The 57,671-nt window shown below is 45.3% G+C and carries 48 protein-coding genes (1 of these 48 running past the window's edge); 34 read left to right on the forward strand and 14 right to left on the reverse strand.

Features of this window, described 5'->3' with window-relative positions; all coding sequences use genetic code 11:
- Positions 1-52 precede the first annotated feature (52 nt).
- On the reverse strand, positions 53-571 hold the full coding sequence (locus B4240_RS00985) for a hypothetical protein (protein ID WP_296236337.1): 519 nt from the start codon (positions 569-571) through the stop codon (positions 53-55).
- Positions 572-1,044: 473 nt separating this feature from the next.
- On the opposite strand from B4240_RS00985, the gene B4240_RS00990 reads away from it, so the two are divergent.
- From B4240_RS00990 to B4240_RS01010, 5 genes are all read left to right on the forward strand, one after another.
- Positions 1,045-2,121: a sulfate ABC transporter substrate-binding protein gene (locus B4240_RS00990; RefSeq protein WP_296236403.1), complete on the forward strand. Its 1,077-nt coding sequence runs from the start codon at positions 1,045-1,047 to the stop codon at positions 2,119-2,121.
- Positions 2,122-2,395: 274 nt separating this feature from the next.
- Entirely contained in the window at positions 2,396-3,493 is a 1,098-nt protein-coding gene (locus B4240_RS00995; protein ID WP_296236338.1) for a sulfate ABC transporter substrate-binding protein, read from the forward strand.
- A 210-nt stretch (positions 3,494-3,703) separates the two neighbouring features.
- On the forward strand, positions 3,704-4,585 hold the full coding sequence (gene cysT, locus B4240_RS01000) for a sulfate ABC transporter permease subunit CysT (protein WP_296236339.1): 882 nt from the start codon (positions 3,704-3,706) through the stop codon (positions 4,583-4,585).
- Positions 4,585-5,601 carry a sulfate ABC transporter permease subunit CysW gene (gene cysW / locus B4240_RS01005; protein WP_296236340.1) on the forward strand — a complete coding sequence of 339 codons (1,017 nt, stop codon included), beginning with the start codon at positions 4,585-4,587 and terminating at the stop codon, positions 5,599-5,601. The genes cysT and cysW overlap by 1 nt, the downstream gene beginning before the upstream one ends.
- Before the next feature lie 72 nt (positions 5,602-5,673).
- Entirely contained in the window at positions 5,674-6,396 is a 723-nt protein-coding gene (locus B4240_RS01010; RefSeq protein WP_349679076.1) for a sulfate/molybdate ABC transporter ATP-binding protein, read from the forward strand.
- 157 nt (positions 6,397-6,553) lie between these two features.
- Here the strand turns inward: B4240_RS01010 and B4240_RS01015 are convergent, their stop codons facing one another.
- Positions 6,554-6,877, reverse strand: a complete 324-nt coding sequence (locus B4240_RS01015) for an ArsR/SmtB family transcription factor (protein ID WP_296236341.1) — start codon at positions 6,875-6,877, stop codon at positions 6,554-6,556.
- Positions 6,878-7,164: 287 nt separating this feature from the next.
- Here B4240_RS01015 and B4240_RS01020 point away from each other — a divergent pair, with 287 nt between their 5' ends.
- The 3 genes from B4240_RS01020 (at position 7,165) to bfr (B4240_RS01030) (ending at position 8,928) form a co-directional block, all read left to right on the forward strand.
- Positions 7,165-7,356, forward strand: a complete 192-nt coding sequence (locus B4240_RS01020; protein ID WP_296236342.1) for a (2Fe-2S)-binding protein — start codon at positions 7,165-7,167, stop codon at positions 7,354-7,356.
- Between the two features lie 528 nt (positions 7,357-7,884).
- A complete protein-coding gene (bfr, locus tag B4240_RS01025) occupies positions 7,885-8,373 on the forward strand; it encodes a bacterioferritin (protein ID WP_296236343.1) in 489 nt (162 codons plus the stop codon).
- Positions 8,374-8,445: 72 nt separating this feature from the next.
- Entirely contained in the window at positions 8,446-8,928 is a 483-nt protein-coding gene (bfr, locus tag B4240_RS01030; RefSeq protein WP_296236344.1) for a bacterioferritin, read from the forward strand.
- A gap of 122 nt (positions 8,929-9,050) precedes the next feature.
- Here bfr (B4240_RS01030) and B4240_RS01035 read toward each other — a convergent pair whose 3' ends face one another.
- Entirely contained in the window at positions 9,051-10,427 is a 1,377-nt protein-coding gene (locus B4240_RS01035) for a DHA2 family efflux MFS transporter permease subunit (RefSeq protein ID WP_296236345.1), read from the reverse strand.
- A 391-nt stretch (positions 10,428-10,818) separates the two neighbouring features.
- On the opposite strand from B4240_RS01035, the gene yghU reads away from it, so the two are divergent.
- From yghU to B4240_RS01085, 10 genes are all read left to right on the forward strand, one after another.
- Positions 10,819-11,715, forward strand: a complete 897-nt coding sequence (gene yghU, locus B4240_RS01040; RefSeq protein WP_296236346.1) for a glutathione-dependent disulfide-bond oxidoreductase — start codon at positions 10,819-10,821, stop codon at positions 11,713-11,715.
- 467 nt (positions 11,716-12,182) lie between these two features.
- Positions 12,183-13,262 (forward strand): DUF1176 domain-containing protein, encoded by a 1,080-nt coding sequence (locus tag B4240_RS01045; protein WP_296236347.1) that lies wholly within the window; start codon positions 12,183-12,185, stop codon positions 13,260-13,262.
- A 537-nt stretch (positions 13,263-13,799) separates the two neighbouring features.
- Positions 13,800-15,443 (forward strand): DEAD/DEAH box helicase, encoded by a 1,644-nt coding sequence (locus B4240_RS01050; protein ID WP_296236348.1) that lies wholly within the window; start codon positions 13,800-13,802, stop codon positions 15,441-15,443.
- A gap of 238 nt (positions 15,444-15,681) precedes the next feature.
- Positions 15,682-16,926 (forward strand): DUF819 domain-containing protein, encoded by a 1,245-nt coding sequence (locus tag B4240_RS01055; protein ID WP_296236349.1) that lies wholly within the window; start codon positions 15,682-15,684, stop codon positions 16,924-16,926.
- A 75-nt stretch (positions 16,927-17,001) separates the two neighbouring features.
- Positions 17,002-17,967, forward strand: a complete 966-nt coding sequence (locus B4240_RS01060; RefSeq protein WP_296236350.1) for an EamA family transporter — start codon at positions 17,002-17,004, stop codon at positions 17,965-17,967.
- Between the two features lie 378 nt (positions 17,968-18,345).
- Entirely contained in the window at positions 18,346-20,109 is a 1,764-nt protein-coding gene (locus B4240_RS01065) for a hydantoinase B/oxoprolinase family protein (RefSeq protein ID WP_296236351.1), read from the forward strand.
- A 38-nt stretch (positions 20,110-20,147) separates the two neighbouring features.
- Positions 20,148-22,229 (forward strand): hydantoinase/oxoprolinase family protein, encoded by a 2,082-nt coding sequence (locus B4240_RS01070; RefSeq protein WP_296236352.1) that lies wholly within the window; start codon positions 20,148-20,150, stop codon positions 22,227-22,229.
- A 195-nt stretch (positions 22,230-22,424) separates the two neighbouring features.
- Positions 22,425-23,450: an AraC family transcriptional regulator gene (locus B4240_RS01075; protein ID WP_296236353.1), complete on the forward strand. Its 1,026-nt coding sequence runs from the start codon at positions 22,425-22,427 to the stop codon at positions 23,448-23,450.
- A 107-nt stretch (positions 23,451-23,557) separates the two neighbouring features.
- Positions 23,558-24,550, forward strand: coding sequence for a RhuM family protein (rhuM, locus tag B4240_RS01080; RefSeq protein WP_296236354.1), 993 nt, complete (start codon positions 23,558-23,560; stop codon positions 24,548-24,550).
- 42 nt (positions 24,551-24,592) lie between these two features.
- Entirely contained in the window at positions 24,593-25,336 is a 744-nt protein-coding gene (locus B4240_RS01085) for a zinc-dependent peptidase (RefSeq protein ID WP_296236355.1), read from the forward strand.
- 137 nt (positions 25,337-25,473) lie between these two features.
- On the opposite strand, the gene B4240_RS01090 is transcribed toward B4240_RS01085, so the two are convergent.
- The 4 genes from B4240_RS01090 to B4240_RS01105 form a co-directional block, all read right to left on the reverse strand.
- Complete coding sequence (locus tag B4240_RS01090) at positions 25,474-26,148, reverse strand: hypothetical protein (protein ID WP_296236356.1); 675 nt, start codon at positions 26,146-26,148, stop codon at positions 25,474-25,476.
- Positions 26,149-26,503: 355 nt separating this feature from the next.
- Complete coding sequence (locus B4240_RS01095; protein ID WP_296236357.1) at positions 26,504-27,802, reverse strand: PQQ-dependent sugar dehydrogenase; 1,299 nt, start codon at positions 27,800-27,802, stop codon at positions 26,504-26,506.
- The gene (locus tag B4240_RS01100) at positions 27,799-28,233 is read right to left on the reverse strand and encodes a DUF2231 domain-containing protein (protein WP_296236358.1); all 435 of its coding nucleotides are present in this window, start codon (positions 28,231-28,233) and stop codon (positions 27,799-27,801) included. The genes B4240_RS01095 and B4240_RS01100 overlap by 4 nt, the downstream gene beginning before the upstream one ends.
- Positions 28,234-28,475: 242 nt before the next feature.
- Complete coding sequence (locus tag B4240_RS01105) at positions 28,476-30,188, reverse strand: isovaleryl-CoA dehydrogenase (protein ID WP_296236359.1); 1,713 nt, start codon at positions 30,186-30,188, stop codon at positions 28,476-28,478.
- Between the two features lie 88 nt (positions 30,189-30,276).
- Between B4240_RS01105 and B4240_RS01110 the strand changes: the two genes are divergently transcribed.
- On the forward strand, positions 30,277-31,083 hold the full coding sequence (locus B4240_RS01110) for a PaaX family transcriptional regulator (protein WP_296236360.1): 807 nt from the start codon (positions 30,277-30,279) through the stop codon (positions 31,081-31,083).
- On the opposite strand, the gene B4240_RS01115 is transcribed toward B4240_RS01110, so the two are convergent.
- Positions 31,080-32,099, reverse strand: a complete 1,020-nt coding sequence (locus tag B4240_RS01115) for a hypothetical protein (RefSeq protein WP_296236361.1) — start codon at positions 32,097-32,099, stop codon at positions 31,080-31,082. The genes B4240_RS01110 and B4240_RS01115 overlap by 4 nt on opposite strands.
- Before the next feature lie 268 nt (positions 32,100-32,367).
- Here B4240_RS01115 and B4240_RS01120 point away from each other — a divergent pair, with 268 nt between their 5' ends.
- The 7 genes from B4240_RS01120 (at position 32,368) to B4240_RS01150 (ending at position 41,100) form a co-directional block, all read left to right on the forward strand.
- Complete coding sequence (locus B4240_RS01120) at positions 32,368-33,378, forward strand: LysR family transcriptional regulator (RefSeq protein ID WP_296236362.1); 1,011 nt, start codon at positions 32,368-32,370, stop codon at positions 33,376-33,378.
- 324 nt (positions 33,379-33,702) lie between these two features.
- The gene (locus B4240_RS01125) at positions 33,703-34,989 is read left to right on the forward strand and encodes an NRAMP family divalent metal transporter (RefSeq protein WP_414707063.1); all 1,287 of its coding nucleotides are present in this window, start codon (positions 33,703-33,705) and stop codon (positions 34,987-34,989) included.
- Positions 34,990-35,402: 413 nt separating this feature from the next.
- Positions 35,403-36,293 carry a methylisocitrate lyase gene (gene prpB, locus B4240_RS01130; protein WP_296236363.1) on the forward strand — a complete coding sequence of 297 codons (891 nt, stop codon included), beginning with the start codon at positions 35,403-35,405 and terminating at the stop codon, positions 36,291-36,293.
- A 120-nt stretch (positions 36,294-36,413) separates the two neighbouring features.
- Positions 36,414-37,541, forward strand: coding sequence for a bifunctional 2-methylcitrate synthase/citrate synthase (gene prpC, locus B4240_RS01135; RefSeq protein ID WP_296236364.1), 1,128 nt, complete (start codon positions 36,414-36,416; stop codon positions 37,539-37,541).
- Between the two features lie 238 nt (positions 37,542-37,779).
- Positions 37,780-40,413 carry a Fe/S-dependent 2-methylisocitrate dehydratase AcnD gene (gene acnD / locus B4240_RS01140; protein ID WP_296236405.1) on the forward strand — a complete coding sequence of 878 codons (2,634 nt, stop codon included), beginning with the start codon at positions 37,780-37,782 and terminating at the stop codon, positions 40,411-40,413.
- 137 nt (positions 40,414-40,550) lie between these two features.
- Positions 40,551-40,826: a type II toxin-antitoxin system Phd/YefM family antitoxin gene (locus B4240_RS01145; protein WP_296236366.1), complete on the forward strand. Its 276-nt coding sequence runs from the start codon at positions 40,551-40,553 to the stop codon at positions 40,824-40,826.
- A 13-nt stretch (positions 40,827-40,839) separates the two neighbouring features.
- Positions 40,840-41,100 (forward strand): Txe/YoeB family addiction module toxin, encoded by a 261-nt coding sequence (locus tag B4240_RS01150; protein WP_349679077.1) that lies wholly within the window; start codon positions 40,840-40,842, stop codon positions 41,098-41,100.
- 10 nt (positions 41,101-41,110) lie between these two features.
- On the opposite strand, the gene B4240_RS01155 is transcribed toward B4240_RS01150, so the two are convergent.
- The gene (locus B4240_RS01155; RefSeq protein WP_414707064.1) at positions 41,111-41,281 is read right to left on the reverse strand and encodes a TA system antitoxin ParD family protein; all 171 of its coding nucleotides are present in this window, start codon (positions 41,279-41,281) and stop codon (positions 41,111-41,113) included.
- A gap of 69 nt (positions 41,282-41,350) precedes the next feature.
- Between B4240_RS01155 and prpF the strand changes: the two genes are divergently transcribed.
- The 6 genes from prpF to B4240_RS01185 all read left to right on the forward strand — a co-directional run bounded on the left by prpF (position 41,351) and on the right by B4240_RS01185 (position 50,083).
- Positions 41,351-42,592 carry a 2-methylaconitate cis-trans isomerase PrpF gene (prpF, locus tag B4240_RS01160; RefSeq protein ID WP_296236372.1) on the forward strand — a complete coding sequence of 414 codons (1,242 nt, stop codon included), beginning with the start codon at positions 41,351-41,353 and terminating at the stop codon, positions 42,590-42,592.
- A gap of 139 nt (positions 42,593-42,731) precedes the next feature.
- A complete protein-coding gene (locus tag B4240_RS01165) occupies positions 42,732-44,579 on the forward strand; it encodes an ABC transporter ATP-binding protein (protein ID WP_296236374.1) in 1,848 nt (615 codons plus the stop codon).
- A gap of 77 nt (positions 44,580-44,656) precedes the next feature.
- Positions 44,657-45,247 (forward strand): GNAT family N-acetyltransferase, encoded by a 591-nt coding sequence (locus B4240_RS01170; protein WP_296236376.1) that lies wholly within the window; start codon positions 44,657-44,659, stop codon positions 45,245-45,247.
- A gap of 139 nt (positions 45,248-45,386) precedes the next feature.
- Positions 45,387-46,901: a bifunctional 2-methylcitrate dehydratase/aconitate hydratase gene (locus B4240_RS01175; protein ID WP_296236377.1), complete on the forward strand. Its 1,515-nt coding sequence runs from the start codon at positions 45,387-45,389 to the stop codon at positions 46,899-46,901.
- 118 nt (positions 46,902-47,019) lie between these two features.
- Entirely contained in the window at positions 47,020-48,441 is a 1,422-nt protein-coding gene (locus B4240_RS01180) for a DUF2868 domain-containing protein (RefSeq protein WP_296236378.1), read from the forward strand.
- A 55-nt stretch (positions 48,442-48,496) separates the two neighbouring features.
- The gene (locus B4240_RS01185; protein ID WP_296236379.1) at positions 48,497-50,083 is read left to right on the forward strand and encodes a DUF3482 domain-containing protein; all 1,587 of its coding nucleotides are present in this window, start codon (positions 48,497-48,499) and stop codon (positions 50,081-50,083) included.
- 14 nt (positions 50,084-50,097) lie between these two features.
- On the opposite strand, the gene B4240_RS01190 is transcribed toward B4240_RS01185, so the two are convergent.
- The 3 genes from B4240_RS01190 to B4240_RS01200 form a co-directional block, all read right to left on the reverse strand.
- Positions 50,098-51,141 (reverse strand): ArsA family ATPase, encoded by a 1,044-nt coding sequence (locus B4240_RS01190; protein WP_296236381.1) that lies wholly within the window; start codon positions 51,139-51,141, stop codon positions 50,098-50,100.
- Positions 51,142-51,200: 59 nt separating this feature from the next.
- Complete coding sequence (locus B4240_RS01195; RefSeq protein ID WP_349679078.1) at positions 51,201-51,515, reverse strand: cory-CC-star protein; 315 nt, start codon at positions 51,513-51,515, stop codon at positions 51,201-51,203.
- Between the two features lie 156 nt (positions 51,516-51,671).
- Positions 51,672-53,351, reverse strand: coding sequence for a carbon starvation CstA family protein (locus tag B4240_RS01200; protein ID WP_296236383.1), 1,680 nt, complete (start codon positions 53,349-53,351; stop codon positions 51,672-51,674).
- A 363-nt stretch (positions 53,352-53,714) separates the two neighbouring features.
- On the opposite strand from B4240_RS01200, the gene B4240_RS01205 reads away from it, so the two are divergent.
- Entirely contained in the window at positions 53,715-54,383 is a 669-nt protein-coding gene (locus B4240_RS01205) for a hypothetical protein (protein WP_296236385.1), read from the forward strand.
- A 102-nt stretch (positions 54,384-54,485) separates the two neighbouring features.
- Positions 54,486-55,049 (forward strand): hypoxanthine-guanine phosphoribosyltransferase, encoded by a 564-nt coding sequence (locus tag B4240_RS01210; protein WP_296236386.1) that lies wholly within the window; start codon positions 54,486-54,488, stop codon positions 55,047-55,049.
- A gap of 151 nt (positions 55,050-55,200) precedes the next feature.
- Here B4240_RS01210 and recD read toward each other — a convergent pair whose 3' ends face one another.
- On the reverse strand, positions 55,201-57,450 hold the full coding sequence (recD, locus tag B4240_RS01215) for an exodeoxyribonuclease V subunit alpha (protein ID WP_296236388.1): 2,250 nt from the start codon (positions 57,448-57,450) through the stop codon (positions 55,201-55,203).
- Between the two features lie 38 nt (positions 57,451-57,488).
- Positions 57,489-57,671: the 3' end of a UvrD-helicase domain-containing protein gene (locus B4240_RS01220; protein ID WP_296236390.1), read on the reverse strand. The gene runs 4,332 nt beyond the window's last position; 183 of the gene's 4,515 nt are visible here — the last part of the coding sequence; its start codon lies beyond the right edge, outside the window; its stop codon occupies positions 57,489-57,491.

Below are 57,671 nucleotides of genomic sequence, written 5' to 3' on the forward strand. Positions count from 1 at the left end.
TACTTTTGCAAGAGGTCTATTGTTTAAGCTTTTATTTTTAACATTAAAACCGTTAATTTAGCTCTAGTTTATCTGCCAGCTTTTGATATTCTCCAGCGATGGTCGCACCGCCTGAACAAAAGTAATTTAGCGCATATTTGTCTTGGCTATCGATGGTCAAGGTATTGTCTTTAAATTGAAAAAAGGCCGTGCTGTCATTCACTTTACTTTGAAAAATAACACCGTGCGCTTTGTCTTGTCCCATTAAGGTCGCCTGACCATCAAAATGGCAGGTCGGTTTTTTTATATCGCTACGGGCGCGAACTTTAATAGCAATCTTGTCATCTCCCTCTGCTTGTACCGTCACCCCAACCCAATCATAACCTTGCGCGCGCTTGGCATAACCTTTTGACGCATAATCGCCAACGACCGCTTGCACGGCTGGCGTGACAGCGGTTGCTTGCGGTCCAGTTTGGCTATTTTTACTTGACGGCAGGTTATGACAGCCATTTAAGAATACCGCAGCAGACGTTATGAAAAGTCCGATAAAAAAACGCGAGTGATGGGCATAGTGAGGTGGCGACTGAATCATTGCATTACCTTTAATAAAGGGGTTAGTAAAAAGAAAATAAGTAAAAGGGGGGGTGGACTAGTTAATATCAGTCAATCGACCGATATACAAAAAGATAGGGGATAGTAGCGTTTACATAACGCCTCGTCTATAGAGTAAGCAATACTGTAACTTGCTTAAAAGTATCTGCTTATCACGATATTGCAAAAATACTCCATAAAAATAGGCATTGTAGAATAACTAATAAAATTACTTATGCCAAGTTAATAACTCGATAAGCGGATTTGTCACTAAGCGTTTGGCACCCATGCTGCTAGCATATCCCTCATTATCCGTATCATTATGTATAGAACCGAACCAAATTTCGAAACGCAAGATTTCTATCCATATTATTGAGCAACGTTATTATTTATTAGAGAGCAAATATGCAGCCAAATAAAAAGCGCGGTCAAAAAATAACTCAAAAGCCCCTCAATGCGCGTGCTCCTTTCGCTATGAAACAAATTAGCCTTACTAGCAGTTTGAGCATTGGTAGTGTCCTTGCAGCGGCTGTGCTGATCACAGGTTGTAAGCCTACCGAAGCCAATCAAACTGATGCCGCTAATAAGACAAAAAACATTGATTTATTAAATGTATCTTATGATGTGTCACGCGACTTTTATAAAGACTACAATCCCTTGTTTCAGGCAAAGTTTCAGGCAAATTATCAGCAACAACACCCAAATATGAAGGTTAATATCAATCAATCGCACGGCGGCTCGAGCAAACAAGCGCTGGCGGTTGCCAATGGCTTGCAAGCAGATGTAGTGACGCTAAATCAAGAAAGCGATATGAAATTGCTGGCTGAAAAAGGCTTGGTGGCGACGGATTGGCAGCAAGCCTTTCCAAACAGCGCCGTACCTTATAGCAGTACCATGGTGCTACTCGTCCGCTCTGGCAATCCTAAAAATATCAAAGACTGGTCAGACTTAGCACGTAATGATATCGCCGTGGTGATGCCAAATCCAAAGACCAGTGGCACCGCGCGTTATGCCTTTTTGGGCGCTTATGGCTACGGGCTCCATCATTTTAAAGAAGGCGTGCAAAGCTCCGCCAAAACCGATGCTTTTATCAAAAAACTACTGGCAAACGTGGTCACCTATGACAATGGTGCGCGCGCTGCCACCACCACTTTTACCCAGCGCGGCCTTGGCGATGTTTTAATCACCACCGAAAACGAGGCGCATCTGGCTGCCAAACAGTTTGCCAAAGGTCAGGTCGATATTGTGTATCCAAGCTACTCGATTGCGATTGCCAACCCTGTTGCGGTGGTAAAAACTGTAGCCGATAAAAAAGGCACAACCGAGACGGCAAATGCTTATTTAGCAGGCTTATGGGAGGCACCAGCACAAAAGCTGATGGCGCAAATGTATATGCGTCCTAGCAATGCAGCGGTGCTTGCCGCGCACAAAGACACCTTACCTGAGATTGCAACCTTTGAGCCAGTCGCTGTGTTTGGTGACTGGGACAGTATCATGGCGACGTTTTTTGTCGATGGCGGGCGTTTTGATCAGCTGGCAAGGGTCAAGTAGAGGACGGCTTTACGATTTTATAAACGCCTTTTTATAAGCCAATTTCTTAATAATTTTTTAACGATGTAAGCGCTAACTTATTATGCGATAGCATGATTATGGATAAAATTTTAAAGCCTATTGATCACTTAGCTTATTTAAGTCATTGATAACTTTCTATATTAACTTCCTTTATTCCATTTTGGCAATAACATACGCATATTCATCATTAAACATAATAAGATAGCGCTGTTAGCATACTTGCATTAACTAACCAATCCCTTTTGAGGCTGCCATGACATCATATACAACAGGTTATAAAAATAAAACGCTTAGCGCGCTCAGTATCGCCGGTGTGGCGCTCACTTTGGGCATCGCGGGCTGTAGCAGTAATGAGCAGGCGGACACCACTGCCAGCGCTGATGGCACGCCAGCCACTACTGAAGGTCAAAACATTGAACTGTTAAACGTCTCTTACGATGTGGCACGCGACTTTTATAAAGACTATAACCCGTTATTCGTCGAGCACTACAAAAACGAGCATCCAAACAGCAATATCATCATCAAGCAATCTCATGGCGGCTCAAGTAAGCAGGCTTTGTCAGTTGCTAACGGTTTGCAAGCCGATGTGGCAACCATGAATCAAGGCTCAGACATTGAGCTGCTTGAGAAAAAAGGCTTGGTTGAAGCTGATTGGGAAAGCAAATTCCCAGACAACGCTGTACCTTTTACCAGTACCATCGTTTTCTTAGTACGTAAAGACAATCCAAAAGGCATCAACGATTGGCAAGATTTGACCAAAGATGGCGTTGAGATTGTGATGGCCAATCCAAAGGTCACGGGTAACGGTCGCTATGCGTTCTTAGGCGCCTATGGTTACGGTTTACATGCCTTTAATAAAGATGAAACTAAGGCCAAAAACTACGTCAAAGACATGCTGAAAAACGTCAAAGTTTATGAGAATGGCGGACGTGCAGCGACGACCACTTTCGTGCAGCGCGGTATCGGCGACGTCTTGGTAACCTTTGAAAACGAAGCCAACTTGGCCGCCAAAGATTTTGGTGCAGGGCAAGTCGATATCGTTTATCCAAAATATTCTATCAAGTCTGAAAGCCCAGTCGCGGTTGTAAAAACCGTGACCGATAAAAAAGGCACGACCGAGGCGGCAAAAGCCTATCTTGATTACTTATGGAGCGAGCCTGCCCAGCAGTTGGCAGCCAACTTATACTTGCGCCCAAGCGTAAAGAGCGTGCTTGATAAAAACAGCGATAAATTGCCACCTATCGAAACTTTCCGTCCAAATGACGCCTTTGGCACCTGGGATGACATCATGAGCACTTACTTTAGCGATGGCGGCGTGTTCGATCAATTGGCCGTTAATGCACCAAAGTAAGCCGCTAGTACGCTGACTGCTTAAACCGTTTATTTGCAACTAAATAGGTTTAAGGCGTCAGTTTTACAGTAACGTCCAAGTACATAAAGGACATGGCTACCCACGCTGTGTCCTTTATCGCTTACACAGATTCATAATAACTACATTTGATAACATGCGGTGCTTACGAGCAGTAACTAAGCGCCAGCAGTTAGGCAATAGGACATCACTATGAGTGCAACCACTTCTCCTGCCAGTAAACCCGTCAAAAAAGGTTGGCTGACACGCTTGCGCCAGCGCAATGTGCTGCCAGGGTTTGGCCTGAGCATGGGCATCACGGTCTTTAGCTTATCGCTACTGGTTGTGCTACCGTTTGCCATGATGGCCTATACCACGACGCAGATGGGCTGGGCGGGCTTTTGGGAGACGATTAGCCAGCCGCAAGTTACCGCTGCTATCAAATTAAGCTTATGGATGTCGTTTTTGGCGATGCTTACCAACATGGTGTTTGGTACGCTGGTTGCTTGGGTGCTGGTGCGCTACGAGTTTTGGGGTAAGTCGCTGATTAATGCCTTGGTTGATTTGCCATTTGCGCTACCAACGGCGGTTACCGGTATCTCGCTTGCAACCCTTTATGCGCCTAATGGCTTGATCGGGCAATGGTTTGCTAAGTTTGATATTCAAGTCGCCTTTACGCCACTTGGTATCTGGCTTGCCTTAGTGGTCGTCAGTTTTCCCTTTATCGTCCGTGCCGTGCAGCCGGTGTTGGCAGAATTGTCCGTTGAATTTGAAGAGGCAGCGGCGGTATTAGGTGCCAATCGTTTCACCACGTTTCAAAAAGTGATTTTACCCGAACTATTACCAGCTTTATTAATGGGCGCTGGCATGATGTTTGCCCGTGCCACTGGTGAGTACGGTTCAGTTATTTTTATTGCCGGTAATATTCCCATGCAGTCTGAGATTTTGCCGCTGATTATTATCAGTAAGCTTGAGCAGTTTGATGTGCAAGGTGCATCCGCCGTGGCGCTCTTTATGCTACTGATTTCATTTGTGATTTTATTGACCATTAATATCGTACAGTGGAAGCTGTCGCGCCGCGTAGGAGCCCGCTAATGCAAATCTCTAATAGCTACGACTACCAGAGCAATCCAGCGACCAAAGACGCGCCGTGGATACGCCGTACCTTTATCGGCATCGCTGTGCTGTTTATGGTGGCGATGTTGGTGGTGCCACTCTTAGCGGTGTTTTATGAAGCCTTTAAAAATGGTTGGCAGTTGTATATAGCTTCACTGGTTGACCCTGAAGCTTTACAAGCAATTAAATTAACCTTAATTACTGCGGCCATTGTTTTACCAATTAATATGGTGATGGGCATTGCGATTGCGTGGCTGGTGACACGTTATCAGTTTAAAGGTAAGCAGCTGGTGACAACCTTACTCGATTTGCCGTTTTCCGTATCTCCGGTGGTTGCAGGTTTGATGTTTGTGCTGCTATTTGGTCTAAACTCTAGCATTGGCGGCTGGCTTGAGAGCATGGGCTTTCAGGTGATTTACGCAGTACCGGGCATTATTTTAGCGACGTTATTTGTGACTTTTCCGTTTGTGGCGCGTGAGCTGATACCTTTGATGCAAACCCAAGGCGATTCTGAGGAACAAGCAGCATTGACGCTTGGCGCCAGCGGTTGGCAGACCTTTTGGCACGTGACACTGCCAAATATTAAATGGGCGCTGCTGTATGGTTTGATTTTGACCAATGCGCGGGCGATGGGCGAGTTTGGCGCGGTCAGCGTGGTATCCGGCCATATTCGCGGTGAAACCAACACCATGCCACTATTGGTTGAGATTGCTTATAACGATTATAACTTTACCGCCGCCTTTGCCTTATCGAGCTTACTTGCTGCCTTGGCGCTGGTGACGCTCTTGATACAACAAGTGATGACTAAATTGCAAGAGCGCAAATTTACCAAGTCTGAGCGTTTGGTCAGTGCGCCTGAGTTGCCCGTAAGTGCCAATGCTAAGAATGCTAAAAACGCTAAAAATGCTGACAATGTTAAAAGTGCTAACGATACTAAGCAGGTAAAGAATGCTGATACTGATGCAACCATGGCGAAAAGCACAGGTAATCTATAAGCGTTATTCTATAAATCAAGCAGCAGCATTAAGGCCATCAGCCACGCCAAAAATATAAAAAGAGAACCCATTATGAGCATCGAGATTCGCAACGTTAATAAAAAATTTGGCAATTTTACCGCCTTAGACGACATCAATATCACCGTACCGACGGGTAAATTGACGACGTTGCTCGGTCCGTCAGGCTGCGGCAAGACTACCTTGCTGCGTATCATAGCCGGTTTAGAACATGCAGACTCTGGGCAGATATTGTTTGACGAGTTGGACGTGACCGATACACCGGTGCAAAAACGCCATATCGGCTTTATGTTTCAGCACTATGCGTTATTCCGCCATAAAAACATCGCCGATAATGTCGGCTTTGGCTTAACCTTGCTGCCAAAAAACGAACGCCCAAGTAAGGCAGATATTAATAAGCGCGTTGCAGAATTATTAGAATTGGTACAGCTGCCGCACGTTGCCAATGCCTATCCGCACCAACTATCTGGTGGTCAGCGTCAGCGTATTGCGCTGGCACGTGCACTGGCCGTAAAACCGAAACTACTATTACTTGATGAGCCGTTTGGCGCGCTAGATGCCAAGGTACGTAAAGAGCTGCGCACTTGGCTAAAAAATATTCACCACGAGCTTGGCATTACCAGCATCATGGTCACCCACGACCAAGAAGAGGCGCGGGCAGTATCCGATGAGATTGTGGTGATGAATCATGGCCGCGTCGAGCAGGTAGGGACGTCAGAGGAGCTGATTCACCAGCCAGCAAACGCCTTTGTCAGTGACTTTTTGGACTTAGTATAATGTAGCCCTAAAGGTAAAGGTGTATTTACATTAAGGGCGTATTTTAAGACAACGCTTAAAAACGAAGCTTAAAAACAAAAAAGACCTCTCATTGATAGGTCTTTTTTTTGCGCTTAATTATTTGTTGTTAGCCTTTCTTAACCCACTTCTTTTAATATTAAGCAGGCTTTGGCATATTGATATCTTTGGTTGATATTTGCTTATAGGTGATGTCCAAAATGTCTTGGCACCATTCTGGCAAATCATCAGATACTTCATACCACATCCACGTCCCATCACGAACGCAGCTTAAAATACCCAGTTTTTTTAGATGATTCAAATGACGCGAGATGGTTGGTTGCGGCTGATCGAGTATTTCTACCAATTCACCAACGCAGCGTGATTCTTTATTAAACAAGATTTGAAAAATCTTTAAGCGCGTTGGGTCAGACAATACTTTAAATAACTCAAGCGGTTGTATCGTAGAATTATTATTAGACATAGAACAATTCCAATATAGATTTAATTAATAGGGGGTCAATATAACAGCAGTTATGCGTAAAATCGATTAAAAAATGAGCAAATCTGCCGTTCGTCGCCATTTTACTACCTTTGGTACTTTGTGGTTACACCTAAGACTGTATTCAGTTACATGGATAAAGTAAGCGTAATATATCTTTGTAGCAGCTTTGGATGTGACTGATAAATATAGCAAATACTATTGTAAATGGTAATAATTATCGTTATTATAAAGGATAACAAGCGAGACATTCTCAGTAGGAGCCGCCCATGTACGTATGTATCTGTAACGACGTTAAAGACAAACAAATCAAAGCTGCCATTGCCTCAGGTATTGATACATTAGAAGGGTTAAAAGAAACCCTTGATGTCGCGACATGCTGTGGCTGCTGCGAGCCCATGGTCAATGATTTTCTTGAAGAACATCATGCTAAGCTTGATGCGTTGGCCTATGCGGTTTAAGTGGCGGTTTAAGCCTTTGCTCCCACATCTATCTATGAATAATCCGCGACCAATCCGCTCAAACTCCTTTTCTGCCTTTCGTTTATCTGTAATGCTTTAGCCGCTATTTTGCCTTTATTCTCGACTATCTCATCGTTATGGTTAAAAGTTATCACTATAAAGATGATACATAGTTTAAAGGGCAGAGCGGCTAGCACTCATATCTGCATTTAGCTATCTTTAGCTCCCTTATCGGCACGGTCACTTCTTGCCGCAACACTTCTTAAATTTATAAAAACGCTCGCTAAAACTTTCTGCTTGAGCGAGTTAATTATAATTCTCAATTAGCATCTTATTCTTAGTTCATATCGTTACAAGCGTTATGGCGTCTCTATGCTACTATATCTGTCTAACTTTGTAAGACGTTTGGTTGATTTTAATCTTTACTGATTAGTTTACGAATGCTACTTTAACTATATTTATTATTGTGAATGTATTTTTAGGCATATAAAAACTTTGCAGGCACATAAAAACACAGGAGTATGAGTCATGATAGGTAGCCCAAAGGTTATTGATTATTTGAATTTTTTATTAGGTGGTGAGCTTGCGGCTCGTGACCAGTACTTCATTCATTCTGAGATGTATGCAGAATGGCATTACGGTAAATTATACGACCGTATCCACCATGAAATGCAAGATGAAACGCAGCACGCCCAAGCGATTATCCGCCGTATTTTAATGTTAAGCGGCACGCCTAAAATGAAGGTGAACGAGATTAACATTGGCACAACGGTTCCTGAAATGCTGCAATTTGATCTTGATTTGGAATACCAAGTTCAGCAGCATCTAAAAGACGGCATTGCGCTTTGTGAAGAAGAGCATGATTATGTGACGCGCGAGATGTTGGTTGAGCAGCTAAAAGACACCGAAGAAGATCACGCCCACTGGTTAGAGCAGCAACTGCGCCTTATTGACATGATTGGTCTGCCAAATTATTTGCAAAGTCAGATGGCGGAAGTGTCTCCTGATATTGTTTAGTATTTTATTAACTAACTACCTTTAACTATCATTAACATTAATAAAATGAGTAAGCAGGACAGGGAGAAAACCATGAAAGGGGATAAAGAAGTTATTCGCGCACTCAATCAAGTGCTCGGTCAGTCATTAATAGCCATCAATCAGTACTTTTTGCATGCGCGTATCGCACGACACTGGGGCTTAGAGGCGCTTAACGATTCGCTGTATAAGCAGTCGATTGCGGAGATGAAATGGTCAGACGACCTTATCGCACGTATTTTATTGCTAGGCGGTCTGCCAAACTTGCAAGATTATGGCAAGATGTACCTTGCTGAGGACGTGCCAGAGATTATCGACTGTAATTTGCGTTTAGAAAAACAAAAATTTGGCATTATTACCGATGCGATTACCTTATGTGAGAGCAAGCGCGACTATGTATCACGTCATTTACTCGTCACTTTAAAAGACGGTAATGAAGAATATCAAGACTGGCTTGAGACCCAAGAGGACTTGATTAAAGACGTTGGTGTGGAAAACTACATCCAATCGCAAATGGATGACGATCATACGCCTTAAAATAAACGATCAAAAACATAGAAAAAATCTATACCTGCCAGCGCCTACTCAGATAAGTTCTAGATTGACTTTTTTAGTAGGCGTTGGCATTTTTATGTTTAAGGCATTTTTAATATAAAAGCTTAATACAAGCCGCGCCCATCTTCGGGTTTTAGGCGTAAAAAATATAAGCCTGAAAGAATGGTCAAGATACCGAGCACCCAATAAGTGGCTTGAAAGGCGGCCAAGGTATCAAGCTGTAAGCGCTCACGCAGCAGATTTAGTACCGCCGCGCCAAAGGCAATACCAAAGCTGATGGCCAATTGTTGATTGACGGCCATTAAACTGTTGCCGCTACTGGTCTGCGCGCCTTCCAAATCGCCGATAGTAATGGTATTCATTGCACTAAACTGCATGGAGTTACAAGCGCCCATAATGGTCAAGATGGGGATAAACCAAATCCAATTTTTGGCATCGTTAAACTGCGTCAAGACAATGATCAGCAAACCTATCAATAAAGTATTGACCACCAACACCTTACGATAGCTAAAACGCTGAATAATTTTACTCACCAAAGGCTTGATACCGATTGCCCCGACAGCGATGGGCGCAAGCAGCCAACCAGCTTGCGACGGCGAGTATTCAAAGACCACTTGCAGCAAGAGCGGCAACAAAAAGGGCACGGCACTGATGCCTAAACGCGTGAATAAATTGCCAGTAATACCAATACGAAAGGTACGAATGCTAAATAAGCTCAGCGGAAATAGCGGGGCTTTACGGCGCTTGGCATGCCAAACATAAGCGCCGATCAGAATACTGGCTCCCACTCCAAGCAGCAAACCGTAAAGTCCGCGCCCTGTCTGCGAGCCAAATTCCACCGCAAGGGTAAAACCGCAAGCCGCCGCCGCAAATAATACAAACCCCGTCCAGTCTAAGCGCTTGGTGTCTTCAAATAAAGCGGGAACCAGCTTTTTGCCCATGATAAAGCCAAAAATGCCCATTGGAATATTGATTAAAAATATCCAATGCCAGCTGGTGTATTGCACGATATAACCGCCTAATACTGGCCCAACCAAGGGCGCAATTAGCGCTGGTATCACCGCAAAGTTCATTACCGTTAAGAGTTTATTGCGTGGATAAGACTTGACCAATATCAGCCGCGCGACAGGGGTCATCATGGCGCCGCCAATGCCTTGGACGACGCGCGAAGCAATCAAAAGCTCTAACGTCGGCGACGCCGCACACAGTAGTGAGCCAATACAAAAGATGACAACGGCGTATAAAAACACCCGCCGAGTACCATATTTATCGGCTAAAAACCCGCTAATGGGAATAAAAATCGCCAAAGTTAGCGCGTAGCTGATAACCGCCCACTGCATTTTTAGCGGTGATTCTCCAAGTGCTTGCGCCATTTGCGGCAAAGAGGTGTTTAAGATGGTCGCATCTAAAATTTGCATAAATAACGCCACCGCTAGGACATAGGGCAGGTATTTATCTTGCGTTGGAGTGAGGGTTACCATATTGACATCGCCATATCTGCTGACCACTGCTGTTAAGTCAGTCTTTAAAAAGCCGTTAAGTTGGGATAGTATAAAAACAACCGCCTATGAGTTAAATAGCAGCAAAGTAACGGTGTGCGCCCAGCCCTTGATGAATTCCTCTTTATAACTTTGTTTTTTGATCTTTTAAGATAATTAACCGCACTTAAAAAATAGGTTACAAGACAGGACTTTAACCCAAGCGCCGCTATAGTAGAATTGGCATATATGATGACGCCGGACTGAGAAAAAACTAAGACAGATTTTTCTGGCTTAGTGTCGCTAGCCAGTAGAGGCTGCAATTTAAAATACCTGTATTTAAGTCATTTTTAATAAAACAGTTTTAATAGAACAATAAAAAATAGGAAGTATTATGAGTAATAACAATAGCTCGTCTGATAATTCGTCTAATAACAATCTATCGAACAACAAGGTATCGAACAACAATACCAGCAGCTACACGCTGCCAAGGGTATGGAAAAATGACACCGAAAACGGCGGTAAGTTCGCGAGCATCAATCGCCCAACGGCCGGTGCCCGTCATGAGCAAACGCTGCCCGTAGGTGATGCCCCTTTACAGCTGTATTCACTAAATACGCCGAATGGTGTGAAAGTAAATATTTTGCTAGAAGAGCTTGCCGAGCTAAACGTTAAAGGCGCTGAGTACGACGCCTATAAAATCGACATCTCTGAGGGCGATCAGTTTGGCGCAGGATTTGTTGCTATCAATCCAAACTCTAAAATCCCTGCCTTGGTGGATCATAGTGCAGTGACTGAAAATGGCGAACCTGTTGCGCTCTTTGAGTCGGGCGCTATTGTATTATATTTAGCGGAAAAATTTGGTAAGTTTGTGCCGCCAGCGGATGGCTCACAAAACAAAGCGCGGGCAGATTGCCTGTCCTGGCTTATGTGGCAGATGGGCAGTGCACCCTTTTTAGGCGGCGGTTTCGGGCACTTTTATGCCTATGCGCCTGAACCACTAGAGTATCCTATCAATCGCTATACGATGGAGACCAAACGCCAGCTTGACGTTTTAGATATCCACCTCAAAGACCATGAGTATATGTGCGGCAACGACGAGGCAGATTATAATATTGCCGATATGGTTATCTGGGCATGGTATGGTCAACTGGTCCTTGGCAAACTCTATGATGCAGCGGAATTCCTGCAAGTAGATGATTATAAGCACCTGAAGCGTTGGGCGCAAAAAATCGCCGAGCGCCCAGCGGTTAAACGCGCCGTAGAGTTAGCGCTTAAGCCTATCGCCTAACGCCTAACGGAAGCTATAGCGCTGAATAAACAATAATACACAGGTTTAATAAAGGTTAATAGACAATTTGCTTATTAACCTTTTGCTTGTTATGCTTTAAACAATTATATTCATTATTAAAAATATATTTATTTATATATCTAGTTAAGGTATGATTTATTCATTACATAATGACACATTATTATAACGGATAGAAACAATAATGCGTTAAGATAGCAGTTACTGCTTTAACGGGCAGTTGTTGATATTTATTTTATTGATGAGTAATGATTATGAAAAATAATAATAAAATTAAGCGTACATCGCTATCCTTGTTAAGTGAGGGGAAGGTGAATTTTGGTCATATAAATACTGTTGACCCTATAAATAATAAGCGCAATAAGCCGCGCCATAAAATATCTGACCGCTTAAGTGATGCTGCTTATTTTAAAACCGTGCCTATAAAAATAAAAAAGATAAACCTATTCATGCCAAAGAAAATTTTATTGCCATTGTTTGCCGCGATGAGTACCGTATTATTCAGTTCGGCGACGTTGGCGAGTGCGCCTGTGAGTTTTAGCAATCAAGATTGGGAAGTGGCGTGTGACAATACCCGTACTTGCCGGCTAGCAGGTTACCAAGCCGAAAACAACAGTAATTTACCCGTGTCTTTATTATTGGTACGCCGCGCGGGAGCGAATGCCACAGTCGATGGTAAGGTAAAACTTGGCGGCGCTAAAGAAAGCTCGGCCAAAGCGCTGATGCAGCTTGGCAACCGTCATCGTATCTCGCTATTTATTAACGATAGGGATTACGGGGAAACCAAACCTTATTCAGTGGCGGCGGGTCATGCGGAGCTCACCTCAGCACAGGTCAGCGCGCTACTTGATGCGTTGACCAAATCTAGCAAGATTGAGCTGGTGATTCGCAATACACGTTGGCAGTTATCGGATAAAGGTGCCAGCGCTGTGATGCTAAAAGCCGATGAAGCCCAAGGCCGAGTAGGAACGTCAAGCGCCTTTATCGCAAATAACAGCGCCAGCAAATCTAACAGCAGCGTTTTGGCACCTCAGGCGGCACCCTCCTTGCGACTGGTCACGCCCAACCCTAAAGCCATCTCTAGCAGTAAGAAAAAATTTGCTATGCGCTCATCGCAGTTGGCTGAGATGATGAAAACCACCATGAAGGATACAGGTACGGACTGTCCAAACTTGGCAGATAAGTCACCTTGGAAGGTCAGCCGCCTAAATAGTAAGCAGCTGCTTGCCCAGCATGATTGCTGGACTGGCGCCTATAACACGGGCACGGGCGTTTGGGTACTAAATGACAGTAAGCCGTATAAGCCGACATTGGTGACAACCAGCGCGACCGATTATAGCAATGGCAAACTGTCTTCAGTACAAAAAGGTCGCGGGCTTGGTGACTGCTTATCTAAAACCGACTGGGTATGGACGGGCAAAGCCTTTGAAAAAAGTCATGAAAGCACCACCGGAATGTGCCGACTAATAGAGGCGGGCGGTGCTTGGCAGCTGCCAACCTATGTAACAGAGGTTAAAATTTCGCGTTAATTAAAGATGGCCATAGAACTTATTTTTAGCATAAATAGAAAAATAGGTACTGATTGGCGTTATATTGTGCTATACTACGTCGCCACGTTAGCATAGGCTGGCGTGAATTATGAGATTGATAACATCGCCTGCGATTTTGGGTCTAGGATGACCATAAGTAATTGTTGCCGATGATTTTGTGTACTTAAATAACCCTTTCTATTGATAGTGAAAGATTCGTTATTTTTGACTCATATCTTATCTACTAACCTTTATGACGGTTAGATTGGTTGTTAATTGTCTTTATCTGCTTTGGACAAAGCAAAGATAATGCGCATTTGGCAAACAAGGATGAGACACTCGGCACTACCACCAAAATACGTCAGACAGCACGAACGCCTTTATATAATAGTGACAAGCTTTATCAGCTTGGCTATTATTGTTAAACCCTTTTTTGGGTGACATAATGAATATATAAGCGTAGCGTGGTGAACGGTTATCAGTGGTATGCATCAAGTTTGCTGAATTTACAGCAGCTTATACTTACCAAGGATTACTATGACTGACATCTTATCTGCTATCGCCGCTGAAAACGGCATCATCGACAGCACTGATACCTCAAATACTGCCTCAAATACCGTTACTCAAGCGGCTACTACTGACGCTGCCGAAGAAAACAAAATCACTTTTAGCGATCTTAATATTGCCAAGCCGATTTTGACTGCGCTTGATCGTGTTGGTTATACCAACCCAACGCCTATTCAAGAACAAGCCATTCCTTTTGCCCTACAAGGCCGCGACTTATTATTGTCAGCGCAAACTGGTAGTGGTAAAACTGCGGCATTCGTTATCCCAGTACTTGACCGTTTAAGCCGTGCCACTAGCTTTGACAAATTAACCAAAGCCCTTATTTTAACGCCAACGCGTGAGCTTGCTCAGCAAGTACACGACAGCGTGCGCACCTATTCTAAAGACATGCGTGGCCTATTTTGTGTGCCATTGGTCGGCGGCGCGCCATACAACGGTCAGATTACCGCGCTAAGAAAAGGCGTTCAAGTAATTGTTGCGACTCCTGGTCGTTTGCTTGATCATATCAAAGCAGGCCGCGTTGATTTATCAAACCTTGAAGTACTCGTACTTGACGAAGCGGATCGCATGCTTGACATGGGTTTTGCTGATGATATCAACGATATCTTAAAAGCCGCACCTGACAGCCGTCAAACCATCATGTGTTCAGCCACTTGGGATGGCCCTGTTGGCAAGATTGCTGCGAGCTTCACCAAAAACCCTGAGCGCGTTTCAATCAAAGTTGAATCGGCTCATATCGAAGAAAAAGTATACTACTGTGATGATTTTGATCACAAAAACCGTTTGCTTGACGAAATCGTTTGCGACAAAGATATGGAACAAATCATCATCTTTGCAGCAACCAAACGTAGCACGGAAAAATTAGCAAAACAGCTGCAAGAAGCCGGTCATAAAGCCAGTTTCCTCCATGGCGATTTGCCGCAAAGCAAGCGTAACCGTATCGTACAAGACTTGCGTAATGGTAAATGCAAAATCTTAGTAGCCACCGACGTTGCTGCTCGCGGTCTCGACGTACCAGCGATCTCGCACGTGATTAACTACGACTTGCCGCGTCAAACGGAAGATTACGTCCACCGTATTGGTCGTTGTGGCCGTGCTGGTCGTACTGGTATTGCTATCAGTCTATGTAGCATGGATGATCGCCCACAGCTAAATGCTATTAACCGTTATTTAGATCGCAAAATGGAAGTCTGTGTCATCGAAGGCATGGAGCCTAAGAAGACTTATGTACCGAGCGAAAACAAAGGTAATGGTCGTGGCCGTGGTCGCGGACGTTCTAACGGTGGCGGTCAAGGCCGTGGTCGTTCAGCAGGCGGTTATGCAGGTCGCTCAAACGGCGGCCGTGGTCGCTCAAGCGATAGCTCGGCAACCGGTCAACGCGCCAGCAATGACAGCGGCTATCAAGGCAAGCCAAGTGAGCGCTCAGGTGGCAAACCATACCAAGGCAAACGCACTGGCGCGCCTAGCCGTGGTGACGGAAACAGCGCACCACGCGGTGATCGCGCTGCAACCGGTCGCGGTCGTCCAAGTGGCAGCCAAGGTCGCCCAGCAAATCGTTCTGACAGCCGTGGTCAAGGTCGTCCAACAGGCGGCAACCGTGGTAGAAACTCGTAATAAGTTATGATGAAGGGTTAATAGTGGTTTAAATACATGTCACTATTAATCATATAGCGTCATATTAAAAAGCCAGATACTTGTTATCTGGCTTTTTTGTGTTTAATGGTTGTTAAGGCTTATCTATAATCGCTTTAAAATAAAATCGAGTCGTTAATATCAGATCGCTGCTTGCGCGTCTTTTTTGCCTTGTCTATACTGACAGGCTTTTCATCCTTATATGCTGCGGAGCCATTTGATGCCCGACATTTCTCATTTAGCAATTGACAGTCTGCCATTAGCATTTGGCATCATTATGGCCATTATCGGTTTGGTATTTTATACCCAAGGATTGCCCGGTAAGTTTTGGCGCCGCTTTTATGCCGTTCTGCCCGGAATTGTTTTATGCTGCTTTATCCCAGCAACGCTAAATAGCTTAGGTGTCTTTGCTGATGGCATAGGTTCACAAATTTATGGGTTTACCGCCACGTATCTGTTGCCAGCAAGTTTACTGCTAATGACGTTGTCGATGGATGTGCCAAAGATTTTGGGTTTAGGCTGGAAAGCCATTGCCATGTTTTTTGCCGCCAGTATCGCCATTATTATCAGCGGTCCAATAAGTTTGGGTGTGGCTAAATGGGTATCGCCTGAGATGTTTACCGATGATACTTTATGGCGCGGATTTTCAGCGGTCGCGGGTAGCTGGATTGGCGGCGCGGCAAACCAAGCGGCGATGAAAGAGCTGTTTGGCGTTAGCGATGACTTATTTGGCATGATGATTTTGGTTGATACCACCAACGCGTCATTGTGGTTATTGGCTATTTTGGTCATGGCCAAGCACAGCGCCAAGATAGATAAGTTTTTACGGGCGGATAGCAGTAGTATTGATAAAGTGGTTGCCGCAGTTGAAAGCTATGAGCGTGACCATGCGCGGCCCGCGACTTTGAATGATTTGATGGTGATGTTTGGCTTGTGCTTTGCCATGGTTGGGGTGGCGCATTTTTTAGGTGGTCAAATCGCAGAGGTTTTTGCGCCTTATCGCTGGGCGGTACAATATAGCTTTGCCAGCTCATTTTTTTGGATGGTAGTGATTATTACCTTGATAGGGGTAGTTTTCTCGTTTACTAAAATCCGTCGCCTCGACCATGTTGGCGCCTCCAAAATGGGTACGGTATTTATCTTTATACTGATTGCGGCTATTGGTATGCAAATCAATCTTGCCGGTATTGTCTCCCAATGGCGCCTGCTGTTAATCGGTCTATTATGGATGAGTATCCACGTCGTCATTATTTTTGCGGTCGCAAGACTCATTCGTGCGCCATTTTTCTTTTTAGCGGTCGGCTCCAATGCCAATACTGGCGGCGCGTCATCAGCACCGATTGTCGCCACAGCATTTCACCCATCGCTAGCGCCTGTTGGCGTGTTTTTGGGTATTTTAGGCTATGCCGTGGGCACTTTTGGCGGTTATATCAGTACGCAGATGATGCGACTGGTGGTGGGGTGATAGTATTTTTATCAGTATTGACGGCTTTTACAACTAATAACCAAGAACGAATAATAGCCATTCTAGGATAAGTACATGACCCCTTTACACATTGCATTAGCAGTACTGGTTGCCTTTATTTGGGGTGTAAATTTTACCTTTATTGCATGGGCGCTTGAAAGCTTTCCGCCACTGATGTTAACCGCGCTACGTTTTTTCTTTACCGCCGTGCCGTTGGTTTTGTTCCTTAAACCGCCTAAGTTCAACCGTACACTATTTATTTATGCTATCGGCACCTTTGTCATGCAATATGCCTTTGTATTTACCGCTATGCATTTGGGTGCATCGGCAGGATTGACGGCGCTATTGCTACAAGTTCAGATTTTTATCACGGTACTACTGGCCTATGTCATTTTGGCTGAAGCAGTGAGTCGCATGCAGATTATCGGTATGCTGGTCGGTGTACTAGGGCTGGGTGTGATTGCGCTGAATCTCGGCGGTGATATGCCCTTGGTTGGCTTTATCTGCATATTGATTGCGGCCATAGGTTGGAGCTTTGGCAATATCGCTTCAAAACAGGCCTCAACGCAGCAAAGTATTAGTAATATTACTACTGCCGCTCCTGTTAATAGCAACAATAATGCTTCAAAAAATAAAACATCAAATAAGACATCGGCTCTGTCTGCGGTATCACTGGTGGTATGGGGCGGCCTGATTGCTTGTGTGATTTTGACTTTAACTTCTCTACTATTTGAAAATGAGGCATGGACGCTTGCGACATTCACGCAGGTATCTCTCAAGTCTTGGCTATCACTTGGATTTATCGTCTATATCTCAACCCTGATTGGTTTTGGATTGTGGGCGCATTTGCTTAGTCAAAATATCGCTTCTAAGGTGATGCCATTTGCTTTGCTGGTGCCCGTATTTGGTATGGTAACTTCCGTGCTGCTCATAGGAGAGGTGGTTACATGGTGGAAAATGCTAGCAATGGTGCTCATTTTATCTGGACTGATATTGGCTAATGTAAAGATAGAGCTGGGAAGAAAGGCGACTCGTACCTAGAATTAAATAACGTATCCAATTTATTTTTACATATCACTGATGTGATTAGAGTAAGAATAGACAAAAAGAGCAGTGCATCACATATGAAGCATTGCTCTTCTTTATGCTAAAAGCTTTATATCCCACTACGATAAAGATGAAAACAAACTTTTTATAGCTACATCTGTACACTCACAGTCAAAAACTCTGCACCCACAGTCAATCTATTTGGCCAAAACCTCGCTATAGTGAAAAAGCTTGATCATTAGGATAGATGATAAGCCAGAGAAAGCGCGCGCTGAAAGGTAAGGATAAATGGTCATATAGACCGGTATATTCTCTTATTTCACCGATGCAAATGCGCTTGTTCTGACCCAATTTCTCGACAAGGAGTCTTTTATGAGCAACGCTCACCCCTCTATAGATCCCATTACCTTGTCTGTCGTACGTGGCGCCCTAGAAACGGCGCAGCGTGAGATGACAACCACCTTAGAAAAAACCGCCCGCTCTAGTGTTTTTAACTTAGCTCATGACTATAGTAACGCGCTGTTTGATCATTTGCCTGAGATGATTTTGCAAGGGCAAGATATTCCCATTCATCTAGGTTCACTCATGCCCGCTATGAAAGCCGTCGCCGAATATTACGGTGACGATATTCATGAAGGCGATGTGATTTATCATAACGACCCTGTGATGATGGGCAGCCATATCTTAGATTGCTGTATGTATAAACCGGTGTTTTATAAAGGTGAGCTGGTTTTTTGGACGGTTTGTAAAGGTCATGTCACGGATATCGGTGGCCCCGTACCCGCAGGCTATAACCCTGATGCCAAAGAGATATATGCCGAAGGGCTGCGCATTCCGCCTATTAAACTTTGGGAAAAAGGCGTCAAACGCCATGATGTGATTAATTTGCTGCACAGTAATATGCGCTCACGCCGTAACCAAGAAGGCGATCTTAATGCGCAGTACGGAGCGTGCGCTGTCGGCGAGCGTAACATGATTGCGCTGCTAGACAAATACGGCGTCGAGACGGTACGCGGCGCGATTGAAGAGCTAAAGAGCATGGCTGACCATCATATGCGCTCGTTAATTTCTTCTATCCCAGATGGCGACTATCATGGCGAGGCGGTGTTAGAAGATTCAGGTCATGGTTTGGGCGATATGACCATCAGCGCCGACATTGTCATCAAAGACAGCGATGTGCATATTCAAATCACCAGTCCGCCACAAGTTCCTTATTTTATCAACTCTTATGCTGGTAACTCGATGTCAGGGGTATTGCTGGGGCTGATGATGTTTGCCCAAGTGGAGCCGCCGTATAACGAAGGCTTATACCGCTGCGTGACCGTTGATTTGGGTGAGCATGGCACCTTGTGTAATGCCAAAGAACCGGCGCCGCATGTCAATTGTACGACCACGCCGATGGAAACCTTAACCGATGCGGTACGTATGGCATTTGAAGCAGCAGCACCAGAGCGCGTTACCGCCTCTTGGGGACATTCGTCAGGGATCAATATCGCTGGTATCGACCCAAAAACTGGCGAGCAATACGTCACCATGATTCTAGCATCTATTATTTCAGGGGCCGGAGCCACGCAGCAAATGGATGGCTGGCACGCTTATGGGCCATTGAGCTGCTTTGGGGCGTTAAGCTCAGGGGATATCGAGCTGTTAGAGTACCAGTATCCTATCTTAATTCATAAGTATGGCTTGGCAGAAGACAGTGGCGGCGCAGGCGAGTACCGCGGCGGCTGTGGTACGGTTTGGGAAGTTGAGCCCTTAGATCATACCATGACGGTTATTGCCTTTGGTGAAGGTCGTCAGCATCCTACCATGGGCGCAGGCGGCGCGGAACAAATCTCACCCGAGCTGAAAGTTGGGCGTCTAGAGATACTACATAAAGATGGGCAAACGGACTTATATAGAAAAAATACTGTCACGGAAATCACGCCGGGTGAACGCGCGCGCAATACCAATCCGGGCGGCGGCGGTTACGGCAGCTCGTTTGATCGCGATATCAAAGCGGTTATTAAGGACGTGGAAGAAAGGATTATCTCAATTGCAGCGGCAAAAACCGAATACGGCGTGGTAATAGACCCCGATACCTTGACGCTCAATGAGACTGAAACGGAATATTTACGCCGTCAAATAATCGCATAAAACACATTGAATTTTCATGATTGAGTTAAGGATGACTTATGAACAACGATTTTCGTATTGGCGTTGATGCTGGCGGGACTTTTACAGATTTTGTCTTGGCAGAAAAAACTGGTGACATTCATCTGTTTAAAGCACCATCGACCCCAGAGGATGGCACCTTAGCCATTGCTAATGGTCTCCAGCAAATTGCCAACAAATTTAACCGCCCTATTGAGGACATTATTCAAGCCTGCGACTTGTGTATTAATGGTACGACAGTCGCGCTAAACGCACTGATTCAGATGACAGGCGTAAAAGTGGGCTTGTTATGCACCAAAGGCCATGAAGACAGTATCGAGATACGCTTAGGGCACAAAGAAGAAGGGCATCGCTACGATGCCAGTTACCCGCCAGCGCCGCAGATTGCCACACGTGACCGCCGCTTTCCCATCGGTGGCCGTATCTTAGCGGACGGCACCGAACACGAACCGCTAAATGAGCAAGATATCCTTGATGCGATTAAAGTATTAAAAAAGCAAAACGTGCAAGCAGTTGCCATCTCTTTTGTGTGGTCTATCCGCAATGTTCAGCACGAACAGCGCGCCAAAGAGCTGATCGAGCAGCATATGCCGGGGGTGTTTGTCTGCTGCGGTAGCGAAGTCTATCCGCAGATTAAGGAATATACACGCACCTCAACGACGTTGGTTAATGCTTATTTAAGCCCTGTCATGGCCTCTTATGTGCATAAAATTGATGATTACTTTAAGGCGCTTGGCGCTGAGCAGCCCGTGCGTTATTTTCAGTCAAATGGCGGGCTTGCTGTTGGCAATATCATGCGCGAACGAGCAGTTAATGCCATTAATTCAGGGCCGGCATCAGCGCCGCAAGCGGGTTTATACATTGCCAGCGCCTTTGATATTGATAATATTATCACCGTCGATATGGGCGGGACGTCTTTTGATATCACCATGGCCAAATCTGGTCGAACCATCTTAAACCGTGATATTGATTTTTTGCGCAATCGTATTGGCGTGCCGATGATTCACGTCGAAACATTGGGCGCAGGCGGCGGCTCGATTGGTCATGTGAATAATTTTGGTATGTTAGAGGTAGGCCCACAAAGTGCTGGCGCGACCCCAGGCCCAGCGTCTTACGGTAAAGGCGGTGAGCTGCCGACAGTAACGGATGCCAATCTGGTCTTAGGCTACCTTGAGCCAAATGCCGTGCTTGGTGGCTGCGTGACCTTGAACAAAGACAAAGCCCAAGAAGCGGTACAAAAATACATTGCCGATCCCTTAAAAATTGACATAGCGCATGCCGCCTTTGGTATCAGCGCCATCGTCAACCAAAATATGGCAAACGGCATTCGCCGTATTACCATTGAAAAAGGCTATGATCCACGCGACTTTGCCCTTATCTGTGCTGGCGGCGCAGGTGGTATGCATATTGTTGATTTGGCAGAAGAGATGGGTATTGGTACTATCTTGATACCGAAAATTGCTTCTTGTCTGTGCGCCTTTGGTCAAATCATCTCTGATATTAAATATAACTATCTGGCCACGCAAATGATGATTATTGCGCCAGATTCAGAGCTACAGTCGCTCAATGCCACCTTACACGAGCTCGAAAGCTTGGGGGTACAAAAGCTGCTTGAAGATGGCTTTGCAGAAGACGATATTATCATCGAGCGTACCATGGAGATGCGCTACGTCGGGCAGGTGCACGAATGTAATGTACTGGTACCAAATGGCAAGCTTGATGCCGATAGCGTACAAACGATTTTAGAGGCCTTCCACCATCGTCATAAAGAGCTTTACACTTATGATGAGCGCGATAATAAGGTGGAGCTGGTCAATATCGAAGTGGCTGTTATCGGGAGGATCAGTAAACCCAAGCTGCCAGAACTTGCTCAGCAACAAGGCGATATCAGTCAGGCTAAAGTAGGCAGCCGTGCGATGATTATGGATCAAGACTATGAATGGATTGATACGCCTATTTATAATGGTGAGGCGTTTGGGGCAGGGGCATTTATTGCAGGGCCGGCGCTTATTCAAGAACCAACCACCACGATTGTGATTAAAAAAGGCTGGCAAGCAGAGCTGCATGAAACGGGTACTTATAAGCTGACCAAAGCGGCTTAGAATGGTATTTTTTATCTAATTAAAATGGCTTTATAAACTTTCAGTCAGGCACTAAACCCAGTTTAATGCCTGATTTTTGTTTTAAAACTTATTGTAGGTGTGATATTTAGACCTCTTATTTAGTAAATCAGTTTAGAAACCCAGTTGCCCTACAGGTATGATATAAAGGAGAATAACTTTTACGAGTATTCAAGGATGAATGCAAAATTAACACCTTCCTTATGGTTACCTTCAGGACCACTTCTAAGCGCTCCTCAAACGTTAGACGCGTTTGATTGGAAGCGCACCATCAATGACACCTATTTTGATCTCAATGTAAGCTTTCGCCAACCAAGCCAGTTCTCTGGTTATTTGCAACACGCTAAGCTCTTGGATATCGGGGTGTCCCACTATTATGCCAACACCGTGCATTACAAACGCAGCTTAGTAAGCAATCAGTGTAGTGACGGTATTAAAGATGCTGACAGCAACAAGAACAGTAATGATAGTATTTTAATCACTTTTCCTGTGACGGGCAGCGTTCATTTTATACAAAAAAATCGCCAGTTAACCTCAAGTGCGGGTCAGTTCTTTATCGAGCTATCACACCTGCCTTATGAGTTTTATCATTTGCAGGTAGCATCGTTATATGTAATTAAGGTGCCTTTAGCGCTATTAACCCCGCAAATGGGTACGATAGAGCGCCAGTTTGCTCGCAGTCTGACCATTGATGAGGGAGCGGGTAGGTTGCTTGTTTTTCAAATCAGGCAAATATTAGAGCTCATTGAGCACCATCAATTGGCAGATTTAGAGGTTAAAATTCTAGAGCAGCAGCTGCTTAATCTTATTGTATTGACATTGAGCGCACCAAAAGAAGTGATGATGAGTACCAGCTCGTCTATCCAATCTGTGCATTTAAAACGTATCGAGCATTACGTTTATTTGCATCTCGAAAACCCTGCTTTAACGCCAGCGCTGGTTGCTACTGCTTGTCATATTTCTACCCGATACCTGCATAAACTGTTTGCCGACTTGCCATATAGTTTTTCAGAATGGGTAAAGGAACTGCGTTTAAAGAAAGCCAATGATATTTTAAAGACCAAAAGCTACGTAACCATCGATGAAGTGGCGCATAGAGTTGGTTATAGCGATCAAAGTTATTTTTCACGCATTTATAAGCAGCATTTCGGTTATACGCCGCGAGATACGCCAAGCTTAGACACAAACACAAATATAGAATAGTCACTGTTATGTACTCTGTCATGCAGTCGCTGTATGATTTGCCTATTAAGAATAATAACCACAGCGCAAGCATTTATATTGGGATTAGGATTGGGGAGAGAGCTGAGATGCTTAACGTTATGAATGATGATGTGGCAAAAGTAGAGATATATGAAAGCGCTGATGGAAAGGCACAGGTAGACGTTCGCTTCAAGCAAGAGACTGTCTGGCTTACGCAAGCACAAATGTCCGAGCTGTTTGGTCGTGACCAATCAGTGATTTCGCGTCACATTGCCAATGCCATAAAAGAGGAGGAAATCGCTGAAAAAAGCAATATGCAAAAAATGCATATTGCAAATTCTGACCGCCCCGTGACATTTTATGACTTAGATGTGGTTATCTCAGTGGGGTATCGCATCAAATCTCCCCAAGGTGTGCAATTTAGACGCTGGGCAACCCAGCGCCTACGTGAATACTTGGTTCAAGGCTATACACTCAATCAAGAGCGCTTTGATAAAAACTCAAGCGAGCTCCAACAAGCATTAAACTTAATCAAAAAAACCGCGCAAAGCCCCGATCTTAAAACCGATGAAGGACGCGGCTTGGTTGAGATTATCAGCCGTTATACGCAGACATTTCTATGGTTACAGCGCTATGATGAAGGCTTGCTTGATAATCCAGCTGGGCAAGAGGGCGGTATCTTACCCAGTCCGACCGAGGCGATGGTAGCGCTCACTAACTTAAAAGCACAGCTGATAGATAGAGGCGAGGCGACTGAGCTATTTGCCAAACCGCGCGGCGATGGTTTGGACAGTGTGCTGGGCAATTTGGCGCAAACTGTCTTTGGCGAGCCTGCGTATCCGACTATCGAGAGTAAAGCGGCGCATCTGCTGTATTTTATGGTCAAAAATCATCCTTTTACCGATGGTAATAAACGCAGCGGCGCTTTTTTGTTTGTAGACTTTTTACACCGTAATAATCGCTTGCTAAATGATAAAGGTGATATGGTCATCAATAACACTGGGCTTGCCGCCTTAACCTTGCTGGTCGCTGAGTCTGACCCCAATCAAAAAGAAACCTTGATTAAATTGATTATGAATATGCTGTCGTTAGAAGCTTGATAAAAAACGCAGCCTAACGACGAGAATTAAAGGAAATTGAGTATGTTTGGCATCATAAAAGAATGGCGTGAGCAGCGTATTTTGGATAATAGCGAATTTACCCATACTGACTGGCTGCATGCGGCTAAGCGTATTGTCATACTTGATAGGCTCGATGAGGACGAGTTAAACCGTTTGTTTAATCTAGCGACGTTGTTTTTGGCGGATAAGTCGATTACTGGCGCCCAGGGTTTTGAGATTACCGATGCGGTCAAGCAATCCATCGCCTTACAAGCTTGCCTGCCGATTTTAAACCTAAGCCTTGAATGGTACGCTGGCTGGTCATCTATTATTATTTATCCTGGCTCCTACAAAAGCGACAGTACCACCGTCGATGAGATGGGTATCGTCCATGAAGGCAGTCAACACCGCAGTGGAGAAGCGTGGCTGCGTGGTCCCGTCATTCTGTCGTGGAAGGATGCCAAACACTCAGGTGAGCGCGATGGTCACAATGTGGTCATTCATGAGTTTGTGCATAAGCTTGATATGTTAAATGGCCGCGCCAATGGCTTTCCGCCGCTGCAAGCGGATATGGATCCTGCACGCTGGACTGAAATTATGACGCGAGATTTTGAGGATTTTCAAACCCATCGTAAGTCGGGACTCGATCGCTATGGCGCAACCAATCCTGCGGAATTTTTTGCGGTATTAAGCGAAGTGTTTTTTGAAACACCGCAAAAGCTTATTGATGCTTATCCTGATATTTACGACATAATGGTGAAGTTTTTTCGGCAAACGCCACTTTAAACGAAAACGTAAACATTAAGGTTTTATAGCGAATAATGAATATAACGTAATGCAAACAAATAAAAAGGGCAGTCCATCATATAAATGCACCGTCAATTTTAAAAAAAATACTTTTAAAATCAAAAGTTTACTTTTTGTTAAACCGTCCATTGCTCGTTTACAATAGCGACCAAATAGCGTTTTCCTTGGTATTCATCAAACACCAAACGCATGATGCGCCAGTCCATACCTGCATATTCTTCTGAACCTTTATAATAAAACTCAACGAACTCGGAATTGGGATAAATTTCTTTTAAATTATTGATCATATTGCCGCTGTGCTTAAATTCATTGACGCTGATACTGGCATTGTTATAGGTATCGCCATCGACCCAAGTTTCCAAGTATTCTGGGAGCGGAATCACTAGCGGCTTACCAGAGCCGTCAAGTTCGCCCCAAGTAAAGCGGATTTTGGGCTGTTTTAGGTACTGGGCAAATTGCTCGCGGCTAAAAACTTTATCGCTCTCAGGGCGCACATAAGCATACATTGAAAAACGCACGCCACGGGTTGGATGGATATCATTGATGATGCGAGCAAAGTCGTTATTCGCTAGCGCGCGCTGGATACGCAATGCTTGCTGTCTGAGCGTTTGCTGGCTCATATCTGAGACGACAGGCGCTGCGGTATTTCCATTTTGTGGATTTGATAAGTTGACACTGGACTCAGCAGAAGATGAGCAGCCAGTCGCGACAAGTATGGAAGCAAAGCACGCAGCAGTCGTTAACTTATAAATACCAGATTGAAAAATATTAAGACGAGATGACGGTGGCATAAAAATATCCTTATCGTATAAATCTTGACTGAACGTTAGCAAAACCAATTTGAGAAAAACTGAGCTTGTATAAATGATGATCACCAGCGTTAGGATAATTTTTGAGAGAAGTTTTAAATTCCCAAAGTCATATTAATTTAGCAAAGTTCATGGGGATGCATTGTAATAATTGGTTGAGCGCACACACCTTTTAACCGTTGGTTTGTTTTCGCATAATGTATATTATGTTAAATAAGCACTATTTAGTATTACCGTGTATGTTAGTCTCTTTTGATATTGTTTATTATTATGCTGCTAGCCTCGGTGTTCCTGCACGGATTAAATTAAACCGCGCAGGAGGCATTCTACCTGTTGCTTAACGAGTTGGGGTTACCCGCCAGATGGTGTTAGAAAGGTCATCGGCGACAATAAGTGCACCTTTTGGATCAACGGTTACACCCACCGGACGACCAAAGGTTTTGCCATCTTCGCTTTGGAATCCAGTAACAAAGTCAACCGGGTCCCCGGCTGGCTTGCCGTTATGAAATGGCACAAACCCGACCTTGTAACCCGCCGGATCTGAACGGTTCCAACTGCCATGCTCGCCGATAAATGCGCCTTCTGAGAACTTGCCACCCATGGTTGCCGTTGAGAATGACAGGCCCAAAGGAGCTTTGTGCGAACCAAGGCTGTAATCCGGAGCAATCGCGGCGGCTACCATATCGGGCTGCTGCGGCCTGACGCGAGAATCAACATGTTGACCCCAATAACTGTATGGCCAGCCGTAGAACGCGCCGTCCCGAACTGAGGTCAGATAATCAGGTACCAGTCGCGAACCCAGCTCGTCACGCTCGTTCACTACTGCCCATAACTGATCAGTGCCTGGCAGAATATCCAGTGCCGTTGGATTACGCAAACCGGTTGCATAAGCCCTGTGAGCCCCACTCTTAGCGTCGATCTCCCATATCCTAGCGCGATTCTCCTCAACATTGAGGCCATTTTCCGTAATGTTGCTGTTTGAGCCGATACCAACGTACAGCAAGCGCCCATCAGGGCTGGCAGTCATCGACTTGGTCCAGTGATGATTGATCTCGCTGGGCAGGACGGTAAGTTGGCGTGGCGGCCCGCTAGCTTCGGTTTGGCCGGGCTGATAATCGAACTGCACTACCGCATCTTGATTGGCGACGTACAGCTGGTCGTTGATTAACGCAAGTCCGTAAGGTGCGTTCAAATTTTTGGCGAACACAGTGCGTCTCTCATAAGTGCCATCATTATCGCTATCTCGCAGCAGGGTCAGACGATTGCCGCTTTTGACCGAGGTAGTGCCTTTAGATTTGAAATAACCAGCAATAAAGTCTTTGGGACGTTGCTTGGAGGCGTTACCGCCCCGCCCCTCGGCCACCAGAATGTCACCATTCGGCAAGACCAGCGTCTGCCGTGGAATCTGCAGGTCAGTGGCAATGGCTTTGATTTCATAGCCTGATGGCACTATAGGCCTGCGATCTCCCCAGCCTGCGGGATCAGCGATCTTCAGTGTTGGTAACAAGCCGCGTTGAACTTCAGGCAGCTCTGGATCTGGTCCAAGCTGTGCGGAGTCATCTACTTTGCTTTCGCTGCATGCGCTCAACAGCACAGCGATTATAGTGGCAGACAAAATTTTAATCGGCTTCATCATGCACATCCACTACGCCAGCTAGCGAGGCCAATCCAGGTTGCAGCGCAAGCTAAGATGACAGTGATTACGGATAGGACAAGTCCGGTCGGCATACTGGCCCACGCGTCCTTTGCATGAATGAACGAGTTGATGACGCCCAGCACGAAGGTCGCTAATAGCAACAAAAAATAGATCAGTGGTTTACCCATTCGCTCATGCCCGCGAATCAGAGATACAATCGAGCCCAGCAAGGCGAATCCATTGAATACCAGCGCACCTATCAGCAGCCAGGAGGCGAAGTTTTTCCATTGCAGCACATAGCTGGACCAGTAAGCGTAATCACTGAGTAAAACTCCGATAAAAAGGGGCACCATCCCGGACAGAACAAACGCATGTAGCGGATGCAGGGGGTACAGGGCGGTGCCGGAGCGTCGGGCAACAGCACTGATCATAGCAATTTCCTTATTGCTGGCAAATGAGGATTCGATCGTCCGTACAGATTTTACCGGCCCGAACTACGCTTTATAGAATTTATAACCCACAAAGAAGTAAAAGCGTTGCTTAAAACATACCAAAGCCAAGAGGGCTCTTCAACCTTTTTTCGAGTTATTTCCTGAAAATCAGTCGGTTATTAGCTCTTGGATGAGCACTTGCTATCGTCCTCAATAATTATCCGCTCAAATCTTTCTAGTCTTTAGCTAATGACAATTTGGCTATAAGTGTCTGTTGATGCTAAAGGTTGTTGTGAGTTTTGCACCGACCTCGTTGCTCCGGCAGCGCGTTTAATCAGCAGATCAACTGGCGCATCAGGGCTCAATGTTCCAAAAGCAAGGCCATGCTCGCCTGTAAGCCGTGAGCGACAAAATGCGTCTGCAATCTCCGTATTGTCGCTTAACAATAAAATTGAGGCCTGCAGCATTAATGCTAAGCGCTCAATTACGTAGCGACTGCGAAATTCTAAGGTTTCAATGTCATCAAAGCGTACTGCTAATAGGCTAAGCTCGGCATCATAATGTGGGTTCTTGCCAGCGGCTTTTTGTAACTCGGTAAATAGCGCGTTACGGGTTTCGGGCTCTCTTTTTAAGGCGCGCAGCACGTCCAAACATTGCACATTACCACTACCCTCCCAGATGGAGTTTAGCGGCGCTTGGCGATAGAGACGCGGCATGATATTTTCTTCAACATAGCCATTTCCTCCCAAACATTCCTGTGCTTCATTGATAAGAACGGGCGTGCGTTTGCATATCCAATATTTACCAATAGCGGTCGCAATGCGCGCAAGGGCGGCTTCATGCGGGTCATTTTTTATCATACCTACCGCGCGCGCAATGCGCATAGTAAGCGCCAAAGCCGCCTCCGACTCTAGTGCTAAGTCAGCAAGTACATTACGCATAATCGGCTGGTCAATCAATAATTTACCAAAGGCTTCGCGCTGGCTGGTGTGATGAATGGCCTGTACAATCGCTTGGCGCATTTGTGCGGCAGATCCAATCATGCAGTCCAGCCGAGTCAGTGCCACCATCTCGATAATGGTTGCGATACCGCGGCCTTCGACGCCGACCAATTCGCCAAAAGCGCCATGAAACTCGACTTCCGATGAGGCATTTGACCAGTCGCCAAGCTTGTCTTTGAGACGCTGAATACGAACGGCATTTTTTGTACCATCGGGACGAAAACGTGGCACCAAAAAGCAGCTTAGCCCATTCTCAGACTGCGCTAACACCAAATGAGCATCACACATCGGCGCTGAGAAAAACCACTTATGACCAATAATCTCATAAGTACCGTCTTCTTGCCGTGTTGCTCGCGTGGTATTGCGGCGTAAATCTGAGCCACCTTGCTTTTCAGTCATGCCCATACCCATGGTACAACCCAATTTTTCTTCCATGGGCAAGCTGCGTGGGTCATATTGTTGCGATAACAATTTGGGCAGCCATTTCTCCGCAAGCTTTGGCGAATGGCGTAAAGCAGGAATCGCCGCGTAACTCATAGACATTGGGCACCCAAAACCTGCCTCAGGCTGCGAGCCTAAATACATGACAGCGGCCCGCGCTACATGAGCGCCTTCGCGGTCCTCATTGCGCCAAGCAAAATTATTCATCCCGTATTTCACGCCAGCCGTCATCAGCTCATGATAAGCTGGATGAAACTCCACCTCATCTAAGCGGCGACCATAGCTGTCAAACGCGCGTAATTTAGGCCGATTTTCATTGGCTAAAAACCCACTAGCCATCATATCACCGCCCGTACGAGCGCCAAATTCACGTAAATGCTCTTTTGCCCACCCTGCTCCCTCACGCGCCACCGCCTCCATAAGCGCAGTATCCGTCAGCCAAGCGTTATAGTTCGCGAGCGCAAAAGGTTGATTGTTGACTTCATGCGTATTAAATTGATTTGTCAGGGCCATAACTGCTATCTTCCTTGATTTCGGCTTATAAAAAGTTTCACAACAGTTAGTATTACATCTTACTGTTTATTTCGTCAAGGAATGTAATATGAAAAAACCCAGTCCTCGTTTACTCCTCTTACGTTTATTGACGGTAGCGGATAACCATACCCTTAATGTTAGTGAAGCTATTTTGGCAGGCTCAGTATTTGGTATGACAGAAAACAGCATTCGCGTCACCATGGCTCGGTTAACCCAAACAGAGCTTGCTGAGGCAATCGCACCTGCTACTTACCGATTAGGTCCCAAAGCTCGAAAACTAGGCGATGATGTGGCTTTGTGGCATACATTCGATAGAAAAACCATAAAATCGGACGGTTCATGGATAACGGTAGCAACGAGCGGCTTACCACGCAGCGATCGCAAGATACTCCGTGCTCGTGACCGCGCTTTATCGTTATTAGGGTTTCGCGAGCTAGACAAAGGGCTCTATATTCGCCCAAATAACCTACAAGGTGGTATCGATGGCGTTCGTAAGCGTCTATTAAATTTAGGATTGGGAGAAGAAGCCATCGTCTTTAAGGCTTGTGACTTTGACGATAAGCGACAAAAAAAGGCTTTATTGCTTTGGTCAGATATGCAACTAGCCAAACATTATGAAGAGATGTCTTATCAATTAAATCATTGGTTAGAGCATAAAGAAGGTTTAAGTGCAGATGTGGCGCTACGCGAGGTATTTATGCTAGGAGATGCTGGCATTCGCAGTGTGATATTTGATCCATTATTACCTGCACCTTTAGTAGATGAAGCTGCACGGCAACAATATTTCAATACAGTACGGCGCTTTAACGATGAAGGCCGTCGGCTTTGGTTGGCGTTTTTTGATGCAAATCTTGCAAAGATCGATGAAACTTAATCATTGGTCTCACGGTATAGTGTACTTTGTGATTCTTGCCTAAAGTCTTCGTAAGTAATGGCGGGCTCAGCCTCCGCTTCATTAGTCATTACCGCTGTGGGTTGTCCATTTGTGCCTTTTGCATTAGCAACTTTGCTTTTGTCAGTAGTATCTTTAATAGCATCTTTATTAGTAGCGCCCTTATTATCAGTATTAACGTTGCTTGGTACGCTGGTTTGAGCCTCTTTGCTCGCTTGATTGCTGATATCAGTAGCGCTTTGCTGAGCGTTTGAATTTTCTTGTCTAGCATTAGTAGCAGACGCCCTATTTGCTGTATTTGTCTTCTCACTGTTCGGATTGGTTGTAGGCGCTGGGGTTGACGTTGACAAAACACCGGTAAAGATAAGCGTGACGACCACGGCAGCAATCAATGATGAGCCAACAATCATCCCTACAATGAGCGCTTTTTTGCTACTTGCCGGCGCACTCTCTTTTAATAGATTACCTTCTTTTAATGGAGCGGGTTGAATTGGGCTTTGTATGACTAAATCGTTACTATCACCGACAATATCAGGGCTTTCAGAGTTATCATTAGCCTCATGACTTAAAGGGACTTCCTCTCTTACGACAGCGTCATTAGGCGCGTCTGCACTACTTACACCTAGCCACTTATCTTCATCAGCAAAATCTAAATTAACCCCCGTGCTTCTGCTACCGACACTACTGTCTCCCTGTAGACCAGCCTCTTGCTGCCTCTCACCTTGTTGAGTGGCAAACAACGCTAGCTCTGCTACGCTCAGCGGCTCATATGAGGACAGTTTATCAGCATTTTTTAGCGGAGCGAGCTTGCTCTCGCCACTAATGCCATTAGTTTGTTCGCGAAGACCTTCATTATCAGTGCTATCCACATTTTCAACGCGCGTGATAAAGCGCTCATAAATATTATCTTTACGCGCGCGCCTTCGCGGCTTAGCATTAGCGATTCTGGCCAAATTTGCCTCTAAATCTGCACTTTTCTTACTTTTTTTGTCGCTCATGAAGTGATACCAGAACAGTTAATGCCACCAAAATTAGATGATTGCTAGAATTAAGGTAAAAATGGCGTATTTGCACGCTGTATTTGTGTGGCTAATTTACATCAATTGTTTGCTAAATTGTAACACTATCGTTGCCACACAATATAGTAGGTCGTCTCTTCCTCTTCAAGTATAATTTTACGCGGGTCGCTATATTGTATAAAACAGCTAAAATATCTGATTAAATAAGCGTCATAAACAGATGGGCATCACAATATGGGTTTAAAACATGGATTTAAAACAACTCAACGCTTTTATTGCTATCGCTGATGTCAAAAGCTTTAGCGCAGCTGCTAGCAAGACTGGATTGTCACAGCCAACCCTTAGCCGTTTGCTAAAGCAGCTTGAGACCGACATGGGCGTAGAATTAATCGACCGTTATCATAGGCCGCTACATCTGACCGAAGCGGGCGCGTTTTTTTACGATAAAATCAGCACGATATTGACAGAGATTGATACCGTCACTAGCATGACCCAGCGCTTATCTATGCCAAGTAGCGGATTAAACATTGGCTTTGTGCCATCGGTGCTGTACGGGTTATTGCCTGAGGTTATCGCTAAGCTCAAGCAGTCCAATCCTGATATCGAAGTCAATCTCAAGGACATCAGCTCCTATCAGCAAATTGACGCCCTAAAAAGCGGTGAGATTGACATTGGTTTTGGGCGCTTTGCCCATCAAGACCCATGGATTCAGCAAATACTATTGCGCCACGAGCGCTATATGGTGGCGCTACCTAAAGCGCATCCGCTTGCTGATAGCGATGAACAGCGCTTGATTGATTTGGCGAACAATCGCTTAATTTTATACCATCAGACGCATCTGCCTATAGCAACGACTGCGGCTGCTATTAATGCTACCACTAATAAAGGCGACCGAAACAAGGCATCATCTAATAAGCAGCCATCTCTTGCACCTGTGACCGAGCCTTTGCTGCATCTGTTCGCCCAATATGGCATCTCGCCATTTATGACCACCACGGTGAGTGATTTACAGGTGGCGCTCGGCTTGGTTGCCGCTGGTGAAGGCATTACTTTGGTGCCTGCCAGCCTAAAAACGGTGCGTACCGAGCAGATCGTCTATCGTCGCCTGCTGCACGAAAATGCCACCTCTCCTATCTACCTCCATACCCTCAAAGACTTCGTGCACCCAAAAATCCCCGATTTACTAAGCGCGATTTATGAGGTATACGAACGCCGCGGTATTACCTATCGGCAGCAGAGTTTTACCTCACAGCGTTAATCAGCGTGAAATTGGCAGATATCGGCGGCATATTGTGTTATAAAGAAACGGCAAAAAAACTCAGAGCTAGCTCTTGATATTCATAGCTGATTATGCTAACTATCGAGAATGGCGGTGCAAACAAAAAGTAATAATAATGAGAATAATCATTCTCCTGAATAGCAGCAGTATGCTAAAGTCGATACAAGATGAATCGTTTTATATTTCCATAACCAGCACTGATATTCAGCACTGGAAAAATGATATAAAACCTTTCTCTCATGATCACTGGCAAACTGACACAGGTAAGTGATGATTTGCCGTTCCAACCATTTCGAGGTATTCATGACCACACAACGACTCAATAACCCAAGCGCTACCGACGATACCGTTGCCCTGCAGCAAGAAGGATTTAGCTGGCGGGCCTTTGGTCCCGGTATTTTAATGGCGACCGCTGCTATCGGTGGCTCGCATCTGATTTCATCGACACAGGCGGGCGCTTTGTACGGCTGGCAGTTGGCGATTATGATTATTTTAGCCAACGTCTTTAAATATCCATTTTTTCGCTTCGGCACCGATTATGTGTATGACACCGGCGAGAGCTTAATCGCAGGCTATGCCAAACGCTCAAAAGCCTATCTTTGGATTTACTTTATCCTATCTATCCTATCAGCGGTAATTAGTACTGGCGCGGTATCCTTAATTGCGGCGGTCATCTTAGGCTTTATGCTGCCTGCTTCTCTTGAGCTCTCAACCATGAGCTTGTCTATGATTATCGTCGCCGTATCGTGGTTCTTTTTGATTGCAGGTCACTATAAGCTGCTCGATGGCGTCACCAAGTGGATTATGATTGCCCTGACCACCGCAACGGTCGCCGCCGTGGTGATTGCTGCTGGCAAGCCGACGGTCATGGCGACAGATTTTGTCGCAGCGTCTCCTTGGAATCTTGCAACCCTCGGCTTTATCGTGGCGCTCATGGGCTGGATGCCCGCGCCGCTTGAGTTTGCGGCGATTACCTCGATGTGGACGTCAGCAAAAAGAAAAACCGACCACACCACCCACCGTCAAGGACTATTGGACTTTAATGTCGGCTATGCCGTTTCGGCTATCTTAGCGCTATTTTTCTTAGCATTGGGCGTGTTCGTACAGTATGGTTCAGGGCAAGAAATTGAGATTGCCGGTGCCGCTTACATCAATCAGCTGATTAATATGTATACCAGCACCATCGGTGAATGGTCACGGCTACTGGTCGCTTTCGTCGCCTTTATGTGCATGTTTGGCACCACCATTACCTGTGCTGATGGTTATGGGCGTGCCAATGCCGAATGCTGGCGGTTGATTAAAGGTCAAAGCGATATTAATAAAAAACAAATCGCCTTTTGGACCACCTATGCAATTGGTGGCGGCTTGGTGATTATCACCTTCTTTACTGGCCAGCTGGGCTCAATGCTTAAGTTTGCCATGATATCGGCATTTGTCTCGGCGCCTATCTTTGGTTGGCTTAACTATTCATTGGTTAAAAATCATAAAAAACTGTCTGCTGGTATGAATGCTTTGTCGATTGCAGGACTGATATTCTTAGCAGGTTTTGCGCTCTTGTTCTTAGCGAACCTTGCAGGCTTTATTGGCTAAAAACGTTTCCACCAGTCATAGCTCTCTATGATAAAAGCTCTTAGCTCTTTATGGTAAAAGCAAGAAAAGCCCTTTTAGCCCAGCTATGAGGGCTTTTTACTGCGAAATCACTTATTGTAGTTAAAAGTGCTCAATACCAAAAACAAGGCTATTTGTAACTAAATGTAAATTTCATAACAATAAGAAATTTATGATTTTAGCAATCTGAATAATGATTTTGTTAAATGTTTAATAAATGGATATTACTATGTCATAAATGAATGGTTTTAGTATAGTTAACAATACATTAAATTATTTTTAATAATTCCTGTTATGACAACGCTTTGCAGCCCTGAATAATTGAGTATAATCAAGCACAACAATTTTATTCCTTCTCATTCAATAAGATTATTCCTCCACGTAAGGACGACGATATGACCCTATCCGCTGGCGCTCGCTTTCGCAGTGCATTGAAACAAAAAAATGATAATAACCAACCGCTCCAGATTGCTGGCGCGATTAACGCTTATACGGCGATGATGGCAACCCAAGTTGGGCATCAAGCGCTATACCTCTCTGGTGCGGGCGTTGCCAATGCCTCGTTTGGTTTGCCTGATCTGGGAATGACCAGCCTTGATAACGTGCTTGAAGATGCACGCCGTATTACCGATGCGGTTGATACACCGTTACTGGTCGATGTTGACACAGGCTTTGGCGGTGCTTTTAATATCGCCCAAACCATTAAAAAGATGGAAAAGGCAGGCGTGGCAGCCGTGCATATCGAAGACCAAGTGGCACAAAAACGCTGTGGCCATCGCCCAAATAAAGAAATCGTTAGCATCTCAGAGATGGTTGATCGCCTAAGAGCGGCGCTTGATGCCAAAACTGACTCTGACTTTGTAGTTATGGCGCGTACTGATGCTCTATCTGTTGAAGGGCTTGATGCCGCTGTCGAGCGCGCCGTTGCTTTTCAAGAAGCCGGCGCCGATATGATTTTTGCCGAAGCATTGACCGATATCAAGATGTATCGCAAGTTTACCGACGTCCTTGATATTCCAGTCCTCGCCAATATGACGGAGTTTGGTCAAACCGACCTTTATACCACCGAACAATTATATGCGGTTGGGGTTGATATGGTGCTTTATCCATTATCAGCGTTTCGCGCGATGAATAAAGCAGCTTTAAACGTGTATCAGCATCTGCTTGATGATGGTACGCAAGAACAAGTCGTCGACACCATGCAAACGCGTATGGAGCTTTATGACTTCTTAAACTACCATGAGTTTGAGCAAACCCTCGATAAATTGTTTGCTGATAATAAATAAGCGTTACGTCAGCCACAAGCAAAATCATCCGCATTATTTGGTTTTGATTTTGCTTTTCAACGTTTTCACATCCTTTATTTTTTAAACCAAAAAAAAGGCTACCAACAAAAGGAATTTAACATGGCAGCACAGAAAGAACTTTCCGGTGCAGGTCTACGTGGTCAGGTCGCTGGCAAGACAGCACTATCGACGGTCGGTAAATCAGGCTCAGGTCTGACCTATCGCGGTTATGATGTGTCAGAATTGGCCGATAAATGCGTCTTTGAAGAAGTGGCTTATTTGCTACTGTACGGCAACTTGCCAACCCAAAGCGAGCTTGATGCTTATCAAGCCAAACTCAAAAAAATGCGCGGTCTACCGCAAGCATTAAAAGACGTGCTTGAGCGTATCCCAGCGGACGCGCATCCGATGGATGTACTGCGTACTGGCTGTTCGATGCTCGGCAATCTTGAGATGGAAACCGACTTCTCACAGCAGAACGATAAAACCGACCGTATGCTGGCGGTATTCCCATCTATCATCAATTACTGGTATCGCTTTACCCACGACAACGTGCGCATCGAAACAGAAACCGATGATGACACCATTGGCGGTCACTTCCTGCATTTGCTCAAAGGTGAAAAACCAAACGAGCTCCATGAAAAAGTGATGAATGTTTCACTCATCTTGTATGCAGAGCATGAGTTTAACGCCTCAACCTTTACCGCGCGCGTGTGTGCCTCTACCCTATCTGATATCCATTCTTGCATCACTGGCGCGATTGGCTCATTACGTGGTCACTTGCATGGCGGCGCGAATGAAGCCGCAATGGATATGATTGAAGGCTTTACTTCTCCTGATCAAGCAGAGTCCGAGATGATGGCGATGCTGGCGCGTAAAGACAAAATCATGGGCTTTGGTCATGCTATTTATAGCGAATCTGACCCACGTAACGTGGTCATTAAAGGCTGGGCGGAAAAGCTGGCTAAAGATGTCGGTGATACCGTGCTATACCCAGTATCAGTACGCTGCGAAGAAGTGATGTGGCGCGAGAAAAAACTCTTCTGTAACGCCGATTTCTTCCATGCCTCTGCCTATCACTTTATGGGCATTCCAACCAAACTGTTCACGCCAATCTTTGTTTGCTCGCGCCTAACCGGCTGGGCGGCACACGTGTTTGAACAGCGTGCGAACAACCGTATTATTCGCCCAAGTGCGGAATATACGGGTGAAGAGCTGCGCCCAGTACCAGAGATGAGCGCGCGTTAATTTGTCTTGAAATAAAGAATTTGTAGGGTGTGTCGTCCTCACCTGTTTTTACTAAGTTTTACTAAAAACTGTGCGTAAAGCGCACCCTACAACTCCTTACCTTTAACTCTTCAAAAGTTTTTTTCGCAAAATTGAGTTTTATTTTAATGATTTTGCTAAAAGAATTTATATCTTTTTCCCCTGATTCAAACCAGCCAACCGCCAAAGGTGACTTATGGACAACGCTCTCGTACAACCGATGAATGAACAATTTAAAAAACCATTACCGGGCACAGACTTGTATTACTTTGATACCCGTGAAGCCATCGAAAACATCGAAGCTGGCGCGTATGACAAACTACCGTTTTGCTCAAAAGTACTCTGTGAAAACTTGGTACGCCGCTGCCCGCCAGAAGACTTAACGGCAGCGCTTAAGCAACATATCGAGCGCAAACAAGATTTAGATTTTCCTTGGTACCCTGCTCGCGTCGTTTGCCATGATATTTTAGGTCAAACGGCGTTTGTTGACTTGGCAGGCCTTCGTGATGCCATCGCTGAGCAAGGCGGCGACCCGTCAAAAGTAAATCCTATCGTGCCGACGCAATTGATTGTTGACCACTCGCTAGCGGTTGAGCATGCAGGCTTTGAAGAAAACGCCTTTGAAAAAAACCGTGCCATCGAAGAGCGCCGTAACGATGACCGTTTTCACTTTATCAACTGGTGCCAGTATGCCTTTGATAACGTCAACGTTGTCCCGCCTGGTAACGGCATCATGCATCAAATCAACCTAGAAAAAATGTCGCCAGTGGTGCAAGTGGTACAAAACAAAGCCGGTGAACAAGTGGCCTTTGCCGATACCTTAGTTGGTACTGATAGCCATACGCCGATGGTTGATGCTTTAGGCGTTATCTCAATCGGGGTTGGCGGCTTAGAAGCGGAAAGCGTCATGTTAGGCAACCCGTCTTATATGCGCCTGCCTGATTATGTGGGGGTTAAATTAACCGGCAAATTGCAAAAAGGCATTACTGGTACCGATTTGGTCCTTGCTATGACCGAGTTCTTACGCGATGCTGGCGTGGTATCTACTTATATCGAATTTTTCGGTGACGGTGCGCGCCAATTGAGCGTTGGTGACCGTGCGTCTATCTCAAATATGACGCCAGAATATGGCGCAACCGCAGCAATGTTCTATATCGATGAGCAAACCATCGACTATTTACGCCTAACGGGTCGCAGCGAAGAGCAAATCAAACTGGTCGAGCAATACGCTAAGCAGACTGGCCTATGGGCTGATGGCATGGAAAATGCCGAATACGCGCGTGTCCTTGAGTTTGATTTATCAAAAGTCGTCCGTAACATGGCAGGTCCTTCGCGTCCGCACGCGCGCGTTTCAACCACAGATTTAGTCGAAAAAGGCATTGCGCATGGTAGTGACGAAAAACTACCTGAACCAAAGGACGGCCTCATGCCAGAGGGTGCGGTGATTATCGCCGCGATTACCAGCTGTACCAATACCTCTAACCCTCGCAATATGGTGGCAGCTGGCCTCGTTGCCCGTAATGCCAATAAAAAAGGCTTATTGCGTAAGCCTTGGGTGAAATCATCCTTAGCACCCGGCTCAAAAACGGTGAAAATGTATCTAGAAGAAGCTGGCCTGATGCCTGAGCTACAAGAAATCGGCTTTGATGTGGTTGGTTTTGCTTGTACCACTTGTAATGGCATGAGCGGCGCGCTAGATCCTGATATCGAGCAAGAAATCATCGAGCGCGACCTATTTACCACAGCGGTGCTATCAGGCAACCGTAACTTTGATGGTCGTATCCACCCGTATGCCAAACAAGCGTTTTTAGCATCGCCACCACTAGTCATTGCCTATGCTATCGCTGGTAACATTCGCTTTGATATCGAAAAAGACTCGTTGGGTAAAGACCCGGATGGTAATGACGTATACCTAAAAGACATCTGGTTTGATGATGACGAAGTCGATGCTATCGTTGCCAAAGCCGTCAAGCCTGAGCAATTTAACGCTGTTTATATCCCGATGTTTGATGAAGCCAAAAAAGATACGGGAAAAGCATTAAGCCCACTTTATGATTGGCGCGAGATGACCACTTATATCCGTCGCCCGCCGTATTGGGAAGGCAAAATGGCGGCGATGAATAAGCTAAAAGGTATGCGTCCACTGGCGGTGCTTGGTGACAATATCACTACTGACCATTTATCACCGTCCAACGCGATCCTGCCAGATTCAGCGGCTGGCGAGTACCTTGATACCATGGGTTTACCAACGGAAGACTATAACTCTTACGCCACCCATCGCGGCGACCATTTAACCGCGCAGCGTGCGACCTTTGCCAATCCAAAACTCTTAAATGAGATGGTGCGCGATGAGGAAGGTAAGGTAATTCAAGGCTCACTGGCCAGAGTTGAGCCAGAAGGTCAGGTCATGCGCATGTGGGAAGCGATTGAAACCTATATGAACCGCGAGCAGCCGCTAATCATTATCGCAGGCGACGGCTATGGTCAAGGCTCGAGCCGCGACTGGGCTGCCAAAGGCGTGCGTTTGGCAGGGGTTGAAGTCGTGGTTGCAGAAGATTTTGAGCGTATCCACCGCCAAAACTTGGTCGGAATGGGCGCACTACCTTTGCAGTTTAAAGAAGGGGTCAATCGTCACACCCTAAACATCGATGGTACTGAAATATTCGATATCGAAGGCGAAGTATCCGCTCGTGGTGAGATGACGCTGGTCATTCATCGCAGAAACGGCAGAGTCGATAAAGCGCCTGTTATCTGCCGTTTAGATACTGCTGATGAAGTGAAAATGTATAACGCTGGCGGTATGCTGCAGCGCTTTGCCAAAGAGTTTATCGATGGCACGCTAGATATCGCGTAATCATCATGAGTTTTGAATAATTAAAGAGCCGATGTTGTATGAATTATACGGCATCGGTTTTTTACCATCGGTACATTGAATCCTCTACCTTAATGGCGTAATATGTACAATTGATTGTACAAATAAAGGAGTCTGTGATGAGAGTAATCAGTTTTTCAGAAGCCAGAAAGCATCTAAAGTCTGTTTTTGACATGGTTAGTGATGATGCCAATGCTACTATTATTACCCGCCGAGATGCGGATGATGCTGTCGTCATGTCCCTTGATTATTATAATAGCTTGATGGAAACCGTCTATCTATTAAAGTCTCCTGCCAATGCCGCACATTTAGCAAAATCCATTGCTCAGTATCAGTCCGGGAAGACCGAAGTACATAAGCTTATTGAGACGAATGATAATATTGAAGACGCTTAATTGAGGTCATATGATGAGAAAGCAATTAGCGTGGACCAGCGAGGCATGGAAGGATTATTTATACTGGCAATCACAAGATAAGAAAACATTAAAACGCATCAATAAGCTTATTACAGAATGTATGCGCACACCGTTTGAAGGCATTGGAAAACCTGAACCTTTAAAGGAAAATTTGTCAGGGTTTTGGTCTCGGCGTATTGATGATGCCAATCGTTTGGTGTATGCCGTCGATGACAGCTATCTGACGATTATTTCTTGTCGTTATCATTATTAACTTTTTAAATTTATCCAAACCCAAAAGGCTCAATTTTACCAGCTGCAACCTCTGCTTGAGCAATTAATAACTGACGCACAAACTCGTAAGACAAGTCAGGGTTATTTTGTATAATTTTTCCGATTTTTGCCAAGTTCTCACTTTGTTCCTTTTCTAAACTCGTAACATCCTCTATTTTAATTAATCTCTATCACTCTATATTACCAACAAAACTATAAACAAATCATGAATATATAAAGGATCCCCAAAAATGACCCAATCGAAACCAAAATTCGCCCCGCAAATATCCATCCCTGCCACCTATATGCGCGGCGGCACGTCAAAAGGGGTGTTTTTTAAATTATCAGATTTACCTGAGCGCTGCCAAGTGGCTGGCAAGGCGCGCGATAATTTCCTCTTGCGGGTTATCGGTAGCCCCGACCCTTATGGTAAGCAAATCGACGGCTTGGGAAATGGCAGCTCTAGCACCTCAAAAACCGTCATCTTGTCTAAGTCTGATAAGGCAGACCACGATGTGAACTATCTGTTTGGTCAGGTTAATATTGCTAAACCTATGATTGATTGGGCGGGAAACTGTGGTAATTTAACCGCCGCTGTTGGTGCTTGTGCCATTAATATGGGTCTGGTCGATGCCGATAAAATTGCTAACAGTATTGATGAAAGTAGCGAGAGTGGTATTTGTGAAGTCCGTATTTGGCAAGAAAACATCGGTAAAACCATCATCGCCCATGTGCCTGTTTACTTAGATGAGAAAAGCAAGGTGCAAGTGCAAGAAACGGGCGATTTTGAGTTAGACGGTGTCACCTTCCCAGCGGCAGAAGTCAAAATTGAATTTATTGATCCTGTTGACTCATCAAGCGATATGTTCCCGACAAACAACTTAGTCGATGATTTTGACGTCTCTGGCTGTGGTTTAAGTACCGATAGCGTCAAAGCAACCTTTATCAGTGCGGGCATTCCAACTATCTTTATGAAAAGCGATGACTTGGGCTTTACTGGTATAGAACTGCAAGGCGATATCAACAGTGATAGCGAAACCTTAGCTAAACTTGAGAAAATCCGTGCCAAAGGCGGCGTGGCGATGGGATTATTTAAAGACGTGAGTGAGGCGCAAAGCAGTCAGCATATTCCAAAAATTGCTTGGATTGCTCCTGCAAAAAGTTACAGCGCGTCAAGTGGTAAACCAGTTGATGCCGCAGATATTGACTTGGTCGTCCGCGCGATGAGCATGGGACAGCTGCATCATGCGATGATGGGCACGGCAGCGGTGGCGATTGCTGCCGCAGCAACGACGCAAGGGACACTCGTTAATCAGGCAGCAGGTGGTGGCGAATTAGGCGAAGTTAGATTTGGTCATCCTTCTGGAACGCTCTTGGTTGGTGGTAAAACCGAGCAAGTCGATGGACGCTGGCAAGCCAAAAAAGTGTCGATGAGCCGCTCTGCCCGCCGTATTATGGTTGGTGAGGTTTTTGTGCCAGCGGATAGTTTTTAATCAGTAAATTTTGGTATGGGGCGTAAAGTCTTTATAATAACTGTCGATTGAGCGAACACACGACAATCGCTACCGATAGATAAAGCCCGCTAACGGTAGTGATTTAATTGACATTAAACAGCGCCTTAGTATTCATATTATGCCCACTCCGCCACGCCGCGTACCATTAGACATCAAACCGCCCAGCAAAAAAACAGAACGGGGGGTTTTGCTGTGGTCGATTCTAAAAAGGCTGGGCGAGTTTGCCAGGCCCTATCGCGGGCTTTTTATTTTAACCTTGATATTGACAGTATTAGGGTCGTTTACCGCGCAGGTCAACGCCTTTGTCCTGCAATATACCATTGATACTTTGACCAATGTCGTCGGCTTACCTGACCCGTGGGTAGAAGGTATAAAATTACTCACGCTCATTAGCGTAATTTTACTGGTGAAAGAGGTGCTGAACGTCCTCATCACCTTTGGGCAGCGCTACTTTGGCGAGCGTATCCGCATTAACTTATCGCGTGATTTATCGCAAAAAGTGGTCGACCGTATTTTAGCCTATAAAATGGCCTTTTATACCAGTGATGAAAACGCCAGCGGTAAGCTGCAAACCCGTATTGATTTGGGCGTTAGTAGCCTCACGACCTTGGTGCAAAACTTCTTTATTGATATGCTGCCGCTGTTTGCCAGTGCCATCGTGTCATTAATCATTATGTTTAATGCCAACTTTTGGGTTGGCATGGTCGGTCTTATTATTGTGCCGATTTACTTTTTTGTCAGTCAAAAACAAGCCAATCGTCTACAAGGGTTTCGCAAACAAATGCGCCAATACCGCGAAACCAAAAGCGGCTTGGTGATTTCGATTATCGACTCTATTACCGTCATTAAATCCTTTGTACGCGAGCCGATTGAGTCCGATAAACACTGGGAAATCCAAAAGGATATGACCGCCAATCAGCTCCGTATTCGCAGTATCGCGTTTATGTATAACGCGGGCAAAACCTTTATCGAGCAAATCGGCGTGGTGGCGATTATTGTTTTGACCTCATACTTTGTGCTCAAAGGGCAGATGACCATTGGCGCGATTATGTTTCATATCTTACTGTTTCAAAACGTCGCCGCGCCCATTCGCGAATTGCACCGTATTTATGATCAAATTAATAATGCCCTCACTTATGCGGAAGGGTTTTTTGATATCCTGGACGACGACCAAGCAATTGAAAACGCAGGTAAAATCGAATGTACCGATTTAAAAGGTCATATTGAATTAAAAAACGTCAGTTTCTCCTACCCAAATGGCAAGCAGGCGCTCAATGACGTCAGTTTTAACATTTATCCCAATCGTATTACCGCTTTGGTTGGGCTCTCTGGTGCAGGTAAAAGTACCATTATCAATTTATTGGTCAAATTCTACGACCCAAGTAGCGGCACCATTTGTCTCGATGGGCGCAATTTAGAGGACTACAGCACCCATGATTTGCGTGAGCAAGTTGGATTGGTGCTACAAAAAAATCATATTTTCTCAGGCACCATCGCCGACAACATTCGTTACGGGGCGATGGATGCGAGCTATGAAGAGATTGTTGAGGCCGCCAAACAAGCCTCTATCCATGAGCAAATTATTGGCATGCCTGATGGCTATGAGAGTGAAGCCAAACTGCTCTCTGGCGGTCAGCAGCAGCGTATCGCGCTGGCACGGATGTTTTTAAAAAACCCACCGATTGTGTTTTTAGATGAACCAACCGCCAGCCTTGATGCCATTGCCACCCAGCAAATCAAGCACAGTTTGGATTTAATCAAAAAAGACCGCACGGTGATTATCGTCTCGCACAATATCTCACAAATTATCGATGCTGATGACTTGGTGGTGATTGAAAATGGCCGTGTGATGGAGACCGGCACGCACGAAGCGCTTTATGCCAATCACGGTAAGTACTACGAGATTTTCAATGCCATGTCTGATAGTTTGAATTTAGACAAAATCAGTCAAACCTTAAATAGTTAATGCGGGGCGAAATCGTTATAATGCTCAGGTTTTGATCCATTATAAAAGCCCTTTAAATCGTTAGAAGCTATTTGACTATGACCTGTGAATTTTCTATAAAAACCTTTGATGAGCTGACCACCGTTGATCTTTATCATATTTTAAAAGCCCGCTCGCAAGTATTTGTGGTCGAGCAAAACTGCCCGTATCAAGACATGGACGAGGTGGATTTTGATTGCTTGCATTTAGTCGCCCATCAAAACGAAGCTTTGGTTGGCTATTGCCGCATCATCCCGCCGCAATTTAATCACAAAAAATCCTCGGTCAATCCGTCGGGTCCGATACCGGCAATTGGCAGAGTGCTTGTGCTCGCAGAGCACCGCGGCAATGGCGTTGCCCGTCAAATGATGCTTGAGGCCATCAAATACTGCCGTAAAAAATATGGCAAAAAAACCATTATTATCTCCGCCCAGTCTTACTTGCTAAACTTTTACGAATCACTGGGGTTTATTCCTGAAGGTGAGCGCTATCTTGAAGATGGTATTGAGCATGTCACCATGGTTTTACCTGTCATTAAAAAAGTAAAGATAAAAAAAGAAAGTTCGGGAATGGTCAGCAATATCCTCAGTTTTTTACTCTTGATACTGGCCGTTTTATTTATTGTGGGTTTGGTTTATCTCATGGTGTAAATCATTAAACAATAAAACAGTCTTACACGACTTCACTGTTGTTCGATATTGAGTATGCTATTTTTGATGCATCACTGATTGATAAAACATTTAGCTTATTAATCGCTCAAATATTGGTTTCAAGGAAGAGGTAACGACTATGTCCATTCAAAATGCCACGGTAGAGAGCAATGTTCGTCCCGAGTATGACGATGAAATTCAAAAAATCGCCGATTACGTGCTTAATTACTCTATCGATAATGACTCGCCTAATAGCGCGGATGCTTGGAATACCGCCCGTTACTGCCTGATGGACACCTTAGGCTGCGGATTACTGGCACTGCGCTTTCCTGAATGCACCAAGCACCTGGGACCCGATTGCGCCGATCAAATCACCCCTCATGGCGCACGCGTGCCCGGTACACCGCACAGGTTAGACCCCATCAAAGCTGCCTTTGATATTGGCTGTATGGTGCGCTGGCTTGATTATAACGACACGTGGCTTGCTGCTGAATGGGGGCATCCTTCGGACAACTTGGGTGGGATTTTGGCAGTGGCGGACTATATCAGTCAGCAAAATATTAGCCAAAATAAAGCACCGCTCACCATGCGCGACGTATTAGAAGCAATGATTATGGCGCACGAAATTCAAGGCGTGCTTGCTTTAGACAACTCCTTCAACCGCGTCGGGCTCGATCATGTGTTTTTAGTAAAACTGGCCTCAACGGCGGTGGTTGCTAAACTCTATAAATTACCACGCGAGCGCATTATGGCGGCGATCTCGCAAGCGATTGTCGATGGTCAGGCGCTGCGTACCTATCGCCATGCGCCAAATGCTGGTAGCCGCAAATCTTGGGCGGCAGGCGATGCGACCAGTCGCGCGGTACGCTTGGTCGATATCACCCGCCGCGGCGAGATGGGTATCCCGGGCGCTTTGACCGCACCGCAATGGGGGTTTTATGATGTCTTATTTAGCCATACTAATAAAGACCTCGCACTCAAACCTGAAAATGAGCGCCGTTTTACCTTCCAGCGCGATTTTGGCAGTTACGTGATGGAAAATATTTTATTTAAAATCAGCTTCCCTGCCGAGTTTCATGCTCAGACTGCGTGCGAAGCGGCGGTTATCTTGCATCCACGCGTCGACGATAGAGTCGATGAGATTGAAAAAATTGTCCTGACCACGCATGATTCAGCCATTCGAATCATCTCCAAAGAAGGCGCGCTTGCCAATCCTGCTGATCGCGATCATTGTTTGCAATATATGGTTGCCGTACCTTTATTAACGGGCGATCTGATGGCAGAGAATTATGAAGACGATTACCACGCGCAGCATCATATTTTGATTGATGGTCTACGGCGTAAGATGGTCGTCGTCGAAGATCCCAATTATTCAAAAGACTACCATGACCCAAGCAAACGCTCGATTGCCAACGCCATTCAAGTATTTTTTAAAGATGGCAGTAGTACCGATAAAGTTGCTATCGAATATCCTATTGGGCATAAACGCCGCCGCGCAGAAGGCATCCCAGTACTCAAAGCAAAGTTTCGAGCGAGTTTGGCAACGCGATTTATTGACAGTCGCTGTGCAGAAATTTATGCTCTTTGTGATGATCAAGAGCGTTTAGAGCAAACGCCAGTTAATGCATTTATGGATTTATTTGTCGCCAATTAGTAGTTTAACCATGCAACATGGCAACCTGTAACATTGCGACTTTATAACTTGCTTTTAAAACCTTATAACCTAATTGGGCAGCGCTCATATTAAGCTTTTATATGGATATCACCGCATTATGCTATCACCCCAAGACCAATTGACCGAGCTGGTACGCACGCTTGAGACGCAGCAACACGTCTTTGCCACCGATCCGCTGCTCATCACAGAAAAGCTGCAAGGTGAGGAGGGAAAACCCATCCAAAAGTTGCACCGCCGCGCCTCGCGTATCGATAGTAATGGCGCGTTGGCACGGGTTTTGGGCAAAATTGATGGGCGCATCAAAGCCATCATGCTGGTTATGAGCGTGGCATGGTGCATTTCAGGATTTTTGGGGTTATTTACCCTCCTTCAGACCAAGGTGGTTAATTTCTTCTATGTGCTGGTCTGCCTGCTTGGGTTTCATACCGTGATGCTAGTGGGCTGGCTCGTCATGACTTTATTTAACCAAGGCAAACAGTCGTCAAATTGGTTTGCCAGTTTTGTCAGTCCAAGCTATCTGATACGCGGAAAGGATGATGTGACCAAGGCGGCAGTTGATTTGTACGAGCGCCAGCTACAACACAGCGGCATGCGCTGGTATTTGGGGCGCTTTAGTCACCAATTGTGGCTTGCTACCTTGACCGGCATGCTACTGGCGATTGTTTTTTTATTGATTGTGCGTCAGTATAGCTTTAGCTGGGAGTCGACATTATTGTCTGATCAGGCGCTGATTACCCTCACCCAAATCCTTGGTTGGCTGCCAAGCAAGGTTGGATTTACGGTGCCGGACAGTAGCGCTATCGTACAAAGTCGTTTGGTGACCGATGCCATGCCGTTGTCGATGGCGCGGCAGTGGGCAGGTTTACTGGTCGGCAGCTTGCTGATGTACGGTATCGTACCAAGGGCGCTTGCATGGGCATTTTGTGCATTGATGTTTCGCCGTAAAAAAATGCGTTTGGATATTAAACAGCCCTATTATCAAAAGATTTTAAATTTTTGGCAACGGCAAGTGACGGATGCCGATGATTTTAAAGAAGCGCCCGCGCCTATCGCCCCAAAAGCGACGGTCAGCGCTGGCAAGAAGTTGGTTGCGTTACTTGAGTATCCATCAAAGCAACAAAATTGGTGGCAAGCGGGCCTTGATGAGGGTCAACATGAAGTGGAAGATTTCGGTATCTTGGATGACCGCGATGATATGGCTTGCTTAAAGGCTTACCTAGATAAGCATCCGGTACAGGTTTTGATTGGTATTCATAGCAGCGCGCTACCTGATCGCGGCACCTTGCGCAAACTTGACCAAATCGCAAGTCATGCAAAAGATGGACTGATTGTACAATTGCTAAGTAATACGAATCTCACCGATAATCAGCCTGATACCGTTAGCTTAGATGATGGTTTAAATACTTCAAATAGTCCAGACCTCACAACGCAAGCATCGAAGCAGCTTTTAGAAAACCAAAAGCTTCGTTATCAGCAATGGCAAACCGCCCTTGCCGCTCGAAAAATCGGCTTGGTTTAGCTTGGTGACGTCTTTTAATACCGATACTCAATAATATTAATAATAAGATTCTATTATGAATAGTGACCATAACAGCGACAATAATAATCAACAAAATAATACTGATAATGACGAGATCTCGTTAAGTAAATTTGCTGCGCCTATTAATACCGCTAATAGTACCGCTAAAAAAACCATTGCCAGTGGCGAAGCCTTAAAATTAGCAGTCGTTGGTCATACCAATACCGGTAAGACCTCGCTACTACGTACGCTATTACGTGATGTGTATTTTGGGGAAGTGAAAAACGAAGCCGCCACCACGCGCCATGTCGAGCGCGCACAATTAACAGATAGTCAAACGGGCGAAGTGCTGGTGGTGCTTTATGATACGCCGGGGTTAGAAGATGTTTCAGGACTGATGGATTGGCTCGAAGACAATACTGCCAGTCGCCGTGATGGTATTGAGCGTTTGCAGCAGTTTTTGGCAGCCGACATTGCCCAAGGCAGTGATGCGCTAACTGGCAATGGTAGCAATGAGGACTACAGCCAAGAAGCCAAGGTTATCCGTCAGCTGCTGGCAAGTGATATGGCCATTTATGTCGTCGATGCGCGTGAGCCTGTCCTCGGTAAATATAAAGACGAGCTGGCCATTTTATCTTGGGCGGCGATACCTGTGATGCCGGTATTTAACTTTACCGACAGTCAGGATGCCAATATCGATGAATGGCAGACGATGTTGGCAAGACGCAATTTGCACATCTCAACGCGTTTTGATTCCGTGGCTTTTGAGTTTAAGGATGAGATGCGCTTATGGCAAAATCTCGCCACCATGCTCACCCATTCGGAGATGCTTGAGCAATTAATGGCACGCCGTACAGAAGAATGGGCCCAGCTCTATGATGAAGCCAATATCATCATTGCAGATTTTTTATTAAATGTTGCTTCTTTTGTACGTGAAATCAGCGAAGACGACGACCCAATGCCCGTGCTTGAGCAAATGCAAGAAGCGGTTAGGCAAAGTGAGCGGACGATGCAGCACAGCCTGCTCAACTTATATAAATTTTATGATAATGCCGTGGCAGCAACGCCGCTTGAATTAAAAGCCTATCAGCAAGACCCATTTGACCCTGAGCTGCTTAAGAGCTACGGCATTCGCACCACATCGGGTGCAGCAGCTGGCGCGTTATTGGGTTTGGGCATTGATGCGGCGGCACTCGGCACAACGTTAGGCTTGGGCGCGGCCATAGGTGGTATCGCAGGCGGGCTACTATCGAATACCAGTAGTATTGCTGATAGAATCACGGGGGTAAAACGCTTATATATCGACCCTGCCACCCTAACCTTGCTTGCCACGCGCGCGATAGATTTACTCACCGCCTTGCGTCATCGCGGTCATGCCGCAACCGATGCCACCCAACTGATATATAGCGGCGCAAAAAATGATGCTGACATGTCAAATAACGACAATTTAAGTAACGATAATAAAGACAATATCATGACGCCATGGCCGCCGCATAAATTACCCAGTGAGCTTAAAAAAGCGCGCGGCAAACCGCAATGGTCCTCGCTTAGTAGTGGTAAGTCCGAACAAGCTCAGTCACTACGTGCTGATATGGCGTGGTCGCTGGCAAGTAAACTCCAGTCATATAAACCTGAGACTTGATATCGTTATATGCTTTACGATAATGGGCGTAATAATGCACCTAGTGCCTCAGTACCGCGTACGTCTGTTTGCTGTAGATAAATCGGATATAGTGGGTAATTGGAAAAACTGTTGTCAATATCCTGCAGCAGTTGCTGTTGCCGCTCAGCACGCAGCCGCCAAAACTCATCTGACTGCGCAGGCGCTATCAGCTGATTGATAACTATCGCAGATGGGTTAAGTTTACTCTCTTCTAACTGTTCGATAGCGCGTTTGGTTTCTGCCAATGGTAGTACATCGGCAGTCATGACCAGGACAATCGCTGTCTTTGTACGGTCATGAAGTAATATTCCTGCTTGCCGAAAGAGTGCTTTACGTTTTTCTAGGACTGCTACCGCTTGCTCCCAGCGGTCAGGTTTTTTTGCGGCAAACGGATTTGGCACATCTTTTTTATCTATTTTTTTATCGATGTCTTTTTGATTGCTCTTTTGATTGTGACTGTCTAAATGGTTCGCTACTGAGCGCAATTTTGCCTGCCGCCGTTGCTGTGCCAATAGCCCATCTGTCCACGCACCCATCATCTCAGGCAATACGAGTAAGCGCAACGTATGGCCAGTGGGCGCCGTATCAAAAATAATATGTTGGTAATTGGCATCTGCTGCCGTGATTAAATGCTGACACATAGATTCGAGCATTGCCGCTTCTTGGGCGCCAGGTGCCGATTTTGATAACCGCAGGTGCTCACGGATTTTGGGCATCATATCTGGATTGGCGTAAGATTTAATGGTAGATTCAATTTGAGCAAAATGCGCATCGACGATGACATCGGGGTTGAGCTCGATAGCATCAAAATAAGGGGTGACGGCAGTTTTTTCGTTATTAAGCCTTACATTTAGTACATCACCTAAGCTATGCGCCGGATCGGTTGAGACAATCAAGGTCTTTTTTTGCTGGCTAGCATAATAACTGGCCAGTGCCGCAGCCGTTGTGGTCTTGCCCACCCCGCCCTTGCCGCCAATAAAGATAATAGGCTGCGTTGCTAATTGATCTACCAAACCGTGTAGAGCGTGTAATGCCATATTCGTGTCTCAATTTTAATTCGTATAACTTTTATCTTTACCCAGTCACTACCCGGCCACTAACAGCAACCAACGTGGTCAAAGGGGCATTTATCCATACCCATGCGCGTATGCCACTCATGGAAATTTTCTAAAAATAACGGCTGCAACTCTAAGGTATAAAAGCTGGCAGGATTATCAATCCCTAGGCTTTCTGCAAACATCAGCAGCATAAAAAAATCTTCTTCATCACGTGCCGCCCGTGCCATCGTTTGGCGATACGGTGCATGATAAAACTCATTGAGTCCCGTCACAAAACGCTGCCACCATGGCAATGTGTTTTCTACATTTTTTGCAGCTTCTAGCGGCTCGTTTTTTTTGATTTTATTGTTCATAATTTGCTCAAACAGTTTGCTCGTCTTTTCCGTTTTTTTCTCATTCTTTATCATATATCATGCCTATCTCTATGATGCCTGCCTCACACAAAAAACGCCAGCAATTGCTGCTAGCGTTTTTTTTATACAGATATGAGTTATAGATTTTAACCTTAATTAAGTATCCCTTTTGTCTTTATATGACGTCCACTCTTTACGCAGTACGGACAGACTCTCAAACGTCACTAAAATCGTTGCGATTAAAATGATGATATCCATAATGATGAGCAGCCAATTACCCTCAGTATAAAAGGTTTTTAGCTGAATCAATAACGCAAAAACGGTCATAACAAGTAAGAACGACAAAGGTGCTAAGGTGTACCAAACTGCTCTGCCTTTACGTAATAAAATAACTGTGACAATCATCAGGGTTAAAGCTGCCATGAGCTGGTTGGTGGTACCAAATAATGGCCAGATAATCATGCCGCCTGCACCGTCAATGCCGCCTGCACCAAACGCCAATAGCAGACAGCTTCCAACGGCAAGTAAAGTAGCTACGACACTCTTGCTTAGCACTGGAATATTATAAAACTCCCCAAACTCTTGGAAGATATAACGCTGCAAACGTACGCCAGTATCCATCGTGGTGCCGGCGAATAAAGCCGCCATGACAGTGAGCATCGTTTGTGATAGCACCATATCGATACCAACGCCTGCATTTAATATGGTTGCACCGCCATCGATAAAGGCACCGATAGAGCCGTCACCAAATTTTTGATACACCGCCTGCCAATCGCCGAGCGTCGCAAAACCTGCGGTGGCAGCAAGAATGGCACCCAGCGCGAGCATGCCTTCGCCCATGGCCCCAAAGTAACCGACAAAACGTACGTCGCCTTCTTTATCAATCTGTTTAGAAGTCGTTCCGGTGGCCACTAAACCGTGGAATCCTGAGATAGCACCGCAAGCAATCGTAACGAACAATAATGGCATTAATGACGGCGTACCGACGGGCAAATCATGATTAATCGCTGGCGCGACAATGTTTGGCGTCGCAATAAATACGGCGGCATACAATAAAATCAAACCAACAAATAACTGTAGCCCATTAATATAATCGCGCGGCTGCAATAGCATCCATACCGGTAACAAAGACGCAATCGCGGCATAGGTAAATAAGATAATGATCCATAAAGCGTTATCAGGTAGCCCCATAAAAGTTTCTGGTAACACGACTGGGAACATGGGACCCAGATAGATAAGTCCATATAGGGCGACGACGCCGATGATGGAGACCCAAACCAGATTCATCTTATAGCGGTAAATACACTGACCAATGATAAAGGCCACGACCAATGCGCCCCAGACAGGTAGCACAGAAGACGGCGTTTTTATCATCATATTGGCGATAGCAACGCCGAATACCGCGTTTACCATCAATAGCAGTAAGAAAATGATGACCATCATTAAGCTACGCACGCGTGTGCCCATGACGGTACCAGCAATCGAGCCAATAGATTGACCCTTATTGCGCATACTGGCCCAAATGGCTGACATATCATGTACGCCTGCCATAAAAATGGTGCCTAAAACCACCCAGATAATGGCCGGCACCCAGCCCCAAATAACCGCAATCGCAGGACCAATAATCGGCGCTGCCCCTGCTACTGAGGTAAAATGATGCCCCCACAATACATATTTATTGGTGGGGATATAATCGACCCCATCTTTCATCGTATGGGCTGGCGTGGGACGACTGTTGTCCAATGCCAAAATCTTAGTGGCGATAAATTTTGAGTAAAACAGATAACCGCAGAGCATCGCGGCGACACCAATTAACAGTACAATAGCACTATTCATCTTATCTCTCCCTAGACAAGTAGTAGATAGCCTTATAAGTTCAAGCTTTTTAAATTAAAATCCAAAAAATATGCTAGATTAGTGAGCAGTGAGAGACTCGGCTCACTGCTTATTAAGAGAACAGTTATCAAGAATAATAGTTATTAAAAAAAACAGCTATTAAGGAAATAACAGCACCCCTTCAAATCATTATTGGTTAACAAAGCATTACATTTTACAGTGAAGACAGGCGGCTAAGCAGTCATAAAGTATGGTGAGTCTTTACTTATTCTGTGCTTAGCGTTCTATGTCTTGAATAGTAACTTATTTAACAGTAATTGTAACGTTGGTGAAACACTAAAAACAATAAATACAGGAGTTATAATGACCTATTATTTTGGGTTCATCCCTTCAGACAAGTTAAAAGCGCTAATTATGGAAGCCGAGCAAGTGGTTGCATCCGATGAAAAAGTAGATTATTACCTTTATCGCGATGCCCTTACCCATCAAACGGCGCGTGATCTTATCGATAATTTATTGGTGGGATTGGTTGAGATTATTCCAAATCCGGAACGCCAAGCCTCTATGCGTAAAGTGGTCGGCACGGTCGAAAAAGCGACGGATACCTTGCTGAATATCTTACTTGGTAAAGAAAATAACGAGGAAGTGTTGCCAAGCTTTCATTTTTTGCGGGACAAAGCGACCTTTATTGATAATGAAGGCGAGAAGCGTATCGGTTTTAAATTGTCCGACGCAGACGCTCAAACCATTGAGAAGGGTTTTGCGGCTATCTCCCCTGAGCACGTAGATATGAAAACGTTTAAAACCGCGCTTGAAACGATGAACGAAGAGACATTGACGCACTTTATTAGCCGCTATGCCGAAACCTTAAAACTCGGCATGATTAAACGCAAATCTGTGCCAGTTGCCAAAGCTGCTATCGATAAAGGGATGACCATGGCTTTGAATAAGTTACTGCCTGACCTGCCAGATGCGTCATTAAACCGTTTGGCCAATTATTATCGTCCTTTTATCGTAAAAAAGCCTGAATAGTGGCTATATTAGCAACTAATATGTTTTTATTAAGGCGGTAGTGTTGGGCAAATTTATTAAAATTTGCTAAAATAGGCGGCACTTTTATCAAAGGCGCAACTCATGACCCAAATTAGTAATCAAGAAATCGAACAAACCCTGCGCAATTCAGAGTGCCTTATCAGCAGTATCGAAGTAGCTGCTGCTTATGAGCGCTTGGCCGCCCAGCTCAACCTACATTATGCCGGTTTAAACCCAATCGTTATGGTCGTTATGAACGGCGGACTTATCCCAGCCGGTCAACTATTGACCCACTTGACGTTCTACCATCGCATGCACTATATCCACGCGTCACGCTATCGCGATAACGCGGGCACCAGTGAGCTGAACTGGAAGTTTAAGCCCGATGTCAGCATTGAAGGCGAGCATGTATTGCTGATTGATGATATTTTTGATGAAGGCATCACGCTAAAAGCCATTGTTGAAGAACTGGGTCGGGAAAACCCTGCATCAATTAACTCTTGCGTGCTACTCAATAAAGTTCACGACCGCAAAATTAATGACTTTAACGTTGATTTTGTGGGAATTGACGTTGCAGACCGTTACGTCTATGGCTGTGGTATGGATTTTCATGGTTACTTACGTCATTTGCCGGGTATCTATGCCATCAAAGAAGACAAAATCTAAATACAGAGTGTTCAATATAAAAAAGCATCCAAAACGGATGCTTTTTTATTTGGTTATAATTTTAAACGCTAAATAAACGACATCTTTTAGATGAATCAATTAGCGGGTTTATCCACCGCTATCCTTAACGTCGTTTTTCTTACGATGCCCTCTACTCTACCAATTTTTCAAACTGTAAACTCAAGCCCGTTTGACGCATCGTTGGCGTTGATAGTGCGCGAGTTAATGCCGAATTGGTACTAAAAATGGAGACTCGTTTTTTGGCTCGTGTCACAGCGGTATAAATCAACTCTTGGCTTAGCAAGCGCGCATTACTATCATCAAAGCTAACCGCCACATGGTCAAATTCTGACCCTTGGGATTTGTGAATGGTCATGGCATAAGCAGTTGCAATCATCTCATCACTGAGCATATTAATATTAATACCCTGCTTTTTGTTTTCAAAGAATACCTGTAAGCGCCCTTTTTCGGTTTGTAGGCAGATACCGATATCGCCGTTAAATAGACCCAGCTCATAATTATTTTGTAACACCATGACTGGTCGTCCGTGATACCAAGGCGATTTGGACAAAGGTAGCTTTAACAAGCTCTTATGCTGCTCGCTTAGATAGTTGTTAATGTAATGGTCACCGCAGCGGCCATGATGTCCCGCTGTTAGTACTCGAAAGTGATTGAGTGTATCCATAAGCTCGCCAAAGTCAGTAAGGCATTCTTTAGTTGGCATGGATTTCGCTGTTTTGGTTTTGCTTAGTGTTTTTTGGGTTTGCTTGAAGTACTTGAGGTGGTTATTAAATAGTTCTTTAAGGTGTTGGTAACTACTTAGGCTATTTTTTATCTTATTAGTTGTTATATCACTGTCGGTTTCTTCATGAGCACCAGTCATTAGATGATAAAACTCTAATGCCGCATCTTTTTCAAGCAGCTGCCAAACGGCTGACATTTTCTGTGTACTGCTCTCGCCTTTATCTGTTTGATTAATCAGTTTAGCAAGCTGACCAATGCCTGAGTCTTCTTTAAAACGGCGACTGGCGACTAAGCGCTGATGCACGTCTTGTAGCGCTGGTATGCGACACAAATCTGCCAATACTGCCCCTGCATCGACCGCGGCAAGCTGATTGGCGTCTCCAAGTAGTATCAGCCGCGCGTTAGGCTTTATCGCACTCACTAGATGATTGGCGAGCTCTACCCCAAGCATAGAGGCTTCATCGACGATAACGATATCTTCGCTGAGCGGATTATCCTTACGATACCGCGGTCGCCCGCCCTGCCCAATGCCAAGCAAGCGATGGATGGTCTTCGCCTCTGGCAGCTGTAAAGCAACTCCGGCTTGCTGTATGGCGTCCTGTAACGACTCTTGCATACGCTGAGCGGCCTTCCCCGTCGGAGCAGCCAGTGCTAAGTTGGCTTTTGATTCGCTGCTTTGCTGGCTCGTAGCTTGTTCTTGCTGCAACGCCATGACTAACTGCGCCACGGTAAAGGTCTTACCCGTTCCTGGCCCGCCCGTGATGATGCTAAATGCAGAACGGTTTGCCATGTGAATGGCATCCTGTTGTTCGGCATTAAGTAGCGGGTTAAGCGCTATTGGTAATTCTATAAGGGTTTGGTTTTTGATACGTACGACATGCTGCGCTAAGGCGTACTCTGCTTGCCAAGTACGATGTAGCCATAAGGTAATTCTGCTTATATCGTTGTTTGAGTTTTTATCTACTTGGAAGATAATAGGTTTTGCAGTGTCATTTTCTTTACTCTCTTCTTTTGTGTTGTTGGTAAGGAGTGAATGGTTATTTAGTATTTGTTTAAACTTACTTAGGCTATTTTCTATTGAAAGAGCGTTATTTGCAATGTCTTTTAGTGAGAGATAAAGCTTAGCGCAGGCGTTTCGGCGCTGACTTAATAACCGCTTGTCATATATGGTTAATGTAGACTGACGCAGCGCGGTATCCCAAATCAACTCGTCTTCTAGCAACTCAGCAGCCGTTAAATTCGTCATATCGCTGCTTAAAAATACGGATAAAAGTGGCTGTAGTAAAGGCTGCAATAACTGCTGCTGCCAAGCAAATAATCTCGCATCATCGTCGAGAAATTCCACATCAAGAAAATCAACACGAATATCATGAGTAGCAGTATCAAGCACCAATACGGTATGCCCCTCTTCTAAACGCTGCACCAGTACTTCAAATAGCGTCTCAAACAACCAATTTTGATTGTCTTTAGTGTCAGTCGCCTCACTCTTTAGCAACTGATTTTGGTAGGCTGTTTGGGTTTGCGCGCGGCGCTGCAATAAATACTGACTGATCGTTGTCGCCCAACTGCTGCCCACATCCTCGCTCACGAGGTTTTGAGGAGTATTGGTTGCTTTTTCCTGCTTGCCTACGCCGTTCATACTTTTAACATTACTCATCGTTTATCCGTCTGTATCATTATTCTTAGATTATTTATTTAAAAAACACTGGGGCTACCAAACATCTCATCCAACGCATCAATTAGCTCAAATGGTATTTGCCACTGAATCCGTCCATAATCCTGCGTACCTTGTGAGTCGATACCGCGCAAGAATACATACTCTACGGCGCCCAAATACTGTGTTTCATTGCCGATGTAACCCTTTAAACGCAGACGCAA

Source organism: Psychrobacter sp. UBA5136 (assembly GCF_002414005.1).
In the GTDB taxonomy this organism is placed as follows: domain Bacteria; phylum Pseudomonadota; class Gammaproteobacteria; order Pseudomonadales; family Moraxellaceae; genus Psychrobacter.

Bases quoted from the DNA above. Each gene is read 5' to 3' on its own strand.
- B4240_RS00985 (WP_296236337.1), bottom strand. From the start codon at position 571: ATGATTCAGTCGCCACCTCACTATGCCCATCACTCGCGTTTTTTTATC.
- B4240_RS00990 (WP_296236403.1), top strand. From the start codon at position 1,045: ATGAAACAAATTAGCCTTACTAGCAGTTTGAGCATTGGTAGTGTCCTT.
- B4240_RS00995 (WP_296236338.1), top strand. From the start codon at position 2,396: ATGACATCATATACAACAGGTTATAAAAATAAAACGCTTAGCGCGCTC.
- cysT (WP_296236339.1), top strand. From the start codon at position 3,704: ATGAGTGCAACCACTTCTCCTGCCAGTAAACCCGTCAAAAAAGGTTGG.
- cysW (WP_296236340.1), top strand. From the start codon at position 4,585: ATGCAAATCTCTAATAGCTACGACTACCAGAGCAATCCAGCGACCAAA.
- B4240_RS01010 (WP_349679076.1), top strand. From the start codon at position 5,674: ATGAGCATCGAGATTCGCAACGTTAATAAAAAATTTGGCAATTTTACC.
- B4240_RS01015 (WP_296236341.1), bottom strand. From the start codon at position 6,877: ATGTCTAATAATAATTCTACGATACAACCGCTTGAGTTATTTAAAGTA.
- B4240_RS01020 (WP_296236342.1), top strand. From the start codon at position 7,165: ATGTACGTATGTATCTGTAACGACGTTAAAGACAAACAAATCAAAGCT.
- bfr (WP_296236343.1), top strand. From the start codon at position 7,885: ATGATAGGTAGCCCAAAGGTTATTGATTATTTGAATTTTTTATTAGGT.
- bfr (WP_296236344.1), top strand. From the start codon at position 8,446: ATGAAAGGGGATAAAGAAGTTATTCGCGCACTCAATCAAGTGCTCGGT.
- B4240_RS01035 (WP_296236345.1), bottom strand. From the start codon at position 10,427: ATGGTAACCCTCACTCCAACGCAAGATAAATACCTGCCCTATGTCCTA.
- yghU (WP_296236346.1), top strand. From the start codon at position 10,819: ATGAGTAATAACAATAGCTCGTCTGATAATTCGTCTAATAACAATCTA.
- B4240_RS01045 (WP_296236347.1), top strand. From the start codon at position 12,183: ATGCCAAAGAAAATTTTATTGCCATTGTTTGCCGCGATGAGTACCGTA.
- B4240_RS01050 (WP_296236348.1), top strand. From the start codon at position 13,800: ATGACTGACATCTTATCTGCTATCGCCGCTGAAAACGGCATCATCGAC.
- B4240_RS01055 (WP_296236349.1), top strand. From the start codon at position 15,682: ATGCCCGACATTTCTCATTTAGCAATTGACAGTCTGCCATTAGCATTT.
- B4240_RS01060 (WP_296236350.1), top strand. From the start codon at position 17,002: ATGACCCCTTTACACATTGCATTAGCAGTACTGGTTGCCTTTATTTGG.
- B4240_RS01065 (WP_296236351.1), top strand. From the start codon at position 18,346: ATGAGCAACGCTCACCCCTCTATAGATCCCATTACCTTGTCTGTCGTA.
- B4240_RS01070 (WP_296236352.1), top strand. From the start codon at position 20,148: ATGAACAACGATTTTCGTATTGGCGTTGATGCTGGCGGGACTTTTACA.
- B4240_RS01075 (WP_296236353.1), top strand. From the start codon at position 22,425: ATGAATGCAAAATTAACACCTTCCTTATGGTTACCTTCAGGACCACTT.
- rhuM (WP_296236354.1), top strand. From the start codon at position 23,558: ATGCTTAACGTTATGAATGATGATGTGGCAAAAGTAGAGATATATGAA.
- B4240_RS01085 (WP_296236355.1), top strand. From the start codon at position 24,593: ATGTTTGGCATCATAAAAGAATGGCGTGAGCAGCGTATTTTGGATAAT.
- B4240_RS01090 (WP_296236356.1), bottom strand. From the start codon at position 26,148: ATGCCACCGTCATCTCGTCTTAATATTTTTCAATCTGGTATTTATAAG.
- B4240_RS01095 (WP_296236357.1), bottom strand. From the start codon at position 27,802: ATGATGAAGCCGATTAAAATTTTGTCTGCCACTATAATCGCTGTGCTG.
- B4240_RS01100 (WP_296236358.1), bottom strand. From the start codon at position 28,233: ATGATCAGTGCTGTTGCCCGACGCTCCGGCACCGCCCTGTACCCCCTG.
- B4240_RS01105 (WP_296236359.1), bottom strand. From the start codon at position 30,188: ATGGCCCTGACAAATCAATTTAATACGCATGAAGTCAACAATCAACCT.
- B4240_RS01110 (WP_296236360.1), top strand. From the start codon at position 30,277: ATGAAAAAACCCAGTCCTCGTTTACTCCTCTTACGTTTATTGACGGTA.
- B4240_RS01115 (WP_296236361.1), bottom strand. From the start codon at position 32,099: ATGAGCGACAAAAAAAGTAAGAAAAGTGCAGATTTAGAGGCAAATTTG.
- B4240_RS01120 (WP_296236362.1), top strand. From the start codon at position 32,368: ATGGATTTAAAACAACTCAACGCTTTTATTGCTATCGCTGATGTCAAA.
- B4240_RS01125 (WP_414707063.1), top strand. From the start codon at position 33,703: ATGACCACACAACGACTCAATAACCCAAGCGCTACCGACGATACCGTT.
- prpB (WP_296236363.1), top strand. From the start codon at position 35,403: ATGACCCTATCCGCTGGCGCTCGCTTTCGCAGTGCATTGAAACAAAAA.
- prpC (WP_296236364.1), top strand. From the start codon at position 36,414: ATGGCAGCACAGAAAGAACTTTCCGGTGCAGGTCTACGTGGTCAGGTC.
- acnD (WP_296236405.1), top strand. From the start codon at position 37,780: ATGAATGAACAATTTAAAAAACCATTACCGGGCACAGACTTGTATTAC.
- B4240_RS01145 (WP_296236366.1), top strand. From the start codon at position 40,551: ATGAGAGTAATCAGTTTTTCAGAAGCCAGAAAGCATCTAAAGTCTGTT.
- B4240_RS01150 (WP_349679077.1), top strand. From the start codon at position 40,840: ATGAGAAAGCAATTAGCGTGGACCAGCGAGGCATGGAAGGATTATTTA.
- prpF (WP_296236372.1), top strand. From the start codon at position 41,351: ATGACCCAATCGAAACCAAAATTCGCCCCGCAAATATCCATCCCTGCC.
- B4240_RS01165 (WP_296236374.1), top strand. From the start codon at position 42,732: ATGCCCACTCCGCCACGCCGCGTACCATTAGACATCAAACCGCCCAGC.
- B4240_RS01170 (WP_296236376.1), top strand. From the start codon at position 44,657: ATGACCTGTGAATTTTCTATAAAAACCTTTGATGAGCTGACCACCGTT.
- B4240_RS01175 (WP_296236377.1), top strand. From the start codon at position 45,387: ATGTCCATTCAAAATGCCACGGTAGAGAGCAATGTTCGTCCCGAGTAT.
- B4240_RS01180 (WP_296236378.1), top strand. From the start codon at position 47,020: ATGCTATCACCCCAAGACCAATTGACCGAGCTGGTACGCACGCTTGAG.
- B4240_RS01185 (WP_296236379.1), top strand. From the start codon at position 48,497: ATGAATAGTGACCATAACAGCGACAATAATAATCAACAAAATAATACT.
- B4240_RS01190 (WP_296236381.1), bottom strand. From the start codon at position 51,141: ATGGCATTACACGCTCTACACGGTTTGGTAGATCAATTAGCAACGCAG.
- B4240_RS01195 (WP_349679078.1), bottom strand. From the start codon at position 51,515: ATGAACAATAAAATCAAAAAAAACGAGCCGCTAGAAGCTGCAAAAAAT.
- B4240_RS01200 (WP_296236383.1), bottom strand. From the start codon at position 53,351: ATGAATAGTGCTATTGTACTGTTAATTGGTGTCGCCGCGATGCTCTGC.
- B4240_RS01205 (WP_296236385.1), top strand. From the start codon at position 53,715: ATGACCTATTATTTTGGGTTCATCCCTTCAGACAAGTTAAAAGCGCTA.
- B4240_RS01210 (WP_296236386.1), top strand. From the start codon at position 54,486: ATGACCCAAATTAGTAATCAAGAAATCGAACAAACCCTGCGCAATTCA.
- recD (WP_296236388.1), bottom strand. From the start codon at position 57,450: ATGAGTAATGTTAAAAGTATGAACGGCGTAGGCAAGCAGGAAAAAGCA.